Here is a 43,698-nt window from a genome sequence, read left to right as displayed (position 1 = left end):
GCAGCCCCTGGCTCTGCTGCCGGGCCTTGCGGCTTAGCTGGCAGCAGAGCTTTGGCCGCCGCCATCTCCTGCTCGGCGGCCCGATCCGTGCCAGCGGCTATACGCGCGCGGGCACGCTTCGCAGATGGATCAGCATTCGCTGTATGCGTCTGCGAATCCCTTTCTTGCAGATCAGCCCTCGTCTGCGGCTGATCTACCTTCTCGCTCTCCACCTCAGTTCCGGAGAGCGGCTCCGTTTGCTCATTACCCGACTGCAGTTCTGGGCGCTTCGCCTTTCTCCTCCTTCTCCTCTTCTTGCGGTTGCCCGAAGGCGAAGAAACAGTTGAAGAAGCAACGAAGTCAGCCGTTTCACCCTCCATCGAAGAAGATGAACTTACGGACGGCTTAGACTGCTCGTGTCTTTCTGAAGTAGAAGCAACAGAAGGCGTACTATTTGCTGTATCGACGATCCGTTCTGCTGTATGACTTGCAGATGCAGAAGGCCGTGCAGCCGCAGCACCTTTATGACTCTTTATCGCCTCATCCGTAGGCCGGAGTGAGGTATTATCGTTATCGGCTTGTCCACCGAGCTGACGACAGTGACGACAAGCGCCACGTCTGGCTCCCGGGCCAGCCCGCTTTCCGGTTCTTCGTCGAAATTCGGACAAAGGTCGCTTTTGCCCGCAATACATACATGTCTTGGTCAGTTGCGCTTCATGTTCCGTCATTTCCTGCCGGAAAGGGGCCGAGCCCATCTCCATGTTGTCACCTCGGTTCCGTATGAATCCGGTTTCTTTCTATTGTATCACATCTGCTCGCCAACACACTCATAGCCAGATGTCCCATAGTCTTTGGTCTTGTACTCCTGGGTCTGCCCCACGCATTCGTGAAGGATGTGTTCCACGTATTCCAATATATCTTGCATCGGTTTCCCGCATTGTTCACATGTTGTCATTGTTCTCACCTTAATCCTGTTCTTAAAGTTATCTGCTTATCAAATGATAAATTGTGTTCCGCCTTCTCATTACCCTTCGCTTATGAAAAAGAAACATCCGTTCCCCATGTATGAATCTAATCGGCAATCAAAAAAACCGTTCCCCGCTCAACCCTAATGGTCGACCAAGAAACGGTTTATTATTCCTGTATTAGCATAAATATTTTAACGAACGTCGAGTTGTCCCGAGTTTTGTTGTGGTACCAGACGTGGCTTCGGTTTTGGCAAATTGCCGAATATTACCCATGCAAACGGAACAAATCTTGCCGTGAGTCCAACCACAATCCACGATGCGATTAACGCCACACCAAAACCTCCGGCGTACCACAGGTGAATCAGCCAGGATACCCCGGTTTGTGGTGGATAATTCCGATAGATCAACAGGAAGAATGGATGTATCAGATAAATACCGAAGGACAGTGCCCCAAGCCGATTGAGCGGCTTAACGATCAGCGATGGTCCTTTGCGATAGAGCAGGTACGCAATCTGAATGAGCACCAACGCACAGGCGAACGTATGCAGATTCCAGAAAAACTCGTACCACAGCGTGTTATATGTCGCAATTTTCAGGCGCAACAGATAATAAATGTATACATGGCCGAGTCCGGCAAAAATCCATACCGCCCACAGCAAAATCCATGAAACTACACGAGCTTTAGTTGCATTTTCCCGACTAATGACAAACCATTGTTTAATCTTCGGAAAGTATACCCCGATAAATGCACCCAGCATGAAATAAGAGAAGTACGAGAATGCCCAACTTCCCTTGTTCGGCACCTGGAAGCCATATTTATTACTTACGATAAATGCCCACTGAATGAGCAACCCAATCGGTACCGACCATTTGACAACTGAGGGATATTTCTTAAGCAGCCACAATACCAACGGGAATAAAAGATAGAATTGCATATTAATAAATACAAAGTACAGATGCGTATACGCCTTGCCAGTGAACAGTTTCGTTATGAAGCTTACTGCTGATTCACCGAACGGACGGCCCTGATAATGCGTGAAGTGTAGGATAACAAAATACATTAATGAAAATAGGAAATACGGTAGTAAAATGTAAACAAATCTTTTTTTGTAGAAGTTGCTGACCAGCTTCTTATCTAGCGGGCGAGAATAATAGTTATAGAACAGTACAAAACTGCTCATGAAAATAAACGTTGGTGTACCATATTTCATAAAAATATTAATAAAATTGTACAGCCAGTAATACCCTGAACCCGTCATGTCTACCGTCGCATATGAAGTGGAATGCACACACAGCACGCCGATGATAGCCATTGCCCGTACGAGATTCAGCTCTGGGATTCGCTCTCTTTTGATTGTTTCACTCATAATTAGCGTTTCTCCTTAATATGTTTCGTTGATATGTCTAAGATGACTTAATACGATAAGCACACTATCTATTAAAAAGCATAAAGCTTAAGATGGGTAGTCCAAATTCTTAAAATTCCCTAAATATTCAACATGTTTCACAGTCTTTTCATGTCTATATATGTAAAAAAGACCGCTATGACGCGGCCTGCGAGCTTGTTTCGTATCTGTCCAAAATATTGCTGGTTCACTGGGATGAAAATGGTAAACTTCAATGCTGACGACTAGCTAGAATTTGTTTATAGATCTCAATAGCCGATTGTCTTGAGGTTTTCAGATCCACAATGGCATCCTTGCGAGGCTGATGAATCTCTTTGCTATGCAAATCCTTCAGGTCAGGCAGCCATTTGCGGATATAATCCCCTTGGGGATCATACTTCTCTGACTGTGTCACCGGATTGTTCACCCGAAAGTATGGAGCTGCATTCTCGCCAAGTGATGCACACCACAGCCAGTTGCCCCGGTTTTGAATATTGTCATAGTCACGAAGCTTGCGTCTGAAATACGCTTCACCTAGCGTAAACGGGCATTGCAGATTTTTGGTAAGAAACATTGCGGTCAGAATACGAAGCCGATTCGGCATATGTCCAGTCTCATTCAGTTCCGTCATCGCTGCGTCGATAATCGGAATGCCTGTTTCGGCCTTGCACCAACGTTCGAAGTGAACCTCGCTGAGCAGCGACAGATCATATACCTTTTCATATGTAAAATAATGACTCTCATACACCGCCCGATACAGATAGAAGTCGCGGAAGCACAATTGTCTGATCCACTCGTCCGAATGCTCCGTGCGTTTCGCAGCATCGTACATCTTGCGGATGGATACAGCCCCCACAGCTACATAAGAACTGAGCCGGCTCGGTTCATAAGCTTCATATTCATCCCGATGGTCGCCGTAATCGGCAATTCTATCAGATAAAAATCCATCCAACATTAGATGAGGATCATTCAAATCAGATACATCATATGCCAGCAATTGTTGTGGTACCTGGAAGGTCTCTGGCCATTCTATCTGCTGATCACTGACCTTCACCTCTGCAACCGTAGTGGTTGAAGCTGGATTAGGATGCTCATTCATGAATTCCACCCAGCGTCGGTGGAAGGCAGCAAATACTTTATATGGCTCGGACTTGCCCGTAAAATCAGCGAATCCCTTCAAATCCATCAGCAGATGATCCGTCAGCTGCGTAAATGAGACTTCTCGTTCCTCGGTTACCTTGCGTATTCCACGGTCCCGTTCAATTGCATATGGGGTCATATCCCGATGAACTACAACTTCATCTACACGACCTTGCATCTGTTCGAGAATATAATCAATCACCTCAGCTGGTTTGCCATAAGCCATGTGCAGCGTACGGCCTGACTCGCGGTACCGCTTACCAAGCTCTACAGCATGCTGTAGAAAATTCACTCCACTATGTTCCTGTTCACGACCTTGCCGCAGCAGAAACGGATCATAGATGAGCACATGCAGACTCTCTGCATCCTGGTGCAGTAAATAATCGAATGCGACCAGGTCATCTGTGCGCAAATCTTTGCGATGTATGAATAACTTCATGCTTCATCCTCCTGCCTGAACTTCTGCCTACTTTGCCGTTAAATCTTCATACAGCCTGCTTGTCTCCGGCTCCGGTTGATGTCCCAGTTCCTCAAGCAGGGTCAGCGTAAATGAATGATATATTCTGAGTATGGCTTGTTGATCATCCATGGATGCACTTACCCTCATCATTAATCGGCAGATTTCTTCGGCATATGGCTCCCGTTCCTGTAGTTCACTCAACTGCTCCATCGCTTCCTTGCCCCGTCCATGCTTCATGTCCCATTCCGCGATATCCATAACCAGTCCTATATACTTACTTCTCAGATCTCTCGCTTTGGCTTGAGCCCAGCGATAATCATGCTCCTCCAGATAGTCACCACGGTAGAGGGGGACGATATCCCGCAGTTGATCGACATTGTCTGATGTAACGTCAGCGTATGCCATACCTTGCTCGAACTGCTCTACATCACTCACCAGATTACCCGATAACAAACGATAGCGGTTCATGTTGTATTCCAACTTGCCCGTCATGTTCCATTCTTTCAGCAGTTTACGGATCTGATAAACGGAAGTATGCAGATGCGTTAGCCCTTTCTCTTGCGAGACATCCGCCCACAACTTATCGAGCAGAATCTCTTTGCTTACCCAATCCCCTCTATGGTGAAACAAAAAAGCAAACAGTTCTTGCGATTTGGCTGTGCGCCACTTGTGCTTCTCTGCTTCCTGATCCAAGCTTCTGTAGATATCCAGATGTTTAAAAGTAAGCAATCCAGGCACACGGGTATCCAACTCCACAGCCTCAGATTCCTGAACCTCAGCGGTTGCAGCAACCTGAGAGGATGAGGATATCATGCCTGCGGCAATGCGATCGATCGTTTTGGCAAGCCTCGCTGAACTTACCGGCTTCAGCACATAATCCAGCGCCTGAAGTTCAAAGGCTTCAACCGCATGATCGGCGTAAGCCGTTATAAATATAATGCGAATACTGCTGTCCAATTGCTGTATATATTCAGCCGCTTCCAGTCCATTCATTTCCGGCATGCCAATGTCCAGAAACACAACGTCCACACGCTCTTTTGCCAGAAAATCCAGACCGGCACGGGCTGTTGAAAAACACTGCACGGGGGTAATCCGCCCATCCGATCGTAACAGGCGTTCCAGATGAAGCTGCGCCGGTTTCTCGTCATCGATTACAATGGCTTTCATCGCTCTTCCAGCCTCCTGCCGTGAATTATTCAATGGGAATACCGATTATCTTGGCATTCGTTTAATAATCTGTTAACCAAATTCGCCTAACTCGGCCCATTATTTGGAACCATTTTTCTTCTCCACAGGTATGCGAAACCGTATTAGCGTTCCTTTCCCCGAATGACTCTGAATCTCCAGCCCTTGACCATATAAAGACAACAGGCGCCGATTAATATTCTGTAGCCCTACACCTCCAGGACCTTCGATTCGCCCTGAACTTACCTGAGCCAAACGCTCAGGAGGTATGCCTACTCCATCATCCTGTACCACAATGACGATGTGTTCATCCTCCCTGGTAATGCCCAGGTTAACCATGCCGCCTGCAGCACGTTCCATCACCCCATGACGAATCGCATTCTCCACAAGCGGTTGAATACTAAGCGGTGGCAGGTAAAGACGAACATCTGGGTCGATATCATAATGGACCACCAAACGTTCCTCGAAACGTGCTTGTTCCAGATGTACATAGGACTCCACTAACTCCAGTTCCTTCGCTAGTGGAACCAGTTGGTCGCGGTTCTGGAAGTCGAAACTTCCTCGCAAGTAATGACTCAGTTCAATAAGCAAATCGGTCGCTTTATCCGGATTGACGGCGCATGTCGCTATGATGACGTTGAGCGCGTTATATAGAAAGTGCGGTTTGATCTGGGCCTGCAAAAAAGCCATTTCCGTACGAACAACCTCCTGTACCGAGGTACGCATCTCAATTAACGTCCGTACTCTTGCACGCAATTCACCTGCATCCACAGGTTTGCTCAGAAAATCATTTGCTCCTGCCTGGAATCCCATTTTGATATCCTCTGGCAGCCCACGAGCTGTCAGCATTAGAATGGGCAACTCGGACAAGGAACTGTTCTCACGCAGCTTGCGACACAGCTCAAGCCCGGACATTTGCGGCATCATCCAGTCTGTAATGACAAGATCAATGAAGGGGTGTTCTTCACGAAGCTTCAGTGCTGCTGCCCCGCTATCTGCTGCAATGACACGGTAACGTTCCGTTGATAGAAGATTGAACAATACCTGTCGATTCACAGGATCATCGTCCACAATCAGAATGGTATGCTCTGCTTCCAGATTATCATCCGTCTCATCCCAATCCATTGCTGCTGCCGTATCCTGCGCTCTTCTTTCTTGGGTAGATACATATTGGGCTGCAACAAGTCTCGAACTCGCTTGCAGCAAAGGGAACTGCACAATAGGCAGGGTAAAATGAAAGGTCGAACCTTCACCTGGCTCCGATTCTACCCAGATGGTCCCTCCCCCAAGCTCGACCAGTTTGCGAGTGATACTCAGTCCAAGACCAGTTCCCCCGTTAACCCTCTCACTTGTTCCATTGCCCTGTTCGTAAGACTGAAATATATCTTCCAGTTTATCTCGGGTGATACCGACACCTGTATCGGCGACAGATACCGTCACCATAGCTCCATCCACACGAGCATAGATACGAATCTCACCCTGCTTCGTGTACTTATACGCATTGCCCAGCAGGTTGTACAGAATCTGCCTTAGGCGATCCTCGTCCGCTTCAACCAACGGCAACGCTGGAGGCCATTGCTGGATCAGTACAACCGGTTTATCTTCAAAGGTAAAACCGGAGACTTCAACGACCGTTCGGGCAACGGATTCGAGGTCCACAGCACTCCGTTTTAATTCAATTTCACCATTCTTGAGCTTGGAAAAGTCCAGAATATCGTTTACCAGCAGCGAAAGCCGCTTTCCAGTTGAGGTGATCATGGACAGATTTTTGGCCTGCTTGGGTGTGACCGCCCCGGCCGCCCCTTCCAGCATCGATTGAGCTATATTAATGATGCCGTGAAGGGGAGTTCTCAGTTCATGGGACGTATTCGCCATAAACTCATCCTTGAGACTGTCGATGGCAAGCAAACGTTCAGACAACGCTTCAACTTCACGGAATGACTGTGCAAACCGAATCGCTGTTAGAATCATCTGTGCAAAGACAAATAACAGCAGTTCATACAGTGCTAGAAATGTCGTATCCACGGTAGTGAAAGCACCAACGGTGTGCAGCACAACCACCATGAATATACTCATCATGCTCATCAGGACAAAATGACCGTCATTCGGTCGACTTTTCAGCCAATGGAGCATGGCTCGCAGCGTGTAACCAATCACCACGAGTGAGATCAGCAGCATGGGCAGCTCCAGCATGGAGAACAGAACAGGAGACAATGTTAGACCCACCGTGCATTGGACGAGTACCAGAACCACACCCAAGCGAACAAACCATTGATGAACAGCTCCAGGTACAAGCGCATCCATATAACGGAGCAAGAAATAATACGCAAGAGCCGCGCTGATTAGTTGAAGCCGCAGAATTTCATTATTCGTTAAGAACGGTAACAGGGTTCCCAGCAACTTCTCTCCATGAGTCAATGCGTACATCGCACCGGACAGGCTGAATAACCCCAGATACCGGAGCTCTTTTTCACTGCGCCGCAGCCGGAAGAGCATCAGGAAGAAGGCCGCTGGCAGAATAAATCCGAACAGTGTCATCAGATCCTTGAGCCAGTCCTGCTGTTGGCCTTTCAGAATGCTGTGCTCGTCTCCGAACAAAATGGATGCAACAATGCCGCCAGACGAGTAGCTGTAATTCGATACCTGAATGATAATATCTGCGACATCACCTTCTATGGAGGTAAATCCCGTAAAAGGCAAATTGAGCTGAATATCGGTATTTTCCGTTGTACCTGGCAGCCCTTTGCCGCCAATCTCTTTGCCATCTATGAATAAACGATGGGCCATGCGGATATTTTGAGTACGTATCCCATAATCGTTCTTCTCTAATCTCGGGGGAATGCGAACACGCAAATGATAGGTCCCATACCCGTGCGCCTCTCCAAGAGTTCCATTCCATCGGGATGGGACATGGATGGGGAGAGGCTTGGAAAGTGGCTTGCGTCCGGAGACATCCGCCTCAAAGTCAACGGGTGCCAACAATTGGCCCGGATAGAAATCCCACGTACCATCCAGGGAAGCAGCCCCCTGTCTATCGAAATTCCAGCCGGTCAGGTCCATAACCCCATCATTCGCATGAGGGTTGCCGCGCTCGGTAAATATCGTCTGTACAATGGAACCCAGAGGAAAAACAACAATACATATAAAGCTAATGGTGAGCATAATCCAGTGTTTTCTCATCTATGTAATCCTTCCGCCTCCATGGCGAGAGACGTCTAATTTTGTCGTTTTATACCTATAACTCCATGTTACACGTTTCTGTTGCTGACGGAAATAGTTCTTACATGATATTTTAACGTCAAAAAAGCCACAGGCTCAGCTACCGGAATGCAGACCGGAGTAGGACCTGTGACTTTTTTGAACTTGTTGGCTATCTGTTTTACTTTTCTCGTTTCCTTACGCTTGTCCAACGACCTGGGCCAGTTTCTGCACGATTCCAGCCCATCCCTGCTCCATCCGTTCACGAATGATGGCATGAGCCTGTCCAAATTCAGTCAGTTTGTCCGCGTCCCAGCCACTGTGAATCAAGGTAAAGTCGGTGTCTTGTCCTTGCTCCGTCAGTTCAAACGTAAGCGTCCAGTCCTTACCCCATTGGAATGACAGCTTGCGTGGCGGCTGAACTTCCGTAACTTTACACGGTGATTTTCCGAAGGGTCCAGCTTCCAGTATAAATTCATGCCCTTCCACTGGCTCTAGATTGCTTGGCATAAACCATGATTCCAAGCCTTTTGACGTCGATACAATCCCCCATACTTTCTCCACAGGCGCGTGAAGCAACAGCTGCTCCCGAATATCTGGCAATGCACTTGAAGATTCCATGATATCTCTCCTTCTAAATGGATATAACTCATTGTTCAAGATTAGATGATGTGTGTCAAATATATTCTGCTAACAACAGGTACTCTGGCAGGCGCTTTGTTGACCGGCTCTCAAACCCACCCTATAATTGGAACATATTACATAAAAGGTGTGTGATTTCTCATGATAGTCTGCTCTGAAAAATTCAATTCCAACCGTTGCCGGAAGGGATAAACATTTCGTAGCTAGTCCCTTCCACATTCTTATTTTAATTATGTTGTGGAGGAAACGTTACATGTCTTTTAGTTATTATGGTCCATTATGTACCGAGGTTTATAATGCCACCAAACCCGTTGGTCAATCTCTTGGAGGCGATATTGAATTTTACCGTGATTATCTGACGAACTGCAATGGACGCATCCTGGAAGCGATGTCTGGTTCAGGTCGAATGCTAATTCCATTACTTGAGGCTGGTTTGAACGTAGACGGTCTTGATTATTCAACGGATATGCTCGATTCATGCCGTGCTCTTTGCTCCATGCGGGAATTGCCCATGCCTGAATTGTTCGCTGCTGATCTGGAGACACTTGATCTTCCTTACCGGTATGAAGTCATTATAATTGCCGCAGGCTCCCTGCTGCTTATTCAAGACAGGCAGGCTTCCATAAAGGCCCTGCGTAATCTGTATCAACATCTGGAACCGGGAGGTCGACTTGTGCTGGACCTCTTTCTACCCGATGTAACAAATACGACTTCATACTACTCAGGCACCTCGACTGTTAAATTACCGGACGGCGATACGATTACAATGGAGAGCAAAGACATCGAAGTCAATATGCTTCAGCAGTACAAAGTAAGTTTAATTCGCTATGAAAAGTGGCGTCATGGCACCCTCATAGCCACAGAACTGCAACAACTTGCATTACGTTGGTACGGTGTGGAGGAGCTGCGTATGATTCTGGAACAGATCGGTTTCATCGACGTTGTTGTATATGCTGACTTCGATCCCAAACAGGCACCTTCGCGTTCTGATCAGAAATTTGTGTTTGAAGCTACACGAGGAATACCCTCGAAGTGATTTCACTTTCAGGCCAAAGCGCTAACGAATCGATCTCACCGGGAAGGATCCAAGATCGAGGAAGAAACGTGCCTACGGTTCGTTAGATCTTAATGATACAGAAAAGGGATGTCCTCCGTCATGTTCATGACTTATGGGACATCCCTTATTAATTGCATTTATATAAATGTTCTAATTAAGATCAGTATCCGCGGGAATATGGCTGTGCAACAGGCGCTTTATCTTTGCTAACACCCAGTTCTAGAGCTGCATGAGTCGCCCAGTAAGGATCACGCAGCATACCTCTGCCAACCGCGACCAGATCTGCATCACCGTTGCCGATAACCGCTTGAGCCAGTGCTGAATCCTCAAGCATACCTACCGCAATGACAGGAACGTTCAGTTCTTCACGGAAACGACGAGCAAAAGGCACTTGGTAACCAGGGTAGTTACCCGGTTTACGTTGTCCGGAAGCCCCTTCACCACCGGAGCTAATGTGGAATATATCCACGCCTGCTGCCTGATAGGCACGGGAAATTTCAATGGTATGATCAATATCATATCCGCCATCAGCGTACTCCACTGCCGAAATCCGCATAATCAGAGGCATATCTTCAGGCATTTCTTTTTTCACTGCATGAATAATCTCGACACCAAAACGGGAAAGATCCTGTCCATACGCATCCTCGCGATGGTTCATCAGCGGAGAATGGAACTGGTGGATGAGGTAACCATGTGCACCATGCAGCTCAATAGCATCGACCCCAGCAGCTACTGCGCGGCGTACACCGTCCGCAAACTTCTGTACCATGGCTTGTGTTTCCTCTGTAGTTAAAGCATGTGGCGTATTGAAGCTCTCTCCAGGGAAGGTAACCACCGATGGAGCTACAGGTCGAGCCGCATCCTCTGCTTTACGTCCAGCATGCGCGATCTGAATCGCCACCTTGGAGCCATAAGCGTGAATGCCATCCACCAGCTTGGTAAAGGCAGGAATGTGTTCATCTGACCAGATGCCCAAATCATTGTCGGTAATACGTCCGTCTGGATCAACATCCGTCATCTCAATCACGATCAATCCTGTACCCCCAACCGCACGGCTTACATAGTGTACCTGATGCCAATCGTTCGGAATACCGTCTTTGGCAGTAACGGAATATTGGCACATCGGTGCCATGACGACACGGTTATTTAGTTGAAGTCCCTTGAATTGATACGGGGAAAATAATTTCTCTGTCATTTCAATTACATCTCCTATTCAATACGATGATATATGTTGAGGCAATTCCTTGTTTTCCAGATCGGAAAACAGCTGCCCATGCTTGCCGCAGTTGTCCTGCTTCAAATCCTCAATCACTATTATGAACCTAACCTATAGAAATACAAGTACGTACTTTTTTGTGAGATAGTACCCTTTTTTATACCTAGTCGACCCTTTCCTCTGATGCATTCACCACAACTCGAAATGAATCTAAAACATGATATGATAGCCATACAGACATACAGGTTATAATATACCCAACTATAATAAACCGAGCCAAAGGAGCGATTACTGGTGAAAGATATTTTAATTCAAAGACTGACAACCTATGCTCAAATGGATACGCAATCCGATGAAAATAGTGAAACCTGCCCTTCCACACCAGGCCAGCTGGTCTTGGGTAAATACCTGGTTGAAGAATGTAAATCCATTGGATTGCAGGAAGTGACCATGGATGATAACGGCTACGTAATGGCGACATTGCCATCCAACACCGACAAGGATGTTCCAGTGATCGGTTTCCTCGCTCATCTGGATACAGCAACCGACTTCACAGGCAAAGATGTCAAACCACAGGTTATCGACAACTATGATGGACAGGATATTGTGCTGAATCAGGAATTGGATGTAGTATTATCCACCACTGATTTCCCTGAACTGCGTGAATATAAAGGCCACACCCTGATTACAACAGATGGCACAACACTGCTTGGTGCGGACAATAAAGCCGGTATTACCGAGATCATGACGGCAATGGCCTACCTGATTGAACACCCGGAATTAAAACACGGAAAGATTCGTGTTGCTTTTACCCCGGATGAAGAGATTGGCCGTGGGCCGCATAAGTTCGATGTGCCTGCTTTTGGCGCCAAATATGCCTACACGGTGGACGGCGGACCTCTCGGTGAGCTGGAATTCGAAAGTTTCAACGCGGCGGCTGCCAAAATCACAGTACGGGGCACCAACGTGCACCCGGGCACAGCCAAAAACAAGATGGTCAATTCCGCTAAAATTGCGATGGAGTTGAACCGCCGACTACCTGCGGAGGAAGCTCCCGAATTCACAGAAGGTTATGAAGGATTCTATCATTTGTTATCTATCGAGGGAGACGTCGAACTGACCAAGATGAGCTACATCATCCGGGACTTCGACCGGGAGAAGTTTGAGGAACGTAAAGCGTATTTGTTGGATGTCGTGGGCGAATTGAAAAGCAAATATGGCGAGAAAAGCATTTCCATTGAATTGAATGATCAATACTATAACATGCGTGAGAAAATCGAACCTGTGCGCCAGATCGTCGATATTGCACATGAAGCGATGACTCGCCTGGATATCGAGCCTGTCATCCGCCCAATTCGGGGAGGTACAGACGGTTCCCAGCTCTCGTACATGGGTATGCCTACACCCAACATCTTCACGGGTGGAGAGAACTATCACGGCAAATTCGAATATGTATCGGTTGATAATATGGTGAAGGCCACACAGGTCATCGTGGAAATCGCTCAATTATTTGAACAGCGTGGAGATATTTAATTCAAACATAAAGCTACAGCACAGCAATTCAAATGGATCATCCACCGACAGGTGGATGCAAAACACCCTCTGGCATAGGACATGCAGAGGGTGTTTTTGTCGTACTAATGGTTTAAGAATGCTGTAAAATAGCAGAACTATCCTTATTTATTCGTACATATTACCTCCCGCAATTTCGCGCAACTGCTCCAGATTGCAGATGACAATGTTGCGCTGTTCTTTGCGGATGATTTCACGGTCGCGGAGGTCATGGATCACTCGGTTCAAATGTCTATAGCTCGTGCCCAGCATATCCGCCAGTTCTGTCAGCTTGGAAGTCTGGATTTCTTCTGTGATCTGCTCCCCCTGCTCCATCGTGGACAGCAAATAGCTTGCAAAACGGCTCTCGACAGGATAAAGCAGATTAAGACTCGACAGATTCGAGAAGGTATATAATTTGTGGGTCACATGACTGAGCATAAAATGGAGAAACTTCGGGTTTTCAGCATATGTATTCTTGAGATAGCGATAGCTTACACCGAGCAGCAGGCTCTTATTGACGGATTCCACCGTGTTTTTGGCTTCCTTGCCATTGACCAGCTCCAGATCACCTACCAGCGCAGGAGGCATACTGAAACGAAGCAACAAAGACTTGCCATTCGGCAGTGTTGTATAAATCTTGAGCTTACCCTGGACGAGAAAATATAATCGTTCGGGACGTTCACCTTTGGCACATATAATCTCACCTTTGGAGGCTTCGAGCAACCTTAATTCAGCAAGCGCAGGTTCGTCGAGCACCTGATCCAGGCCATGCTCCCGCGCAAGCTGGCGCAACAATCCAAAGTCCATAATTTCTCTCATCTCGGATAACCCCCCTGTGTGAATCTACATATACAATGGACACATGTCCCATAAACGATATAGGTTCGTACAAATATCTTGATATAAAAATAGTTACAACTAGATTTTATATCCAATACATTCATTTAAATGGGAAATATTCTAAAATTCAGCCTTCTAAATGACAATATTTTATGAAAAAAGGAGTACATGATAGCGCACTCTTATCCGATGAAAGATAAAGCAATAAGCATAGTTACAACTGCTAATTTAGAATCCAAATAAAGAAAGGATGGTTCGACCTACTATGAACGTTGTAGATGCCCTTTTGAAAGTAATGCCTTATATCCGTCTGATTCTTAGAGAACCAGCCAGTCTAACGGTGTATGATCACGAGAAGGTATTGTATTCTGTCTCCACTGAAAAGTTCAATCTCGGATTCAACGAAGGCGATCCTCTTTTGGATGGATATAAGAACTTCACCGCTCTCAAGAACGGAAACGAAGCCTCTCTGACCCACCTGCCGGCAGAATACTACGGTATTGAGCTGGATGTCCTTAATATACCGATCTTTGATGACAATCATCAGGTCGTTGCTATTTTCTGCGTATCGTATGATCAATCGAACCAGAATCAGCTTGAAGCTATTATACAAGAAAACCAAACGATTAATGGAAACCTGGTTGAAATGGTCCAGCACGTTGCCGCTCATGCGGAGGAATTGCAGGCCACCAGCGAACAGATTCTGGAGAATACACGCCTGGCGGTAAAGAATTCGTCTCAGATCAACAAGGTTGCCGGGTTCATTCGTGAAATTTCTGAACAGACCAACTTGCTTGGGCTCAATGCCGCTATCGAAGCTGCGCGTGTAGGTGAAGCCGGAGCAGGCTTTGGTGTGGTCGCAACGGAAGTGCGCAAACTTTCTGTCGATGCCAAACAGGCTACCAGCGATATTGATATCAGCTTGAAAGATGTACAACAGGTTATTAAACAGATGGAAGTCGAAGTATCCCAGATTGCAGCTTCTTCTCAGGAGCAAGCCACGCTCGTATCCTCCTTTACGGATGTCATCGAGAAGCTGAATGAAGCCGGAGAACGCATGAAAGCTCTGTCTGAACAACTCATCAGTTACTCTGTGAACGATTAAGGGCAGGTACATCTCCCGATAGGATGGTTACCCATTCCACCAGATATACTGAACATTAACTACTTTATATGTAATAAACAGGACTTGGAATCCCCGTCCCCGTGACGGAAATTCTAAGTCCTGTTTTTTCATTTGTCTTTTTATCGTAGTGTATGTGGATCTCTTGTTGTATTTGTATCCGTTATTTCTTCTTTATTTAGCAACTTCACTTCATTTTGTTCCTACTACCTCGGCCTCCGACTCCCAGCATTCCACTTCGCCCGGAATGTGAATACGGTCCCGAGTAAAGATCGGGTCACGTCCTTCGGCCTTTTGTTTCTTGTAATCTTTCAGCGCATCGAATGTCACCTTGGACAGCATCAGGATGGCAATCAGATTCACCACAACCATCAGCCCCATGAATAGGTCGGCCAAATCCCATACCAGCTGGACCTTGGCAACGGCACCGAACAGCACCATCGCGATAACACACACACGGTATACCCACAGCCAACCTTTATTGGATTTGATAAACTCAATATTGGTCTCCCCGTAGTAATAATTCCCGATGAGCGTACTAAAGGCAAACAGGAACACCATCACTGCCAAAAATCCGGACGCCCATGAACCCATATGCACACTTAATGCCGCTTGAGTTAATTCAATTCCACCCAGATTGGAACCTTTGTATACACCTGATAGCAAAATAATCATGGCCGTGCTTGTACAAATGACCAAGGTATCCGTCAACACGCCAAACGCCTGAATAAGCCCTTGTTTGACCGGATGTGTTGTATCCGCCGTAGCCGCAGCATTCGGCGCACTACCCATACCCGCCTCATTGGAGAACAAACCACGTTTGACACCATTCATCAGCGCGGCTCCAAGTGTACCACCAGCGACCTGTTCAATGCCGAAGGCATTTTTCACAATCAGCGCAATCATGGCCGGAAGCTGTGTGATGTTCGACAGAACAACAAATGCAGCCACGCCAATATACAGCACAGCAAGAACAACAACGATGTATTCGGACGCCTTGGCAATCCGTTTAACACCACCCATGATGATTGCCGCAAACACAACGGCCATAATAATACCTACCGTCAACCGATCGATGCCGAATGAATTTTTGAATGCGACTGTAATCGTGTTGGACTGCACAGCATTAAAGACCAAACCGAACGACAACGTGATGAGAATTGCGAACAATATCCCCATCCATCGTTTCCCGAGGCCACGCTCCATATAATAAGCAGGACCCCCGCGGAATCCGCCCTTATCTTTGATTTTATAAATTTGAGCAAGCGTACTCTCCACAAAACTCGAAGCCGAACCAAAAATCGCGATAACCCACATCCAGAATACAGCCCCTGGTCCCCCCAGTGCGATTGCCAGTGCAATACCGGTAATATTCCCGGTTCCCACGCGCGCTGCCATACTGATACAGAATGCCTGAAACGGCGAAATTTTGCCGGGCTCCTTGCTCTTTGGCTCCTTGAGCACTTTCACCATATCTCCAATCATGCGGAATTGCATGAACCGGGTCTTGGTCGTAAAATACAAACCACATACGACCAACAAGATGATTAACAGCTTGGACCATAGAAAATCATTGAAAACTGCAATAATATCTTGTATTGTTTGCTCCATTGGCAATGCCCCTTTTCGTTGATGGTTCGTTAAAAAGCGTTCCCCAGCTGTATGACTGAGCGAAAAATTCTCATACTACTTCATAAAGGCATGCAGTTCTATCGCCTCAGACGGACCGTTTTGTGCTGAAGTACGATAGGTTAAGAGATCGTTTGTACCATTCTGCATATCTCGGAATCCACATTTTCGGATGTTACCTATACTACAGGGGCATCTACGGAAACCGACAAATACCTACACAGAAACATTTAAATTTTTTATAAATAAGCAACGTTTATCCATTCACTGTCACTTTATCTGACATATTTGTTAGCATGCACGGGTCTTCACATCAGGATATACAACCAAGTATGATAATAGGGGACATTAATAGCAGGGAAAGATCATTTATAGATGCAGAGAACGGAATATATAGGAGTTAACTTAATCAGAAAGGAGGACACGGAAATGCGTTATTTTATTGTGGATGATGATCCTGGGATTCGATCCATGCTGATGGATATTATTGAAGATGAGGGGCTCGGCGAGATTGCGGGGGAAGCTGAAGATGGAGCTCATATTCATGCTGAACTGCTGGAGCTGCATAAGGTGGATGTACTGCTGATTGATCTGCTCATGCCGCAGCGAGACGGGATTCAGACGATACGTGCACTTGAAGGAAGGTTCGATGGCAAGATCGTGATGATCTCCCAGATTGAGTCGAAAAATATGATCGGGGAAGCCTATTCGCTTGGCATCGAATATTATATTACGAAGCCGATTAATCGGCTGGAGATCCTGTCTGTTCTGCGTCTGGTGGACGAGCGTCTGCGTATGCAGCAATCCATCGCAGATATTCAGCGTACGTTGCAAGGACTGTCTAGACTGCAATCTTCCGAACGTGCTTCAACACCAGCCCCCGACAAAACAATTACGACCGCAGGACATTTCCTGCTATCCGAGATGGGCATGATCGGAGAAGCGGGCAGCAGAGATTTGCTGGACATGCTGGAATACCTGGAGCAGATTGAAACGGAGGAGCATAAGCTCTCTCCATACACGTTCCCATCACTTAAGGATATCTTCCAGAATGTAGCCATACGCAAACTGGGTTCCGATGCCTCACCAGCGGAAGTAACGAAGGAGATTAAAGCATCTGAGCAGCGCGTTCGCCGTGCAATTTTCCAAACATTAAGCCATGTCGTATCGCTCGGACTCACGGATTACACACATCCGAAGTTTGAGAATTACGCGTCGAAGTTCTTTGACTTTACGGAGATTCGCAAGAAAATGCTGGAACTACAAAACAATGTGGAGCCCTCCTTGTCCCAGACCCGCATTAATACCAAAAAGTTCGTTCAGGTACTGTATCTGGAAGCCAAGCGGCTGTTGCATTGAGGAGTAACAAAAAAAACATGCGCTCATGATTGAACTGGAATGATACAGCATTCGTTCTTCCTGCTGTCTATTCCAGCTATTATCATGTGCGCATGCAAAAAAAGCTCATCTATATCCATCAAGCCCTCGGCTTGCTTAAGTGCATTCGATTATACTCATTGATCAATTCATCCAGTACCATGGACTGCTGAAGCACATCGGGATGTCCAAATCTACCCTCGTTATGCTCTACCAACATATGAAGGTTATGTCTGGCTTTCTCTATTTGATTTTTCAATTCCAAACTCATAACCATCGCGTCTAATCCCTCCCTATTTCTGTGTTACATTTTAGGTTTTCCTGTCAATCTATAGTTGGATTAACATATGGCATAGTTCACATGGATGTTTTGTATCCTTCTCCAATTTTTGAAAGTCTCTATAGCTATCCCTAGAAGACGATCCGAAAATGGCTCTGCAACGCCTAATTGAAGGTTGGATTACAATTTCACGAGCAAATTTTCCCCACTAACTTCATAATCAAACAGTTGTGTCATTATTGTGTATGTTAAAAAAACCAAAAAAAACACCTCTCTATCTAAGGCTTACCCAAGGGGTTACCCTATATCGATAGAGAGGTGCTTTATCGTTAGATCACTTTAATCAATGTGTGACCTTCACTGTGATGACTTCGCTAGAAACCGATCCACTTTCGTTAATCCATTCCACAACGTACTCATACTCGCCAGGTGCACGATCTTTGATCACTGCTGTTGCTGTCTGTGCATTCGGAGATGCTGCAGCCAACGGTTGGCTGTCGACCTCTTGACCGTTCTCAGACAAACGATAGGAGGTGGCATTTGTGCCCCACCACATATTCATCTTAATCGTGTAGTTTCCATCCCCATCCCAGTTGTCATGAGAGAGCACCGGCTTCCCTGGTGCTGCATCACGAACGATTACGGTATGCGGAGCGCATTCGGTCGTCCCTTTTGAATTGATTAGTTCGCAAGTATATACATACGTACCGTTTACCCGACCCGAAATATCCGTGGATGCCTTTTGGGCAGAAGGGCTTGAAGCCGTGAGCTTCTGCGTATCGATCAGTTCACCGTTCTCATACAATTTATACTGTGTACCGTTATTCCCCCACCACATATTCATGGTGATGGTGTATGTTCCATCCGCCAAACCGTCGCCATGTTGGTTATCGTCGGACAAGGAAGGTACACCCGGTGCACCTGTGGCTTGGTCTGCGGCGATGACTGTCACTTCCACGGAAAGCTCGGTGATGAGTCCCGCGCCGTTAACTGCTTTGGCTGTAAAGGTGTGTTTTCCCACCAGACCCGTCAGTGCAATCTCATCACCCTGTTCTACGGCCTCACCGTCCCAAGTCAACTCCAGAAGAGTAATCCCGGACTCCGGATCTTCTGCCTTCACATCAACTTGGAGTACATCCTCTTCACTCATCTGTTCCGCAGGCATGCCTGTAATGACCGGAGGTGTCGTATCTTCTACTTCTTGCGGACCACCTACATAACGAATATTCGGTGCCGCTGGCTGCTCCATGCCTACTCCAAGATGGAAGCCGGTATGTGGCGGCTGGTTATAGGCTACATTTTGCCAAGCTACCCCAAGGCGGTAGACTGGATCATGCATCAACGTGCGAATACGCACATCCGTCTCATCTGTCGTCGTATAAATGCGTAATTCCGAGCTGTCCTGACTGCGCCACATCACTTCTTCACGCCAGTCTCCAAACAGATCTGCCTGCAAACTCGGGTTCGCTTTGGTGCTATTGTTCGAAGCTGCACCTGTTGCCGTCAGCAGATTAACTGTCGTTTGGTTCTCATAATCCCATTTGTCGATACGAATATCATCCTGAAGCTCACGCAGCAGGTCACCGTCCCACCAGATGCCGAAGTTGGTGGACGATGGAATCTTCGTCGTGATCAGTTCCCCCTGAGCACTGTAAAGCCCGGTGATTGGAATATGCTCAGCATTGGTAATGGTTGCAGCCCATACCTCAGCTCCCGGATAGTTCGGATCAATATCGGCAGCCATGCCACGTCCGGTATCGATGCCAGTGAACACACCCCAGAGGATTTCACCTGTAGCCGCATCGCGCATTTCCATACCATACTTAGAATCTTTATGTTCGTGTACGTCGAATACTTCCAGTCCTGGACGTGTCGGGTCCAGATCACTCAGATGCATGGCATCGCCATGACCGAGTTTCGTATTGTAGAGCGGTTTGCCATTATCGTCGATGGCCATCGCACCAAATGTAATCTCATCCTTGCCGTCGCCATCCACATCTGCAACCGAGAGATTGTGATTCCCTTGGCCTGCATACTCGCCGTAGCCATCGTCGCTTGAGTCAAAACGCCATACTTTGCTTATCTTTCCATCACGGAAATTGTAGGATGCCAGCACAGTACGCGTATAATATCCACGGCTGAACATGGCACTTGGATGTTCGCCATCCAGATACGCTACCGCTGCCAGGAAACGGTCCACCCGGTTTCCATAGCCATCGCCCCAGGAAGCAACATCTCCACGCGGCGGATCATATTCCACCGTATCCAGTGCTGCTCCGGTTTCACCATCGAACACCGTCAGGAATTCATCACCAAGCAGAACGTAACCGGAACTGTTCCGGTGGTCTGCATTGGCGTCTCCAATGACTTTTCCTTGTCCATCGACGGTACCATCTGCGGTACGCATCATCAGTTCGGCTCTGCCATCACCATCGAAGTCATAAACCAGGAATGGAGAGTAGTGCGCACCCGCACGAATATTCGGCCCCATATTGATGCGCCACAATCTTGTTCCATCCAGCTTATAGGCATCCATATAGACAATACCGGTATATCCGGATTGGGAGTTATCCTTGCCGTTGTTTGGCGACCACATCAGAACAATCTCATATTCGCCATCACCATCGACATCGCCCACGCTGGCATCACCCGCATAATACGAATACGGCTGCCCGTCTTTCGTATAGGCATCAGCAGGCTTTTGCAGAGGTACAGACAGGTATTGCTCCTGCCAAACGCCGAATTCCTTCGTTGCCGCTTTTTCAATGCCGTTTTCTACCGTCATGACCCGGTATTTGGATGCATCCGTACCTTCGGCATCCGTAAAGTTGGTGCTTCCAGTTATCGGTTCATCGTTAAGCTTCACACCATCCCGATACAGATTGAAAGCAATGGTCTCGGCATCCAAGCCTAGCATGCGCCAGCCGATATAGTTGCCGTTTTCTGTTTTTACAGCCACCGGAGCACGGTCCAGATACTCCATTTCACGATTCAGCGTCGTTGCTACTGGTGTTTCGAGTGCAGCCGAAAGTTCGGAGACCCCTCCCGCATTCACAGACGCCACTTTATAGAAATAAGGAATGGTGCTGAGAATGGTGGAGTCTGTGTATGCCGTCTCCTTGGTGCGAGCGATTAGATCATACGGTCCATCCTGCTTCACAGCACGATAGATTTGGTATGCACGCGCTCCTGTTGATTCCGTCCAAGTGATGGAGACGTCATTTTTGTTGATGCTTTGTAACGACAGACCTGAAGGGACCTCTGCCTTGTCTACAGACGAATCAATCGTCGATACAGGCAATGCATTGGATGCTACCGATTCCGTACCTGTACGATCCGCAGCCGTTACCGTATATACATAATTCATGCCCAGGTCAATCTTATTATCGGTATAGGTTGTTGCATCCGTGGTTGCCAGCAGCTCGGCCTTGGCCGCTCCAGTTGACTGACGGTATACCTTATACTGTACGTCATCGGCAATAGCATCCCACGACAATGCAGCGGTGATCGGATCACTCTCCAGATCCAGGCCATTCAGTTTCAGATTGGAAGGGGCCACCAATACAGGTGTAATCTCAAGTCCGTTGAGATGCGCCGTAGCCCCACTGAAGACCAGATTCATCTGCCCGTCCTGCACGGTAATCTGGTTGATCACTTTTTCGGCAATATTCTGAGCACCGGAAGATACGGTTCCATAATCTTTGCCTTCGATGTTAATGTTGGTTTTTGCTGACCCAATCCAGTCCCCAGTGTACGTCTTGACCGAATAGGTACCATTCGGCAGATCCACTTTGAATTCATATGATCCGTTAAAATAGATCACGAAGTCACGACGCAGGTTATCCGTCGCACTGCCACGATCCCGATCCGCCATATTGGCGGAAGACGTTAATCCATAACCGCGTTCTGGTGTATACAGCGTATTCCGATTGACTTCCGTATACCCTTCAGCAACCGGAGAACCTACCGGGCCAAAGTCATATCGATACGTTGCCGATTTGGTGGTGAAGCTGACTTCATCCGAAGGATCGGATTCGCCGCGACCATTCACAGCCGTTACTCGAACCGTGTACGACTTACCTTCAACCAAACCGCTTAGCGTTAAAGTAGGTACGGTTGCCGTTCCTGCCAGCTTGTAGGCAGTTTCCGGCTCTGTTGAGAGCTTACGGTATACTTTGTAGATGTCTGCGGTGTCATCCGCCGTCCATTTTAATACCGTTCCCGCGTTGCTGATGCTGCCTGCCTTCAGCCCAGCAGGTTTGGCTGGCAATTCAGCCGGAACTTCAGCATCCTGAACCGCTTCCGATAATGGCAGATCCAGTTCACGAACCGCACCTGCAACCAGACGGGCAATCTGAATCGCTCCATATTCCTGGAAGTGCGTATTGTCCGTTGCCCCGTTCGGGAATGCCTGATAGATGCCTGGTGATACATGGAGGAAAACAGACAATGTCGCTTCCGGTCCAATGGAATCATAGTACGCAATGCTGAGTGCGCTCAGATCAATCAGCTTCACATTTTTCTCCGAAGCCACCTCTTTCATCGCCTGCACATATTCAGGGAAGGATACATTGAACTTGCCTGTGTCTGCGTTAAAGTCCCTGCGACCCATTGGGGTGACCAGAATTGGGGTAGCTCCCCGCTGCTGCACGCCGTCTATGTAGGTTTTCAGATAGTTTTTGTAATCGGCGGGTGAAGCATAACGGTCAGGAACACTGATCGTTGCATCGTTGTGTCCGAACTGCACGAACAGATAATCTCCCGGACGAATGAGGCGCAGAACCTCATCTAATCGGCCTTCGAAAATAAAGGATTTGGAGCTGCGTCCACCGATGGAATGGTTCTTAATCTCCACGGCATCACTGAAAAAGGACGGGAACATTTGTCCCCAACCCGCTTGGGGCTCCCAATATGGATTATACGTCTGCATCGTGGAGTCACCCGCAAGGTACACAGCAGGTTTGTTCCCTGCCTCGCGTTCCTGTTGTTTGGTGATCACGAGCGCATTGATATTAGCGGCCGTTCCGGAGAATTCAAAGTTCATCTGCCCATCCACCAGGGCAATATCGAAGCTCATCTCCAGATATTCACCCGCTGGCTTGGTATTCTGCTGAACCTTGTTCATGCTCTCCACTTTGATCGCAATATCTGTGTTGCCTGCACTGTCGCCAGCGACAAGGGAGACGGTATAATCACCGCTCGGCAGATCCACCTTAAATCCGCTCCCATCGGCGATTTTGGCAAAATCGGATTTAATTGGATCACTTGTACCCCGATCCTGTACCGTTACTTTGGACACATCGGTGAATCCATAGCCACGTTCCGCCGAATAAGCAGATGTTGCGTCCACACCTGTATATCCATTCGCAACAGCTCCTGAACCAAAATCGAATTTATAAGTGCCTCCACCGGCAGCTTCATCAGCCGATACGGCTGCACTTGCTGTTGGTGTGCCAAACATTGTTCCCCACCCCAGACTGGAAATTGTAAATACCCATAGGAGCAAAACCAAACCAACCTGCCGCGTCTTCGCGATCATGAACACCCATCCTTTCGTTTCCTCATCATAGAATGATTAAAGCCAGAACGATGGTACAATCCATAAGTAAGCGCTTGCATTTTGTCGTTTAAAAAAAGAACTACTTTTTGATTAACGGATCACCTCTTTAATTTTTAATTTTCAAATTCTTTAATGCTTCACATCAGTAAACTTTGAGGCAAAGGTTTTCATTTCCCCTCGATACTATCCCTTCTTCCAGGGAATGAACATGTAATTTTCCGTCTTTTTCCACCAATAAACCGATTTCTTCGTTCTTGATCTCTAACACAAGCCTTACAAGGGAAGGGATAATGCCCCAAAAGGTAATAAAATCCCTTTTCATACGAAATACATTCAGGTACAATAGGGCGATGTGTGTGTCCGGACCAGGCGGATACGAAATACGAAGTATAGAGGACGGTTCAGTTCGAACGGATCATCCTGATTTGATTATTTGGAGGCTCATCAACACCATGCAAACCGATTCACAGACTAAAGTCAAAATCATAAACGCCGATCCCAGCGCGATGGGATTATTTGGGTTGGCCATCGTCACTCTGGTCGCTTCCTCCCAAAAGCTTGGCATTACAGACGGCCTTAGCTACGCCATTCCTTGGGCGATTTTCCTCGGTGCCTTTGCCCAGCTGTTCGCTTGCATTCAAGATTCCAAACGCAACAATACCTTTGGTACAACTGCCTTCGGCGCATACGCATTCTTCTGGTTCGCGATGGGTGCCAACTGGCTGATCAAAATGGGCGTGTTTGGCTCCACTCTTGCGGAACAGGCAGATGGCAAGCAGCTCGGATTTGCTTTTGCCGGATACCTCGTGTTCACCCTGTTCATGACGCTGGGTGCCGTGGAAGCCAACAAAGTATTGCTCATCATTTTCATTCTCATTGACTTCCTGTTCCTTGGCCTGACCTTTGACGCGTTCGGCGTAGCTCCTCATATCTTCCATACCATCGCAGCTTATGCTGAAATGGGAATCGGAATCGTGTCGTTGTACGGCACAGGTGCTTCCGTACTGAACGCTCACTTCGGCTATACGTTCTTGCCCATCGGCAAGCCGGCTGGCATTTTCAGACCCAAGGCTTAATATACAGCATCAAACCGCCAGCGCGCCGGTCCGCGCCTGGCGGTTTTTTTGAATTATGCTTCACTTGAATAGGGATACAGCTTCTTTTTTACTTTTTACCATTTTTTTATTTCTTTTTCTGAAAAAAAGTATAATATTAACATGTCATATACAACATTCTACTAGGTGAGGGAGTTTATAACAAATGAGAAACAAAGCAAGATCGGCAGTTTTATCCTTAGCACTAGCCGCAACTTTGGCGATTCCAGCAGTAGTTAGCGCTGATAGCGTCCAAGCAAATCCGGCAGATGAGACAACGCCACCAATTGTTACTCCGTTCTCTGTTGGTAACCAACAGCCGCTCACAACTGTGAGCGCTGCTACTTCTATCGTCCCCGCTTATTTCTCGGTTCCAGCTGGTTACGGACATGGTAAATTCTACTTCCTAAACAATGGAACAAGCAATCTAACTGTTACGATGACACACTCATCAGGATTAGAGTATATTGCAGCTACTGTTAAGCCGGGAGCAGCATATACTTGGAGAAGCACGGCGGATTATCCGCAAGGTATGCGCGGTGGTGATTATACCATCTCATTCCATTGTTCCAGTGGTGTAAATGCAAAGTGGTCTGCATTCGCTTCCAATAGCGTCACTGAAGCTAACGCATAAAACATTAAAATCCGTTACGACTGATTATTCACAAAAAAGGATTCGAAATGTAACAGTGTATGACAGTCTATTATATTGGTACATCAGACGGCATGTCGTCGACGCTAGAAGCGCCTTAGCTTCCGATAATATCGGTGAACGAGCAGGACTCAAGCAGTCGGCTATTGCCCGTCTGGAGAGCTCCGCGCAGATTCCGCGCTTCGATACGCTCCAGAAGGTGGCTTTTGCGCTTGGCTTGCGCTTTGAACTGGTTCCTGATGGCGAGGAAGAAGTGATCGACACCTACACTAGAACTAACATATAGAGAGGATGGACGCGGCATATCTTGCAGCGTCCATCAGCCATACTGTCAGGAGGACTACAAAGAATGAGAGAGATACCTAAACCTACGGAATCAGATCAAGTGGAGAGAAAGTATGTGCGCGAAACACGTTGTTTCAAGACGGCAAGAGTATTTCCAACCGATGTAAATAACCATAATACCTTGTTTGGCGGCAAACTCATGTCCTATATCGATGACATTGCATCCATCGCCGCATCCAAGTTGTGCCGGGTCAATACCGTTACGGCTTCGACCGATTCGGTCGATTTCTTGTATCCGATTAATCCGACGGATTCGGTGACGTTGGAATCCTTCGCATCGTGGACGGGACGAAGTTCGATGGAGATTTTTGTGAAGGTGATCCGCGAGGATCTGAAGACGGGGGAGAAGAAGATTGCGGCGACCGCATTCCTTACCTTTGTCGCTTTGGATGAAAATAACCGTAAACTCATTGTCCCTCGCATCATTCCGGAGACGGAGGAAGAGAAGAAATTATACGAGACTGCTCCAGCCCGGGCGGCCATGCGGAAACAACGGCGGGCAGAAAGCAAGAACTTCGCCGACTTCCTCACCGTTAGTTATCCTTGGGAATAAGAGAATCAGGCACGCTATTCAGTCCTGAAGCATGCGTTCATGAATGGTCCGGCCCTTCTGCCCTGGTTCAATCAGGAGACGGGTCGGTTTGATGTTAATTAGCGCGGTCAACTGTTCTCCCATGTAGTGGGAAGAATACTTGAACCCAATCTCCGCCCAGTGCATAATCACACCAACGGTCGCAGATACCAGGTAACTTAGCATGATATCGTAATTAATGGTGTAGTCGCTATCTTCGGTCACCAATACAAAATCCTCGGTTAAATATGTTCTGAACATATTGCAGAGTCTCGTTCCCATATCCCCATGCATCGTCATCAAGGCTCGAAAGATATCCTGATGTGCTTCGATATATTCAAATACAGGCATCGTTGATGGCAGCAATGCCGTCATATCCACTTCTTTTAACTCCGCGTAAGGTGATGCATAAGCTTGTCCCACGCCCTGCATGAAATCATCCAGAATGAATTGCAATAGCTCGGGTTTACCAGGAAAATGTAAATAGAACGTTCCCCGGTTATAATCTGCCCGCTCCGTAATGTCACGAATCGTGACGGCTTCAGCTCCCTTTTCCAATATCAAAGAAACTGCCGCAGCAATGATGGCATCCTGCGTTCTTCGTGCTCTCCGATCCTGAGGGTGTTCGATAATCAACATTTCCACCTCCTCTGTCCATTATTGTAACCTAAATGAACACCGCTTACATCTCTGTCCGATAGCTGACATATGCGCTGTCAATGATGATTGTCACATTACTATGTATATCTTAACATTGAGATAGGAACGATAGACCACAGGTTGAATGTTCACTCACAGTTCACCTGATTTCATTTTATAAGGAGCGAATACATGATGAGTACATCATATACCCAAACAGCCGTTATTACAGGAGCAGCCGGAGGCATCGGTAAAGAATTGGCACGCCGCCTTGCTGAACGCAAAATTAATCTGGTGCTGGTCGACCTGAACGAAGAAGCCATCCAGCAAACCATCACGGATCTGAAACTCGACAAAGAGCACGCCATTGCAGTGAAAGCAAACGTATCTCAGGAAGCCGACGTGAAAAACTATGTGCAGCAAGCACTTGATACGTTTGGTCGTATCGATTATTTTGCCAACAATGCCGGCATTGAAGGTCCAACCGGACTGATCGAGGATCTGAGCGTTGAAGCGCTCGACCTCGTATATAACGTCAATGTGCGCGGCGTATTCCTTGGTTTGCAGAACGTCATCCCTGTCATGAAAAAACAAAAATCTGGTGCGATTCTGAATACCTCTTCCCTCGCAGGTCTGATGGGTGCTCCAGCCGTATCTCCATATATTATGTCCAAACATGCCGTGATTGGCCTCACCCGCACAGCAGCGAATGAACTCGCGCCTCATGGTATTCGGGTTAACGCGGTATTGCCAGGCACCATTAATACCCGTATGATGCGTCAAATCGAAGCAAACTCCGGTAATGTGGAAGATTATCAATCAGCTACCGTATCCGCAATTCCGATGGGCCGCTATGGTGAACCGGAAGAAGTCGCAGCCATCATGAACTTCCTGTTATCCGAAGAAGCTTCGTATGTCACCGCTTCGCTCTATACTGTCGATGGCGGTATGATGGGTCAATAAGAAGAATGGGGCTAGCCTAACTTAGCTGACGCTTTAAAGGGTATTTCCGAGTGTACAATCCAAAATGACCTCAATTCCCACAATAACGTGGAGGCTGAGGTCATTTTTTTAATAGATTGATTTAAATTTAATCCACGTAGCCTGCGAGACCTTTTTCCATCAAGTAGTCCATTTCAGCATCCAGTATGCCTTCAACGGTTAGTTCATCCAGCTTTACATCTTTGCGGCTCAAAATGTAGTCGGCCAGATCGTCACCGTCGATATCCACGTCGCCTTTGGCATTTTCATGCGCCTTGTTAATGTACGCCTGCTCGTGCTTCAGGACAAGAGCGATATTCGCTTCGCTTGCCTTCGTCTTCTCTGCAATATATGCCTTCATTTCCTGTTCATTCATTGAATTTGCTTCAGTCACGTTAAAGTCAGCTCCTTGATTCATACGTTCTGTTGCCATTGTAGCATAGGTTAACCCACAACAGACATGCCTTATTCCTTATCCCTAGGATAAACGAACGTAAAATGTTGCACCTTCCCCTACTACACTGCGGGCGTAAATCTCACCTTTGTGCTGCTCCACGATCGACCTTGCAATTGCAAGACCCAATCCATGTCCACCATGTTTCCGTGCTCTGGAGGCATCCGTGCGATAGAAGCGATCGAAGATCCGGTCCAGATGTTCGTGCGCAATGCCTTCTCCCGTGTTGGAAACGGCCAGCACGACGTCATTGTTCTGTTTCTTCAACGATACGTTGACGGAACCTTTGGCTCTGGAGTATTTCACAGCATTATCGAGCAAAATCAGAATGACCTGCTTGATCTGTTCGCTGTTGCCATGAACCATGAGCTGCGGCTCAATGCTGTAGTCCAGGGATATATTTTTCTCAAAAATCACGGCCTCCATCGTTAAGATAATCGTCTCCACCGCATCGCTCATATTGAATTTGGCATGAATCATCGAGGATCTTGAATCGTCAATTTGAGTCAGATATAACAGATCATTCGTCAGTCCCGACATGCGTTCCGTCTCCGACTTGATGTAATGCAGCCATTTGGCTTGATTCTCAATCGTATCCTCCCGGTTCGCGAGAAGCACATCTGTGTTGGTATTAATGATCGCCAGCGGCGTTTTCAACTCATGTGAAGCATCGGCTATGAACTGCTTTTGCTTTTCAAAGGCTTCCTTAACCGGGGTAATAGATCGATTGGCGAAATAACGGCTCAGGAAGTAGATGACGATCAGCATGATCAAACCTACGACGGCAAAAGTATAAATCAGATTCGTAAGGATGCCCTGTTGGGCCGTCACATCGATGAACACAATCATATGCCCTGTGCTGCTCGGGTCGATCACATAAGCCCAGTCCGTTCCATTGAGTGTAAACTGTCCGGTCTTGCGATCCAGATCGTCGACTTTATTCACCTTTTGCAAAGCTTCAGTATAGAACGTGTCATCCATATCAAACCTGGAGTGTGCATCCGTGATTTTCCATTCACTGTCCGTCTTGACCATGAACGATACAGAGCGTCCTGGCGGTGAATTCGGATCACTCCCTGGAGCTCCATTCGCAATGGAATCGGACGGTAGTGATCCCGTCCCCGAATCTCTGTCATCACCGCGAGGCATCTTGCTGGAGTTGTAAGGCCCATGATAGAAATCCGACACTTTGAACAGTTCCATGTTGGTTTCCCGCTGTACATTCTGGTACGTAATGATGTAGATCGTGGCAAAGGCAACCAGCATCATAATTGATATGGATACCAGGTTCACGATCAGAAATCGGTTTCTGAGTTTCTTGAACATCAGGACGTCACCTCAAGTACGTACCCCACACCCCGAATCGTATTGATGCGGACCGAGGAGTTCAGGAAGGTTAATTTTTTGCGTAAAAACGAGATGTACACCTCCACATTGTTATACTCCACTTCCGAATCGAAACCCCACAACTTCTCAATAATCTGCTCTTTGGAAGTAATGGCCTGTTTGCGCGTGATTAGCAGTTCCAGCAGTTCATTCTCTTTCAGATTCAGCTTGATCTCCTTGCCTTGCACACTCAGCTTCAGCTGCGTCGTGTTCAGTTCGATGTCACCGAACTTCAGTCCATCCTCTGGAACAACTTCTCCCTTCCTTCTCAAGGCTGCCCGAATCCGTGCGAGCAATTCCTCCGTGGCAAAGGGCTTTGCTATATAATCATCGGCTCCATAATCCAGCCCGGTCACTTTGTCTGAAATTTCTCCTTTGGCTGTGAGCAGAATGACAGGCGTATGATTGCCTTCGCTGCGCAGTTTTTTCAGCACGGTAATCCCGTCCATTTCCGGCATCATAATGTCCAGCAGCAACAGATCATAGATTCCACTTAGCGCGTAATCCAGACCCGATCTCCCGTCATGCACCATGTCTACAGAGTAATTGTGTTTTTTCAATATTTGCGATACGGCTTCTGCCAAATGAACCTCATCTTCCGCAATTAGTATTCTCATCGGTTCTTCATTCCTCTGCATGAATTGGTTTCGATATATGTCAATCTATTATACCAAGGATTGTAGCAACCGAACCTTGAATCAATCTTAATTTCAGTTTTTTCGCGAACTATTAAAGGAAGGTAAAAAAAGATCAACGGAATGTAAAATCATTTAAGATTCATTCAAGGTTGGCGCTCTAAGATACAGACATGGAAGCAATACACGATGCAACAAAACATACAAAACATGGATGAAAGGACTGAACCCCAATGGCAATTGAAGTATTCAACCGATATGAGAGCAAGTATCTCCTGACAGATGAGCAATACGAGAACTTCTACACCGATCTACTGAAGTATATGGAGCTGGACGCCTTTAACAAGAAACACGAGTTTTACTCCATCAGCAATCTGTACTTCGACACTCCGCAGGACTCCCTGATCCGCGCAAGTCTCTCTAAACCTAAATACAAGGAGAAGCTGAGACTGCGGGCATACGGAGTTCCTGAAGAGAATGCGAAGGTATATCTGGAGATCAAAAAGAAAGTATTTGGCTTGGTGAACAAACGCCGAACTGCCCTGAAGCTGGATGAAGCCTACGAATTCGTTCGGACAGGCAAAGCGCCTGATCTCGCCGATTATATGAATAAACAGGTTGTCGAAGAGATCAAGTATTTCCTCCGGCTGTACGATCTGGAACCAAAAGTATATCTGGCGTATGAACGCAAGGCACTGTTCGACAAGAACAGCCGCGATCTCCGCATCACCTTTGATACCAACATCCGCAGTCGTAGATACGATCTGAAGCTGGAGCAGGGAGATTATGGTGAACCACTGGTGAAAGACGGACGCTGGCTGATGGAAGTCAAAGCCGAGAAAACCGTTCCGATGTGGCTCTCCCAACTGTTATCCGAACACGGTCTTTACCGCACCGGATTCTCGAAATACGGCAATGAGTACAGACATCTGGCCAGAACAACCAACCTGAACTACCAGACTGAACGAGAATTGCTGCCAGGTACCGATTTCAACCCATCCATAGAACAAGAAAAAACAATCACAGAAAGAGAGCGTGTCCTGTATGCTTGATTCCATCTTTAGTTCTGCACTAACCGATACAACTCTGACCTTCAGCAATGCCATTGTTACCATCGGCCTTGCCATCATTATGGGGGCCATTATCAGCCTGACATACATGAAGACCAATCAAAGCACCTACTCCCAGAGCTTTACGCTAACCATGGTTGTTTTGCCAGTCATCGTAGCCATTATCATTCTTCTGATCGGCAGCAACATTGCCCGTGCATTCAGCCTCGCCGGTGCCTTCTCCATCATCCGATTCAGAAGTGCGCCTGGTGACCCGAAAGATATTGCTTATGTTTTGTTCACCATGGCTTCCGGTCTTGCCTGCGGTGTAGGCGCATTCGGTTATGCCGTAATGTTCACCATCATCCTGTGTGTACTGATGTTTGTCCTGAGCCGCTTCAACTTCGGAGCGAAGAAAAGCCAGCAAAAAACGTTGAAAGTGACTATTCCCGAGAATCTGAGTTACGAAGAAGCACTGGACGAAGTATTCCACAAATTCAATGTCGTACATGAGCTCAAAAAAATCAGAACAACCGAACTTGGCAGTCTGTACGAGCTGGTCTACAACGTAACCATTCATGAAAGTGTCAATCAAAAAGAATTCCTCGACATGATCCGTACCCGAAACGGTAATCTGGATATCTCGTTAACTATGAGTCCAACAGCCACTGAATATTAAAATTCGAAGGGAACGATATAATATGAAAAAGAAAATCATAACTGGCAGCAAACTGTGGTCCGTCGCGATGATTACTGCAATGGTTACAGCTTGCAGCGCTCCGGCAGCAACCAGCAGCACTGCAAACGCCGCAGTGTCAACGACAGGGACAACCAAAACCGTATCCGTCAGTGAACAAACCTCGGTGAAGTATGCCGATCTGGTCACAATGGATGCAGACGATACCAACGTTAGCTGGAGTGCAACAGATTCCACAACGATTAAGCTGAACGGGACGACCGCTTCCATCACAGGATCGGGTGCAAAAGCAGCAAACGGATCAGTAACCATCTCCGCAGCAGGTACCTATGTACTTAGCGGCAAACTTACCGATGGACAGATTGTAGTTAATGTTGCTGATAAGGGCACCGTACATCTCGTATTAAACGGGGCAACAATCAATGATAACGACAGTGCAGCCATCTATATCCAGAAAGCGGGCAAAGCTATCATTACGCTGGAGGAAGGAACCGAGAATGCTGTCTCCGACGGCAAGACATACGTATACGCCGACGCTACAACGGATGAGCCGGATGCAGCCATCTTCAGCAAGGCAGACCTGACGTTCAATGGTACAGGCAAGCTGACGGTTACAGGCAACTACAATGAAGGTATTACGAGCAAGGATGATCTGAAAATCGTCAGTGGCACAATTAACGTCAAATCTGCGGATGATGGCATCAAAGGTAAAGATATGGTGGCCATTCAAGCCGGTACCATTACCATTGATTCAGAAGGTGACGGCATTAAATCCACGAACGATACGGATACGACTAAAGGCTTCGTTGCCATTGCTGGAGGTACATTCAACATCCAGAGCGGCAGCGATGGCATTCAAGCGGAAACCGCATTGGTTACGGATGGCGGCACATTTAACATCGTAACCGGAGGCGGCAGTGCCAATGCACCAGAAAAAGTAGAAGAAGGACCATTTGGCGGCGGTGGCGGCGGTGGCGGCGGATGGGGTGGCGGTACACCTCCAACCGATATGGGTACACCACCGGATGGTGAACCACCTGCTGATATGCCGAGCAATAATGGCACGAACGCAACAGGCGCAGCTCCATCCAGCTCTACAAATGCCAAAGCACCTGCTGATTCCACTGCGGATGCAGACACAAGCACAACAACAGAAGAAGAAACGACGAGTGCCAAAGCACTTAAAGCTGGAGTTGACCTCACCGTCAATGGCGGTACGTATACGATTGATTCCATGGATGATTCCCTGCACAGTAACAACAATGTAATTGTCAATGACGGCAAGTTCAGCATTGAATCCGGTGATGACGGCATTCATGCAGATCAGGCGCTTACCATTAACGGCGGAACGATCACCATTGCCAAGAGCTACGAAGGCCTTGAAGGTGCAATCATCACCCTGAACGATGGGGATGTGGATGTGACTGCATCAGATGATGGCGTGAATGCTTCGGGTGACATAACTGCAACTGACGCTGATGCTGATGCTGCAACCACTGCAGATGACAGTACTAAAGCAGCCGATACCGATACAACTGCAGTCTCCAACACTTCTGTTACAGAGACGACTGGCACAACATCAACTACGGATCAGTCCAATCAAAGTACAGACGCGAATAGCAATGCTCGCCCACAAGGCGGTGGGCCAGGTGGTATGCCGGGTGAATCCGCCAGCAACAGTGAGCTTCATATCAACGGCGGTTCCCTCACCGTAAATGCAGGCGGCGATGGACTGGATTCGAATGGCTCCATCTATATGACAGACGGAACGGTCATTGTGAACGGTCCAACGGATAATGGCAACGGTCCACTCGACTATGATGGTACATTCGAGATGAGTGGTGGATATTTGGTCGCTGCCGGCAGTTCCGGCATGGCACAAGGTACATCCGATACATCAACTCAAAATACAATCGTGATGACATACCCTGAAACACAAAAAGCAGGCACACTCGTTCATGTGCAAGACAGTGAAGGCAATAACATCCTGACCTTTGCTCCAGCGAAAGATTATCAATCTGTTGTGGTTAGTTCCTCTGATCTGAAGAAGGATGGATCTTACGTGATTTACTCCGGCGGAACATCGACGGGCAAAGCAGTGGATGGACTCTATACAGACGGAACGTATAGTGGTGGAACCAAAGTGGTTGCCTTCCAATCCACAAGCAATGTAACTTGGGTGAATGAATCTGGTGTTACAACTGCCAATACAGGTATGGGTCCAGGTGGAGGCGGTGGCCAAGGTGGATTCGGCGGCGGAAGAAACAGACCGCAATCGGGTACAACAACCGATACTACAGGTACAACGGGCACTACGGATACCGCGAAGTAAGTTAAGATTCAGGTCATAAAAGCCAACATATAAATGATTAAAAACAAGGGATGTCCCATACGTCATGAATATGACGGAGGACATCCCTTGTTTTTGCTATTTTGTTCTAAAGAAGCTCGTACAAGCTATTCGCTCCCATTGGATGAAGGAATAACGTTGCTGATGTTCATTAAATGCTGCATTCCTTGATTATTCACCTTTTAAGATGCGGTAGGTTTGTTAGTACTCAAAACGTATATACATACACCTTGGTACGCAACGTGTCCCGGCATGTGATTGTCCGTAGCGGTACCTTGCCTGGCAATGCAAAACAGACGCTAATCACCTTTGCTCCCGGAGGCAGCTCCCGAGTGAACTTGTCGACGAGTCGATTCATTGCTCCAGGAAACAAATAACAGATGACGCAATCTGCGTGTTCATATGAACTGGTATAGATGTTGCCACGGATGAATCGCAACCGTCCCTCCAGAGAGTGGCGCTTTCCCTTCGCTCGCCGTAAGCGGACACTTAGAAAAGCAATCAGTTGGGAGGCCCATAAGGGAACAATTGAATTTTCAATACCCGTTAGCCGTTTGCCTGGACAATGCCTCACTACGTCCAGTGCGAGCGTTCCCCAGCCGGAGCCTGCTTCAATCACGTCACCGTAACCGGGAATACGGTTGACCTCTTGAATGACTGCCTGCCTGACGATGCTGGATGTGGGCATCGGTGAGATTCCATTTTTCCAACTGACCAGCACGATGGATACTACCGATATAAGTGTCACCACAGCAATCAGCCATGGGATAAATTGAAATATGAACATAACCTCAACCCTTTGGATTTTAATTAAGAGGTGGCATTTGCACCTTCATCATAACAAAAAAAGCTTCCCCAGGTCTAAAAAACCTGACAGAAGCTTCCTTCTTGTTATTCTATTTTAACTATATCTCATTCCATCCCGCTGCTCATTCCACGCATTCAGTCCGGCACATGGGACTTCATGTATACACCCTTTTTGTACACCGATTTGATTGTAAAATGTACGCCCAGCTTGCGATTCGTCCGGTAGATCAGCGAGTTAATCTCGTCAATGCCTACCGGTTCACTCTCCAGCATGCTTCGCTCCGGCCACACTTGGCCGACAATCTGCTCCCGTGTCACAAAGTGATCCAACTGGCTGTACAATAGCTTGAACAGTTGGTACTCTTTCTTGGACAGTGGAATCTCCACTTCTCCAATCTGCACCGTTTGCAGGTGATCCTGTAAACGCACGCCCTCGCCCAGCAGGTCAGATAGCCGATATTCTCTCGTTTCTTCGAGATCCCCTTCTACGCGAAGCTGAATCAAGCCGTTGACCAGGGTCAGGCTGTCTCCTTCGGCAAACGGGTATTTCTCATAAGGAACGAGGCGCTGCCCGTTCAATTCCGTTCCATTTTTACTATCCAGATCCTCAATCCAAAGTTGCTGCTGCACATCATAATGAATGCGGCAGTGCCGCTTCGATATCAACTGATTGTAGACAGACAAGTCCAGTTCATCTCCACCCGTATAACGCCCCACTGTAATAGAACGCCCCTGGCTGACATAAGCGAACGAACCGTCACTTTCCTGCCCTGGCGTACGAATGACGATTTTTGCCGTCTCCCGCATGTTATTCTCCCACCTTCAAATATCACTCTATCTCTATGAGCGTCCCGTTCATAAATAATGATAAATTCATCAGATTTGTTCCATTGTTTGCATCCATAATAATTTATATAGTGTATACAGGCATCGTTATATGCTTTTCTCTACTATACCAGACGTTGTGCCTTTTTTCTCATAACAGTCGTATCCATGCCCTAGCCCAATCAACAAGAGAGGTCCCTCATCATGAACAAAAAAAACATTTTCATATATGTGCTGCTCGCCTTCACCCTGTCCATTACATTAACGGTGCTCTCCCGCATCAATGATGATCGCGGAGAATCACTGAAAGGCACAACCACAACCGAAACTTCATGGTTGCAACTGAATACCCAGCCGTAAGTATACTCTATTATAACGTGATCAACAGAAAAAAACGTTTCACGAATGTCATCTTATGCTGGGTCATGCTATTCTGAATGAGGTTCAGATCATAATCCGTTCATCAGAATAAGGCCCCTGGACGCTAAAAACCAGCGCTCAAGAGCCTCATTTTAATGCATATTTATGATATGGATACCAATCAGTTCATCCGATAATGACTTATGTCAAAAGCGATGTTGCAACGGCATTCCCCGCCCTCAGCGCCGCTTTTTCCTGATACCAAGTTTCCTCCACCCATACACAATAAGAGCTACAGAGCCAGCAATCCATAATAATTGCCATAACATGATACTCAGATCAAATCCCATGTTGTATCCCTCCCCCCAAAGATTGTGAATGCTGTATCGAATATCCTAAAATCGGTTTTTTTCATCCTACGGCAGATCGGATTCATTAGACTGTTCTATCTCTCTAGCCTGAATTTCCTCCATCCGGCTCGACACCTTCTGATACAGATAAGAAATGCCAAGCAGCAGTACGCCAAAGCTGAAATAGGCAATGATCTTGCTGCCCGATGTAAGCAATCCCACATCATAGAACACCATTTTCCCGGTGGAAAATAACGTCAGGCCCAGACCGAGGCGCCGAATCATCACATATTTTCTTCGGAACCCGTAGGCGATATACAGGATCGCAAGCAGCAGATAGATTAGGCTGAACATCAGCCCTACATCTCCCCAATGGAACTGGACCGTCAAGAACACGGTGATGACACCCAGCAGATAGACCCCTGCGATAACCGGATACCATTCAACGCTCTTGAACTGCCCGCGGATTGCCGTGATCAGCAGATCCCTTCCTGCAAAAAACACGCCCACATTAAAGATGATTAATACGAGTAAACCTACGAATTCAGCCGCTGTATGCTGCTGAACATCCGACTGAAGTGCCGGCATGGATAACGTTACTGCCAGTGCAATACAGCAGCCCACCGCATGCAGGAAGACGATGTAACCCTGCACGATCCGATCACGCAAAAGCCTCACTTTACTCAATCCATAGGCCATGGCAATGGTCAGCGCAGCGAACATCAGCCATTTGTAGAACAGGTATAACAGGAATGAGTCATCAACTGCTTTCATATACAATTCATTCGATTCATACAGCACATATAACCACAGATTGGCGAGTGTGATGTACTTGAATGCATTCAAAAAGCCAAGCTCTATCTGGCTATAATGATATTTCTCTCCGGATAGGGAGCCGTTGCGATCCAAGGCGTAATAGAGTGTAATAAGTAGCGCACCCAGCGTGATGCAGGAGTATTTTAGCATGAAATAGGATTGCTCCCCCATGATGAACAGCACCAGCACGTCATAGTACACAAAGGTGAACATGCACAGAAGCACGATTCCCCATCCAGCACGTTCCACCAACTTGAACCGCTTCAGATGTCCGAGCGTAACCAACAGAATTCCTTCGATCAGCCAGCCCATAGACAGCCACTTCGCACCAAACTGGAACGGTATAATCAGAATGGCAAAGGTCAGTGAAGTCACGTAGAACAATAGAAGGGTCTGCTTTTCCTGAGGCATCCTCTGCTGGATAAAACGGGCGAGCCCGAAATAGACCAGAGCAAAAATCAGAGCAAGCAAACCTTGTGCGTCATTCCAGCCCGCTGCATCGAACAATACATATAACATCAGGCAACTGATGCTCGTATTCATGGCGAGCAGTGCAAAGTCCCACCAGGTTAACTTCACCCGATGTTTAAACGGATACGCCAGTGTAATGCCGAGATATAATGAAAATGTCACAATGGAATACACCATGCCGATCTTCTCACTTGGTGAGAGCCATAACAGGATGAGCATGGACGGTGTGTTGAACAGAAAACTGATATAGTGCACGATTGGCCACCGTTTGCCAAATGAAATCCATACAATAATTCCGTTCAGGAGCAACAGATAAATCATGGCCACATACACAGCCGAGCCTTGAAGGCCGAAATAGGCCACATAGGAGATTAACGGCAGATATCCTCCAACCAAACCAAGTGAGCAGATGGTCCTGGACTGATACCTCAACGATAGCAGCACGGATATGGCCGAAACCAACACCGACAAGGCAAGTCCCGTATATAACCCGATAATATGCAGTAAAAAGTAACTGTAGAAGATCGAGCCAAATAGAACGGAAATCCCACCTCCCAGCAGCCCCATCGCGAACGTCTGACGCTTGCGGCGGAACAGCCACTCACCCCCGGCAAGCATAAGCGCACCAAGCAGGAAGAACGCTACTCCTTTCACCTCATCGCTGAACCAGGTCTTGTAGGAGTACTGAAAGGCTGCACCAACGCCAAGAATGATCAGCAGGATGGCGACCTTGTTGATCCAGCTCAGGCCAATCTTCATCTCCATCCGATTCTGGCGAATGCGCCGCTGAATGGTCTCTTCGCTTAAGCCTTCTTCCGCCATATGCTCATATCCTTGTTGCATCTGTCCGCGCAGCGCCTCTTCCCTCTCCCACAGGGTCTGCCTATGCAATGCAATACGTTCCTGCACCTCAGCAGCCAGATGAGCAATTCTTTCCTTCATCTCATTGGCGTCACCCTGAAGTTCCTCTGAAGCTCGGTTGAATATGGCATTCAAATTCACTTTGGCGCGGTGCTCATGCGCCACGAGCCGATCATTATGTACACTCGTCTTTCCCCGAAAGTAGGTCTCCATCTTCTCCTGGGATACACGAATGAGATTCAATTTCTCATCCAGCATCTGTTCGGATAGAGCCATGCGAAGACGGGCATTCTCCTCTTCCATTTTCCGTGTGCGTAATTCAAGCTGTTGCAGCTTGAGTTGGTGCGCTTCATATTGCGTTCGCAGTTGTTCGTTCTGCACGATCAGGTCATCGGATTGATAGTCCTGAAGCAGAGCATTATATTCCTTTACCAGCTGCTTCTGCTGCTCCTGAACCTGGTGAAGCCGATCCTTGAACTCTTTCATGAGCTTCCTCCGTTGGTTGATGTTGAATTCATTCCCTATATTTTACTATATGTATGCCATAAAATGGGGTTTAAGGAATAGAATCATTCAACCGTTCTCTGCGGATCGGAAGTCGTTATGGGATTTATATCAAATGCTTACATAACAAAAAGCCCGGGAAGCATCAGCTCCCAGGACTCTCATTCATTGATATAGTCATTCTGCATACGTATACAAATTCCGGTCATCTTACTGAGCCTCGGAAACTTGCTTACGCCGGATCTTTCGTATCCGCCGTCTCCGGCTCCATAATTTCAGTGGCATCCGGGTCCAGCCAGTTCGCAAGCAGGGTTCGCACATATTGCAGATCACTCTCTGACAAATCATAGTACCATGTGCCGCTACGCGTTGCGCCCTCACCCTTCAACATGTAATTGCTGATTGTTGGCGTGCTGTCTTTCATATATAGAGACTCAGCAAATTTCATGATGAAATCCGAGTTCATGTTGGTTGTAAAATTCGATCCAGCGATTTGGATAACGTCCGGGATCTTGGTCAGGTTTTTGACCTCAAGCGCACGATTCATGAAGGCACTTAGAAAAAGACGGTGCCGCATCGTCCGATTGAAATCGGAATCTTCCCGGTAACGCACATAGCCCAGCGCTTCTTCGCCGCTGTAGATCGGTTTGTTCGCTTCAACAAACAGCTTCTCATGTGCTTTCGATTTGTTCTCAATATTTTTCTTGATCGGCAATTCAACACCGCCAACCGCATCAACAATATCCTTGAGTCCGTTAAAATTAATCGCGGCATAGAAATCGACTTTGTTTTCCAACAAATGCTCTACGGTATCCATCGCCATCTTGGCTTCACCATGCGCATAGGCTGAATTAATCTTCGACTTCACATCCCGGCCGATAATATCGGTGTAGGAGTCACGCGGAATTGACAGCAGCAACACTTTATTTTCTTCCGGACGCACAACAGAATAGATCATGGTATCCGAACGGCTTGGTTCGTTATCCCGTTGGTCAATTCCTAGCAACAACAGCGAGAATGGATCGGTATGTTCTACAACAGGTGCATCCTTATCGCCCACAGGCTTGAAGGATTCATCGAGCGTTTCCTTTACGGTTTCCGAAGCAAACAGGTTAAATGCAAACACAACGAGTTGCTTTTGATAGATAAATCCGAGTCCCCCCAGCACAATCAAAGTACTCAGGATGATAATCAAAGGTTTCTTCCATCTCTTCTTCGGTTTCTTCGGCTTCCGTCTGGTTAAATGTGCGGCACTGTTCTCCATCATATCTCCTTTAATAACGGTCTTAGAATCATTTAACTATATTAATAACACGTTTTCAATAGATTACGTTATAATCTGCTATACAAGAAATGACAGAGAAGGAGTGATGAACGATGGAATATCGACGTTTGGGGAATAGCGGTCTGCGCGTTTCCGCACTTGGACTCGGCACCAATGCCTTTGGTAAACGGGCGGACGACCCGACTTCAATCCGCATTATTCATACGGCACTGGATCAGGGAATCAATTTTATCGATACCGCCAACATCTACGCCGGAACGGAATCAGAGCGGATTATCGGACAAGCCCTGGCAGGCAGACGGGAAAACACTGTGCTTGCTACCAAAGCCGGACTTCCCCGGCATGAGGGTCCAAATGGGCGCGGTTCCTCCCGCTATCATTTGCAGCAAGAGCTTGAACATAGCCTGCGGCGTCTGCAAACGGACTATGTGGATCTGTATCAGATCCATACCTTTGATCCGCACACCCCGCTGGATGAGACGCTGCGCACATTGGACGATATGGTCACTTCCGGCAAAGTCCGCTATATCGGAGCTTCCAACTATGCAGCCTGGGAGCTGATGAAAGCCCTTGGTACCAGCGAGTTGAAAGGATACGTACGTTATATCTCGACCCAAACCAGCTACTCTCTGGCTGATCGCACACCTGAGCTTGAACTTGTACCGATGTGTCTTGATCAAGGCGTAGGTATCATTCCATATTTCCCGCTGGCTGGTGGCATTCTGACAGGCAAATACAACGGTGAAGCGGGCGTGCCTTCCGGTTCCAGAGCGGATACCGATCCGGCCTTCAATCGTTTCCTGCTGGAACACAATATTAAATTAGGTGAGCAGGTCAGTGAAAAGGCGTCGGCGTATGGCTGCTCCCCAAGTGTCCTGTCGCTTGCATGGCTACTGGCCCGCCCTGCTGTTTCAACGGTTATCGTTGGGGCAACGAGTACCGAACAGCTGGAGCATAATCTGGCTAGCCTGGACCTGAAACTGACCGATGATATAATCTCGCAGCTCGATCAACTCAGCGACTCTTTCCGTCATGGTAGGCCATTTGCGACTTATCGGATTAATTGAACCAATACAAAAAACCTCCCGGCTAAAAAGTCTGGGAGGTACAACTTCACTACACTCTGTAGTCTAATAAAGCATAGAAAAAATCTTTCTATGAATTAAACATCTGTTTTATGTTGGATAAATTCCTGCATGATTTCCATGTATTCATCCTTACGATCACTTAACACATCAAAGAACACCTTGTCCGCGGCTTCAACAAGATGAATACCTTCAAGCGCCAAGCGAGTTCCTTCCGGCGTTGTTGTAATAATATTCGCACGGGTATCGGTAAGATGACGCTTGCGAGTTATTAACTCTCTCTTTTCAAGAGCACGGAGCACTTGAGAAGTAACGTTAACATCCACATTGGCAAATTGCGCAAGCTGGACCTGAGTTACCCCCTTACCCTCTGTATCGCGTTCATTGAGCCACACACAGGCATGCAATAATACAAATTGGGGTTGTGTTAATTCCAGAGGCTCGAGCACCCTGCGTATTTCCTTTTGCCACATCGTAGTAACCTGCCATAGCAGATACCCCGGACTTTCCTGAGCATTTTTATACCGTGAGCTTTCCATCTCATATACCTCCATCATTACACCTTGAGCTTCATCCTATCTTATAACGATTGTCGGAACGCATGCGTTTCAACGTTGTACATTTTCAGCGGAAAACATTAGCGTGAAGGAATAAATTGCTTGACCCATTGACCAAATCCATGCGGATTACGGCTCTGGATCAGGACTGTACCTTCACCTCGGAATCGGCATACCAATCCTTCTCCACTGGTCACGCTAGATAACCAACCTTGTGAAGCTTTCTCAATGCGATAATTCATATAATTGGGCCATGCGACCAAGTGGGCATTATCCACGATCACTTCTTCACCCGCAGCCAGATTAATCGCATGGATTGCACCATAGGATGATAGGAACACTGTTCCTCGCCCACTGATCTCTATAATAAAGAAACCCTCTCCCGAGAAGAGACCTTTCTTCAAGTTTTGCATTTTGGTATTCACCTGGATGCCTTCCGTTCCGGCCAGAAATCCATCTTTCTGTACGTAAAGCGAATAGGAGCCATCCAGTTCAATCGCCTCCACATCCCCCATGCTGGAGGGTGACAACAGAATTTCCGCAGATCCACCTGCAGCCGTTAATTCCTGAAAAAAGAATTTCTCGCCGCTGATCATTCGTCCGAATCCGGCAAACATACCGCCTTCAGCAGATCCCTTCAAGTCAACGGTTGGTGTCATGGATACCATGGCCCCGCTTTCTGCCTTGAACCGTTCTCCCCGTTGCAATTGCACCTTAAGCATCGCAAATGCACCATCATATAGAATTTCATAGTTCACGGCTTCATCAGCTCCTTATTGTCCGTGTTAAAATCATTTAACCCATTATCCTCTAACACTGAGAATTTGTCTCCGTATTCCTTAATAATGTGCTGATCTCCCCAGTTACAAAGGGCATTTAGAATCGGTTCCAAACTTCGGCCATATTCACTCAGTTCATACTCCACCTTGGGAGGTACCTGATTATACACAATGCGGTTCACAATCCCGTCATCTTCAAGCTCCCTCAGCTGCTGTGTTAACATTTTCTGCGTAATTGCGGGCATAATACGTTTGAGATCACTAGTGCGTTTCTTCCCGTGTGTCAGATGGCAGAGGATGACGCATTTCCACTTGCCACCGATGACTTCAAGTGTCGCTTCAACTGAAATATTATACTTCTTTCTGATCATGCTGAATGTCCTCCCGGAAATTGTTATTCATAAAAGCAATGGCTATATAGGCACTAAAAAGTACGTAGGGTACTAAAAAGTACGTACTATTCATTTTATGTCGAATAACTCATAATAGCATTTGCCGGTACGTAAATCTACATTCTGGGGAGTTGAACAAGACATGTTACATGATTCAAAA

35 protein-coding genes and 1 pseudogene are annotated in these 43,698 nt (G+C 47.2%); 14 read left to right on the top strand and 22 right to left on the bottom strand.

Annotated features, from left to right (window positions below; genetic code table 11):
- The 6 genes and pseudogenes from A6049_RS28290 to A6049_RS28265 all read right to left on the bottom strand — a co-directional run.
- A pseudogene (locus tag A6049_RS28290) lies at positions 1-740 on the bottom strand (hypothetical protein); the annotation flags it as partial.
- 398 nt (positions 741-1,138) lie between these two features.
- Positions 1,139-2,314 carry an acyltransferase gene (locus A6049_RS28285; protein WP_063567780.1) on the bottom strand — a complete coding sequence of 392 codons (1,176 nt, stop codon included), beginning with the start codon at positions 2,312-2,314 and terminating at the stop codon, positions 1,139-1,141.
- A 250-nt stretch (positions 2,315-2,564) separates the two neighbouring features.
- Positions 2,565-3,911: a cryptochrome/photolyase family protein gene (locus A6049_RS28280; protein ID WP_063567779.1), complete on the bottom strand. Its 1,347-nt coding sequence runs from the start codon at positions 3,909-3,911 to the stop codon at positions 2,565-2,567.
- Between the two features lie 27 nt (positions 3,912-3,938).
- Positions 3,939-5,099, bottom strand: a complete 1,161-nt coding sequence (locus tag A6049_RS28275) for a response regulator (protein ID WP_063567778.1) — start codon at positions 5,097-5,099, stop codon at positions 3,939-3,941.
- Positions 5,100-5,198: 99 nt separating this feature from the next.
- The gene (locus tag A6049_RS28270; protein ID WP_063567777.1) at positions 5,199-8,297 is read right to left on the bottom strand and encodes a hybrid sensor histidine kinase/response regulator; all 3,099 of its coding nucleotides are present in this window, start codon (positions 8,295-8,297) and stop codon (positions 5,199-5,201) included.
- 216 nt (positions 8,298-8,513) lie between these two features.
- On the bottom strand, positions 8,514-8,936 hold the full coding sequence (locus A6049_RS28265; RefSeq protein ID WP_063567776.1) for an SRPBCC family protein: 423 nt from the start codon (positions 8,934-8,936) through the stop codon (positions 8,514-8,516).
- A 274-nt stretch (positions 8,937-9,210) separates the two neighbouring features.
- Between A6049_RS28265 and A6049_RS28260 the strand changes: the two genes are divergently transcribed.
- Positions 9,211-9,993: a class I SAM-dependent methyltransferase gene (locus A6049_RS28260; protein WP_063567775.1), complete on the top strand. Its 783-nt coding sequence runs from the start codon at positions 9,211-9,213 to the stop codon at positions 9,991-9,993.
- 181 nt (positions 9,994-10,174) lie between these two features.
- Here the strand turns inward: A6049_RS28260 and A6049_RS28255 are convergent, their stop codons facing one another.
- Positions 10,175-11,209, bottom strand: coding sequence for an NADH:flavin oxidoreductase/NADH oxidase (locus A6049_RS28255; RefSeq protein ID WP_063567774.1), 1,035 nt, complete (start codon positions 11,207-11,209; stop codon positions 10,175-10,177).
- A 315-nt stretch (positions 11,210-11,524) separates the two neighbouring features.
- On the opposite strand from A6049_RS28255, the gene pepT reads away from it, so the two are divergent.
- On the top strand, positions 11,525-12,763 hold the full coding sequence (pepT, locus tag A6049_RS28250; protein WP_063567773.1) for a peptidase T: 1,239 nt from the start codon (positions 11,525-11,527) through the stop codon (positions 12,761-12,763).
- Between the two features lie 147 nt (positions 12,764-12,910).
- Here pepT and A6049_RS28245 read toward each other — a convergent pair whose 3' ends face one another.
- Entirely contained in the window at positions 12,911-13,603 is a 693-nt protein-coding gene (locus A6049_RS28245) for a Crp/Fnr family transcriptional regulator (protein WP_063567772.1), read from the bottom strand.
- A 271-nt stretch (positions 13,604-13,874) separates the two neighbouring features.
- Between A6049_RS28245 and A6049_RS28240 the strand changes: the two genes are divergently transcribed.
- Positions 13,875-14,729, top strand: coding sequence for a methyl-accepting chemotaxis protein (locus A6049_RS28240; RefSeq protein ID WP_063567771.1), 855 nt, complete (start codon positions 13,875-13,877; stop codon positions 14,727-14,729).
- A 210-nt stretch (positions 14,730-14,939) separates the two neighbouring features.
- On the opposite strand, the gene A6049_RS28235 is transcribed toward A6049_RS28240, so the two are convergent.
- The gene (locus A6049_RS28235; protein ID WP_063567770.1) at positions 14,940-16,358 is read right to left on the bottom strand and encodes an alanine/glycine:cation symporter family protein; all 1,419 of its coding nucleotides are present in this window, start codon (positions 16,356-16,358) and stop codon (positions 14,940-14,942) included.
- Positions 16,359-16,805: 447 nt separating this feature from the next.
- On the opposite strand from A6049_RS28235, the gene A6049_RS28230 reads away from it, so the two are divergent.
- Positions 16,806-17,735, top strand: coding sequence for a response regulator (locus tag A6049_RS28230; RefSeq protein WP_063567769.1), 930 nt, complete (start codon positions 16,806-16,808; stop codon positions 17,733-17,735).
- A 118-nt stretch (positions 17,736-17,853) separates the two neighbouring features.
- On the opposite strand, the gene A6049_RS28225 is transcribed toward A6049_RS28230, so the two are convergent.
- On the bottom strand, positions 17,854-18,030 hold the full coding sequence (locus tag A6049_RS28225; protein ID WP_053782597.1) for an aspartyl-phosphate phosphatase Spo0E family protein: 177 nt from the start codon (positions 18,028-18,030) through the stop codon (positions 17,854-17,856).
- 346 nt (positions 18,031-18,376) lie between these two features.
- Positions 18,377-23,572, bottom strand: a complete 5,196-nt coding sequence (locus A6049_RS34450; protein ID WP_063567768.1) for a rhamnogalacturonan lyase family protein — start codon at positions 23,570-23,572, stop codon at positions 18,377-18,379.
- A 473-nt stretch (positions 23,573-24,045) separates the two neighbouring features.
- Between A6049_RS34450 and A6049_RS28215 the strand changes: the two genes are divergently transcribed.
- The 4 genes from A6049_RS28215 to A6049_RS28200 all read left to right on the top strand — a co-directional run bounded on the left by A6049_RS28215 (position 24,046) and on the right by A6049_RS28200 (position 26,237).
- A complete protein-coding gene (locus tag A6049_RS28215; RefSeq protein WP_063567767.1) occupies positions 24,046-24,669 on the top strand; it encodes an acetate uptake transporter in 624 nt (207 codons plus the stop codon).
- A 184-nt stretch (positions 24,670-24,853) separates the two neighbouring features.
- Positions 24,854-25,321 carry a hypothetical protein gene (locus tag A6049_RS28210; protein ID WP_063567766.1) on the top strand — a complete coding sequence of 156 codons (468 nt, stop codon included), beginning with the start codon at positions 24,854-24,856 and terminating at the stop codon, positions 25,319-25,321.
- Positions 25,269-25,625 carry a helix-turn-helix domain-containing protein gene (locus A6049_RS28205; protein WP_139295656.1) on the top strand — a complete coding sequence of 119 codons (357 nt, stop codon included), beginning with the start codon at positions 25,269-25,271 and terminating at the stop codon, positions 25,623-25,625. The genes A6049_RS28210 and A6049_RS28205 overlap by 53 nt, the downstream gene beginning before the upstream one ends.
- 99 nt (positions 25,626-25,724) lie before the next feature.
- Positions 25,725-26,237, top strand: a complete 513-nt coding sequence (locus tag A6049_RS28200) for an acyl-CoA thioesterase (protein ID WP_063567782.1) — start codon at positions 25,725-25,727, stop codon at positions 26,235-26,237.
- An 18-nt stretch (positions 26,238-26,255) separates the two neighbouring features.
- Here the strand turns inward: A6049_RS28200 and A6049_RS28195 are convergent, their stop codons facing one another.
- Positions 26,256-26,894, bottom strand: a complete 639-nt coding sequence (locus A6049_RS28195) for a TetR/AcrR family transcriptional regulator (protein WP_063567764.1) — start codon at positions 26,892-26,894, stop codon at positions 26,256-26,258.
- A gap of 195 nt (positions 26,895-27,089) precedes the next feature.
- Here A6049_RS28195 and A6049_RS28190 point away from each other — a divergent pair, with 195 nt between their 5' ends.
- Positions 27,090-27,857 carry an SDR family NAD(P)-dependent oxidoreductase gene (locus A6049_RS28190; protein WP_063567763.1) on the top strand — a complete coding sequence of 256 codons (768 nt, stop codon included), beginning with the start codon at positions 27,090-27,092 and terminating at the stop codon, positions 27,855-27,857.
- A gap of 127 nt (positions 27,858-27,984) precedes the next feature.
- Here A6049_RS28190 and A6049_RS28185 read toward each other — a convergent pair whose 3' ends face one another.
- Genes A6049_RS28185 through A6049_RS28175 form a run of 3 tightly spaced genes read right to left on the bottom strand, consistent with a single transcriptional unit; the run spans position 27,985 to position 30,332 of the window.
- On the bottom strand, positions 27,985-28,293 hold the full coding sequence (locus A6049_RS28185; protein ID WP_413640778.1) for a hypothetical protein: 309 nt from the start codon (positions 28,291-28,293) through the stop codon (positions 27,985-27,987).
- A gap of 60 nt (positions 28,294-28,353) precedes the next feature.
- On the bottom strand, positions 28,354-29,655 hold the full coding sequence (locus A6049_RS28180) for a sensor histidine kinase (RefSeq protein WP_063567762.1): 1,302 nt from the start codon (positions 29,653-29,655) through the stop codon (positions 28,354-28,356).
- Entirely contained in the window at positions 29,655-30,332 is a 678-nt protein-coding gene (locus A6049_RS28175; RefSeq protein ID WP_063567761.1) for a response regulator transcription factor, read from the bottom strand. The genes A6049_RS28180 and A6049_RS28175 overlap by 1 nt, the downstream gene beginning before the upstream one ends.
- Before the next feature lie 251 nt (positions 30,333-30,583).
- Between A6049_RS28175 and A6049_RS28170 the strand changes: the two genes are divergently transcribed.
- The 3 genes from A6049_RS28170 to A6049_RS28160 are packed head-to-tail and all read left to right on the top strand — an operon-like array spanning position 30,584 to position 34,428.
- On the top strand, positions 30,584-31,402 hold the full coding sequence (locus A6049_RS28170; RefSeq protein WP_063567760.1) for a polyphosphate polymerase domain-containing protein: 819 nt from the start codon (positions 30,584-30,586) through the stop codon (positions 31,400-31,402).
- Complete coding sequence (locus A6049_RS28165; RefSeq protein ID WP_063567759.1) at positions 31,395-32,078, top strand: DUF4956 domain-containing protein; 684 nt, start codon at positions 31,395-31,397, stop codon at positions 32,076-32,078. Before A6049_RS28170 ends, A6049_RS28165 begins: the two co-directional genes overlap by 8 nt.
- A 22-nt stretch (positions 32,079-32,100) precedes the next feature.
- Positions 32,101-34,428: a carbohydrate-binding domain-containing protein gene (locus tag A6049_RS28160; protein WP_063567758.1), complete on the top strand. Its 2,328-nt coding sequence runs from the start codon at positions 32,101-32,103 to the stop codon at positions 34,426-34,428.
- A gap of 226 nt (positions 34,429-34,654) precedes the next feature.
- Here the strand turns inward: A6049_RS28160 and A6049_RS28155 are convergent, their stop codons facing one another.
- Complete coding sequence (locus A6049_RS28155; RefSeq protein ID WP_063567757.1) at positions 34,655-35,233, bottom strand: class I SAM-dependent methyltransferase; 579 nt, start codon at positions 35,231-35,233, stop codon at positions 34,655-34,657.
- Between the two features lie 155 nt (positions 35,234-35,388).
- Positions 35,389-36,060, bottom strand: coding sequence for an FHA domain-containing protein (locus A6049_RS28150; RefSeq protein ID WP_063567756.1), 672 nt, complete (start codon positions 36,058-36,060; stop codon positions 35,389-35,391).
- 222 nt (positions 36,061-36,282) lie between these two features.
- Between A6049_RS28150 and A6049_RS33435 the strand changes: the two genes are divergently transcribed.
- A complete protein-coding gene (locus A6049_RS33435; protein ID WP_157258566.1) occupies positions 36,283-36,438 on the top strand; it encodes a hypothetical protein in 156 nt (51 codons plus the stop codon).
- Positions 36,439-36,854: 416 nt separating this feature from the next.
- On the opposite strand, the gene A6049_RS28145 is transcribed toward A6049_RS33435, so the two are convergent.
- Both A6049_RS28145 and A6049_RS28140 read right to left on the bottom strand, forming a co-directional pair.
- The gene (locus A6049_RS28145) at positions 36,855-39,422 is read right to left on the bottom strand and encodes a DUF2339 domain-containing protein (RefSeq protein ID WP_063567755.1); all 2,568 of its coding nucleotides are present in this window, start codon (positions 39,420-39,422) and stop codon (positions 36,855-36,857) included.
- A gap of 250 nt (positions 39,423-39,672) precedes the next feature.
- Positions 39,673-40,707: an LCP family protein gene (locus tag A6049_RS28140; RefSeq protein ID WP_342671835.1), complete on the bottom strand. Its 1,035-nt coding sequence runs from the start codon at positions 40,705-40,707 to the stop codon at positions 39,673-39,675.
- Positions 40,708-40,817: 110 nt separating this feature from the next.
- Between A6049_RS28140 and A6049_RS28135 the strand changes: the two genes are divergently transcribed.
- On the top strand, positions 40,818-41,792 hold the full coding sequence (locus A6049_RS28135; protein ID WP_063567753.1) for an aldo/keto reductase: 975 nt from the start codon (positions 40,818-40,820) through the stop codon (positions 41,790-41,792).
- 95 nt (positions 41,793-41,887) lie between these two features.
- On the opposite strand, the gene A6049_RS28130 is transcribed toward A6049_RS28135, so the two are convergent.
- The 3 genes from A6049_RS28130 to A6049_RS28120 all read right to left on the bottom strand — a co-directional run bounded on the left by A6049_RS28130 (position 41,888) and on the right by A6049_RS28120 (position 43,517).
- Positions 41,888-42,349: a MarR family winged helix-turn-helix transcriptional regulator gene (locus A6049_RS28130; RefSeq protein ID WP_063567752.1), complete on the bottom strand. Its 462-nt coding sequence runs from the start codon at positions 42,347-42,349 to the stop codon at positions 41,888-41,890.
- 98 nt (positions 42,350-42,447) lie between these two features.
- Positions 42,448-43,125, bottom strand: coding sequence for a TIGR00266 family protein (locus tag A6049_RS28125; RefSeq protein ID WP_063567751.1), 678 nt, complete (start codon positions 43,123-43,125; stop codon positions 42,448-42,450).
- On the bottom strand, positions 43,122-43,517 hold the full coding sequence (locus A6049_RS28120; RefSeq protein ID WP_063567750.1) for a winged helix-turn-helix transcriptional regulator: 396 nt from the start codon (positions 43,515-43,517) through the stop codon (positions 43,122-43,124). Before A6049_RS28120 ends, A6049_RS28125 begins: the two co-directional genes overlap by 4 nt.
- Between the last annotated feature and the right edge of the window lie 181 nt (positions 43,518-43,698).

The sequence above is a fragment of the Paenibacillus sp. O199 genome (genome assembly GCF_001636635.1).
In the GTDB taxonomy this organism is placed as follows: domain Bacteria; phylum Bacillota; class Bacilli; order Paenibacillales; family Paenibacillaceae; genus Paenibacillus; species Paenibacillus marchantiae.
Note: the sequence above shows the minus strand (reverse complement) of the source record. Positions and strands in the feature narration are given on the sequence as shown.

Excerpts from the sequence above, each read along its gene's own strand:
- A6049_RS28285 (WP_063567780.1), bottom strand. The coding sequence starts at position 2,314 with ATGAGTGAAACAATCAAAAGAGAGCGAATCCCAGAGCTGAATCTCGTA.
- A6049_RS28280 (WP_063567779.1), bottom strand. The coding sequence starts at position 3,911 with ATGAAGTTATTCATACATCGCAAAGATTTGCGCACAGATGACCTGGTC.
- A6049_RS28275 (WP_063567778.1), bottom strand. The coding sequence starts at position 5,099 with ATGAAAGCCATTGTAATCGATGACGAGAAACCGGCGCAGCTTCATCTG.
- A6049_RS28270 (WP_063567777.1), bottom strand. The coding sequence starts at position 8,297 with ATGAGAAAACACTGGATTATGCTCACCATTAGCTTTATATGTATTGTT.
- A6049_RS28265 (WP_063567776.1), bottom strand. The coding sequence starts at position 8,936 with ATGGAATCTTCAAGTGCATTGCCAGATATTCGGGAGCAGCTGTTGCTT.
- A6049_RS28260 (WP_063567775.1), top strand. The coding sequence starts at position 9,211 with ATGTCTTTTAGTTATTATGGTCCATTATGTACCGAGGTTTATAATGCC.
- A6049_RS28255 (WP_063567774.1), bottom strand. The coding sequence starts at position 11,209 with ATGACAGAGAAATTATTTTCCCCGTATCAATTCAAGGGACTTCAACTA.
- A6049_RS28245 (WP_063567772.1), bottom strand. The coding sequence starts at position 13,603 with ATGAGAGAAATTATGGACTTTGGATTGTTGCGCCAGCTTGCGCGGGAG.
- A6049_RS28240 (WP_063567771.1), top strand. The coding sequence starts at position 13,875 with ATGGTTCGACCTACTATGAACGTTGTAGATGCCCTTTTGAAAGTAATG.
- A6049_RS28235 (WP_063567770.1), bottom strand. The coding sequence starts at position 16,358 with ATGGAGCAAACAATACAAGATATTATTGCAGTTTTCAATGATTTTCTA.
- A6049_RS28230 (WP_063567769.1), top strand. The coding sequence starts at position 16,806 with ATGCGTTATTTTATTGTGGATGATGATCCTGGGATTCGATCCATGCTG.
- A6049_RS28225 (WP_053782597.1), bottom strand. The coding sequence starts at position 18,030 with ATGGTTATGAGTTTGGAATTGAAAAATCAAATAGAGAAAGCCAGACAT.
- A6049_RS34450 (WP_063567768.1), bottom strand. The coding sequence starts at position 23,572 with ATGATCGCGAAGACGCGGCAGGTTGGTTTGGTTTTGCTCCTATGGGTA.
- A6049_RS28215 (WP_063567767.1), top strand. The coding sequence starts at position 24,046 with ATGCAAACCGATTCACAGACTAAAGTCAAAATCATAAACGCCGATCCC.
- A6049_RS28210 (WP_063567766.1), top strand. The coding sequence starts at position 24,854 with ATGAGAAACAAAGCAAGATCGGCAGTTTTATCCTTAGCACTAGCCGCA.
- A6049_RS28205 (WP_139295656.1), top strand. The coding sequence starts at position 25,269 with ATGCAAAGTGGTCTGCATTCGCTTCCAATAGCGTCACTGAAGCTAACG.
- A6049_RS28195 (WP_063567764.1), bottom strand. The coding sequence starts at position 26,894 with ATGTTGATTATCGAACACCCTCAGGATCGGAGAGCACGAAGAACGCAG.
- A6049_RS28190 (WP_063567763.1), top strand. The coding sequence starts at position 27,090 with ATGAGTACATCATATACCCAAACAGCCGTTATTACAGGAGCAGCCGGA.
- A6049_RS28185 (WP_413640778.1), bottom strand. The coding sequence starts at position 28,293 with ATGAATCAAGGAGCTGACTTTAACGTGACTGAAGCAAATTCAATGAAT.
- A6049_RS28180 (WP_063567762.1), bottom strand. The coding sequence starts at position 29,655 with ATGTTCAAGAAACTCAGAAACCGATTTCTGATCGTGAACCTGGTATCC.
- A6049_RS28175 (WP_063567761.1), bottom strand. The coding sequence starts at position 30,332 with ATGAGAATACTAATTGCGGAAGATGAGGTTCATTTGGCAGAAGCCGTA.
- A6049_RS28170 (WP_063567760.1), top strand. The coding sequence starts at position 30,584 with ATGGCAATTGAAGTATTCAACCGATATGAGAGCAAGTATCTCCTGACA.
- A6049_RS28165 (WP_063567759.1), top strand. The coding sequence starts at position 31,395 with ATGCTTGATTCCATCTTTAGTTCTGCACTAACCGATACAACTCTGACC.
- A6049_RS28160 (WP_063567758.1), top strand. The coding sequence starts at position 32,101 with ATGAAAAAGAAAATCATAACTGGCAGCAAACTGTGGTCCGTCGCGATG.
- A6049_RS28155 (WP_063567757.1), bottom strand. The coding sequence starts at position 35,233 with ATGTTCATATTTCAATTTATCCCATGGCTGATTGCTGTGGTGACACTT.
- A6049_RS28150 (WP_063567756.1), bottom strand. The coding sequence starts at position 36,060 with ATGCGGGAGACGGCAAAAATCGTCATTCGTACGCCAGGGCAGGAAAGT.
- A6049_RS33435 (WP_157258566.1), top strand. The coding sequence starts at position 36,283 with ATGAACAAAAAAAACATTTTCATATATGTGCTGCTCGCCTTCACCCTG.
- A6049_RS28145 (WP_063567755.1), bottom strand. The coding sequence starts at position 39,422 with ATGAAAGAGTTCAAGGATCGGCTTCACCAGGTTCAGGAGCAGCAGAAG.
- A6049_RS28140 (WP_342671835.1), bottom strand. The coding sequence starts at position 40,707 with ATGATGGAGAACAGTGCCGCACATTTAACCAGACGGAAGCCGAAGAAA.
- A6049_RS28135 (WP_063567753.1), top strand. The coding sequence starts at position 40,818 with ATGGAATATCGACGTTTGGGGAATAGCGGTCTGCGCGTTTCCGCACTT.
- A6049_RS28130 (WP_063567752.1), bottom strand. The coding sequence starts at position 42,349 with ATGGAAAGCTCACGGTATAAAAATGCTCAGGAAAGTCCGGGGTATCTG.
- A6049_RS28120 (WP_063567750.1), bottom strand. The coding sequence starts at position 43,517 with ATGATCAGAAAGAAGTATAATATTTCAGTTGAAGCGACACTTGAAGTC.